Below are 55,607 nucleotides of genomic sequence, written 5' to 3'. Positions count from 1 at the left end.
CCGAGGTGGGCCGCATCTCCGGGATGCTCAGCGGGGTCGAGCAGGACAGGTCGCCGCTCACGCGCCAGCTCGACCGCATCACGGTGATCATCACGGTCATGGCGGCGGTCGCCCTCGTCGTGGTCGTCGTGCTGGGGCTCGTGCGCGGCGAGGACTTCGACAGCCTCTTCGTGGTCGGGATCAGCCTGGCGATCGCCGCGATCCCGACGGGGCTGCCCGCCGTCGTGACGATGCTCCTGTCCCTCGGCACGCGCCGGCTCGCCGACGAGGGCGCGATCGTCAAGCGCCTCAAGTCCGTCGAGACGCTCGGGTCGACGTCGGCGATCTGCTCCGACAAGACCGGGACGCTCACGCTCAACCAGATGACCGCGCGTCGGCTCGTGCTCGCCGGGCGCCGGTTCTCCGTCGACGGCGAGGGCTACTCCACGACCGGCCGCATCCTCGCGGCGGCCGGGTCGACCGACGTCCCGCTCGAACCGGTCGCGCTCCCGCTGGCGCTCGCGAGCGACGCCGTCGTGCGCGACGGCGAGTGCATCGGCGACCCCACGGAGGGCGCGGTCGTCGTGCTCGCGGCCAAGGCCGGGCTCGACGTCGAGGAGACGCGCGCCGAGCACCCGCGCGTCGCGGAGGTCCCGTTCGACGCCGCGTACAAGCTCATGGCGACGTTCCACGAGATCGACGGCGAGCTCGTGTGCTTCGTCAAGGGCGCCCCGGACGTGCTGCTCGCCCGCTCGGTCCGATACCTCACGGCCGACGGCGGGTCGGCGTCCCTCGACGACGACGGCCGTGCGCGCGTCCTCGCGGAGAACGACGCGCTCGCGGGCGAGGGCATGCGCGTGCTGGCCGTCGCGCGGCGCACCGTCGCGCGCGACGAGCTCACGGGTGACCTGCTCGACGCGGTGCGCGACCTCGAGCTCCTCGCGCTCGTCGGGATCGTGGACCCTCCGCGCCGCGAGGCGCGCGACGCCATCGCCGAGTGCCGCGACGCCGGCATCCGGGTACGGATGATCACGGGCGACCACGTCACCACGGCCGCCGCGATCGCCGGGCAGCTCGGGATCGAGGGGCGCGCGCTCACGGGCGCCGAGTTCGCCGCGATGTCCGACGCGCAGCTCGAGGCGGAGGTCGGCGAGATCGGCGTGGTCGCGCGCGTGGCGCCGGAGGACAAGGTGCGGCTCGTCGACGTGCTCAAGCGCAAGGGCGACGTGGTCGCGATGACGGGCGACGGCGTCAACGACGCCCCTGCCCTGACGCGCGCGGACATCGGCGTCGCGATGGGGATCACGGGCACCGAGGTGACGAAGGACGCCGCCGAGATGATCCTCACCGACGACAACTTCGCCACGATCGTGGCGGCGGTCGAGGGCGGCCGCGGCCTCTACGACAACCTCATGAAGTACATCCGCTTCCAGATGGTCGTCCTCGTCGGGTTCATCCTCACGTTCGTCGGCGCGGGCATCTTCACCGTGGCCGGGGGCACCCCGCTCACGCCGCTGCAGATCCTGTGGGTCAACTTCGCGATCGACGTGCTGCTCGCCGTCGGCCTCGGCTTCGACGCCGCGACGCCCGGCCTCATGCGGCGTCGGCCCCGCCCGCCCACCGAGCCGGTCATCGGGCGCGCGCTCGGCGTGCGGCTCGCCGTCGGGGGCGTGCTCATCGCCGTCGGCACGCTCGTCGCCGTCGCGTGGGGAGAGGCCGACGCCGACCTCGCGGTCGCGACGACGATGGGACTCACCGCGATGTCGCTCCTGCACGTCGTCGCCGCGCTCGAGTGGCGCGACCCGCGGGCGAGCATCCTGTCGTCCGAGACGCTCGCGAACGGCCGCTTCGTCGTGCTCCTGCTCGCATCCCTCGGGCTCACGTTCCTCGTCACGACGCTCGACGGGCTGCAACGGATCTTCGGCACCGTCGACCTCGACGGCGGCCAGTGGGGCGTGTGCGCGCTCGTCGCGCTCGCCTTCCTCGTCCTCGTCGAGCTCGGGAAGCTCGTGCTGCGCACGGTGGACCGGCGCCGCGCCTGAGCGCGTCTCCTCGGCAGACCCGTCAGGGCACGACGCCGAGCTCCCGGCCGCGCCGCACCGCCTCGCGCCGCGAGCCGACGCCGAGCTTGCGGTAGACCGACTTCAGGTGCGCCTTGACGGTGTTGACCGACACGAAGAGGTCGGCGGCCACCTCGGCGTTGCTCGCCATCGACGGCAGGACGGCGAGGACCGCGAGCTCGCGCTCGGTGAGCGGCTCGACGAGCGGGACCGGCTCCGGTGCCCGGCCCGGTGCGTCCAGGTGGGTGCGCAGCAGCGCGGCGAGCGCGTCGTCGCGGCGCGCGACGGCGCGCGCGAGCGGCTCGTCGAGCTCGGTGCCCCGGACGGCGAGGAACGGTCGGACGACCCGCTCGGCGGCGGCCAGGTCGAGGGCCCGTCCGAGCGCGGCGTCGACGCGGTGCGTGCCCGCCCGGGCGAGCGCGGACGCCTCGACGAGCGCCGCCTCCACCCGCACGACGGCGTCCACCTCCTCCCCCGGCGCGTCCCCGATGCCCGTCACCGCGCGCTCCGCCGCCCCGGAGCGGCCCGCCGCGAGGAGCTCGCGCGCGCCGCAGACGGCGACGACCGCGGCGCTCCCGAGGCGTTCGCGCGCGAGGCGCGCCCCGAGCGCCGGGCCCGTGCCGTCGTCGACCAGACGCGCGGCCGCCGTGGCGCGCACCCACAGGTCCGCGAGCACGGGGGGCGTCGCGGACCGCCCCAGGGCGCGGTCCGCGGCGACGAGCGCCTGCCGCGCGGCGCGCGCGTGCCCGCGGTCCGCGGCGACGAGCGCCTGCAGCAGCCGGACGGCCGCCTCGGACGCGGGCTCTCGCCCGCCGGCGTCCGCCGCGAGCGCGTGCGCGAGGTGCCGGTCGAGGCCGTCGTCCGACGCCCGGAGGTAGCGCACCCACGCGCGCGCCGCGTGCGCGGGACGCACGTGCGCGTACCCGTCCCAGCCGCGCCGCTCCGCCTCGACGAGCACGTCGCGCGCGGCCGCGTCCCCCGCGTCGAGCCGACCGGTCGCGACGGCGAGGAGCGCCGCGGCGGCGCGCGCCCCGAGGGCGTAGAGCTGCGGGGCGCGGGCGGCGAGCGTCCCCGACGTCGTCTCCCCCGGCGGCTCGGGGCCGACGGCGCACCACGCGAGCCCTGCCGCACGGTGCGCCCGCGCGAGGCCCCGGTACGTCTCGAGGGCGGGGAACGGGTACGGCACCGCGTCCGCCGCGGCGAGCGCGGCGCCCGCGGCCGTCGCGAGGCCCCGCACGTCGCCCGTCGAGCGCGCGACGGACGCGGCGAGCAGCTCGAGGAGCACAGCCGCCGCCGGGTCGGCCACCAGGTCCGTGGCGGGGGCGAGCAGGTCGCGCGCCCGCGCGACGTGGAGCCGCACGGCGTCGAACCGCTCGTCGACGGAAGCGAGCGCGCCCGCGCACAGGTGCAGGCGGGCGTCGGGCCGCAGGGTCGCGTAGGGCACGCGCCGCAGGACCTGGGCGACGGTCTCGCGGTGCGGCCCCGCGAGCTCCGCGGCCGCGCCCTCGACGAACACCTCGCCGAGCAGCGGCCAGTCCTCCGCGGCCGCCGCGTGCTCCAGGGCGCGCAGCGCCTGCCCGTCCTGCGCGAACCAGCGCGCCGCGGCCTGGTGGGCCTCGCGCAACCCCGGCGGATCCTCGATCCGCAGCTGGTGCAGGAGCATCTCGCGCAGGAGCGGGTGGTAGCGGTACCAGGTGCGTCGGCCGCCCGACGTCATGACGAAACCGTCCGCCGCGGCGAGACCCGGGAGCAGCCGGTCCGTCGGCGCCCCCGGGTCGAGGACTGCCGCGAGGTCGGGGCACACCGCCGACGCCACGCTCGTGCGCAGGAGGAAGCGCCGGGCCTCGGGCCCCTGGCTGTCGAGGACCTCGGCGAGGAGGAACTCCGCCGCCGAGCGGGCGGCGCGCGCCCGGCTCGTCGCGTCGTGCTCCTCGACGCGCAGCCGCACCCCGACGGCCCAGCCGCCGGTCTCGCCGACGACGCGCCCGGCGTCGTCCGCGGCCAGGTCGCGTCCCTGCGCCGTCGCCAGCGCCGCGACCGCGGGGGCGTCGAACGCGAGCTCGGCGGCACCGACCTCCGTCATCTCGCCCTGCGCGCGCAGGCGCTGCAGGCGCAGGAGCGGGTCGACGCGGGTGAGGACCACGAGGTGCAGGGGCAGCCGGTAGCGCAGGAGGTCGTCCACCGTCGCCGCGACCTCGACGCACGCGGCGTGGTGGAAGTCGTCGAGCACGAGGACCACGGGCTCGGGCAGCGCCTCGATCGCCGCGAGCACGCGGCGCAGGAGGGCGGGCGTGAGGCGCGGCGGCACGACGAGGGTCTCGAGCGGGTGTCCCGCGGGCACCGCCCCGGCCGCCCGCAGCGCCGCGAGCACGTCGGCCCAGAAGGCCGCCGGCTTGTCGTCGAACGGCTCGAGCGTCAGCCACGCGACCCGCGGGCCGGTGCCGCCCCGCGCCCACCGCGCCGCGACGGTCGTCTTCCCCCAGCCCGGGCCCGCCGACACGAGGGTGAGGCGGCGCGTGGCCGCCGCCGCGACCAGGGCCTCGACGACCGGGCGGCCCACCGTGGAGGGCGGCAGCTCGGGGACGGTGGTGCGGGCGCGCGAGGTCCCGGAGGCGTCCGTGACGTGCGCGACGTCCTCCGGCTCGGCGCGGGGCTCGACCGAGGCCATGGGGGCAGGGTATTCCCGGTCCCCCCGGAGCGCAGGGCGAGCACAGCCCGGCTCGGCGCAGGGCCGGGCGCGCGGCCTCAGGCCGGTCCGGGACCCGGCGGCGCGACGGCGACGGGCGGCCGGGCGAGGATCTCGACGACGACGAGCACCAGTCCCGCGACGAGAGCGACCCCGACGACGAGTCCCGGCGTCAGCGTGCCCGCCAGCAGCAGGACGAGCGCCGCCGCCGCCACGACGACGACGCGCACGAACGCCTTGTGCCGGCCGAGCCAGTCGCCGACGGGACCCGTCGAGACGCCCCGGCCCTCGCCCCAGCCGCGCACGGCGGCGCCCGCGCGCCCGAGCCCCGCGCGCAGGCTGCGGGCCGACGCGCTCGGCCCGCCCACGTACGCGGCGAGCGCGACCACGAGGCCCAGCACGCCGACGGTGCGCAGCGTGAGGCGCAGGTAGCCGACGGCCTGGTCGAACACGACCTCCGCGGCGTCGAGCCGCACCACCTGCCCCGAGAGCGCGCCGAGGTACAGGCCGCGCGCGACGGCGAGCCCGACGCCCAGCGCGACCATCGCCCCCGTGAGGGCGAGCCCGGCCACGACGAGCGCGCGCGAGCGGTGGTTCGCGACGAGGACGCCCGCGGCCAGCAGACCGAGCACGACCCACGGCAGCCACGTCGTGAGCGTGACGACCTGGGCGTACCGGTTCTGGAGCGTGACGAGCTCGGCGGACTGCGCGACGGTGAACGTCGCGTCGACCGACGGGATGCGGGCCGCGACGTCCAGGCCGCGGTCCACGAGGCGTTCCTTGAGCAGGTCGATCAGCCCGGAGAGCTGGATGGACAGGCGGCCGTCGTCGCTCACCTGGAGGACGTCGCCGTCCTCGCCGCGCATCACGGCGACGAGCTGCTGGTGCGCCACGCGGTTCGCCTGGAGCCAGGCGCCCTCGAACGCGTCGCTCTCCACGAGCCGCGTCGCGGTCTCGTGCACGAGCGACTCGACGCCGCTCGTGAGCGGCGCCTCGAGCGCGGCGAGCGCGCGGGTCGCGCGCGGCGGGACGTCGCGCTCCTCGAGCCCGCCGACGAGGTCGTCGACGAGCGCGGCCACGTCGATGCGCGACATGACGACCTCGGTGAGGCGCCCGGCCACCGCGGACTGCACGACGGGGTCGCCCGCGAGCGGTCCGACCGTCGCGACGTAGCGGTCGGTGTCCGTGAGCTCGCGCTGCGCCCACGCCGACACCGCGCCGAGCGGCGCGAGGAGCGCCCCGAGCGTGATGAGGACCGCGCACGCGGCGGCGCGCAGCCCGCGCCGGGGCCGCCGCGCCGTCTCCGGCGGGATCGCGTCGCCGTCCGGGCCCGCGGGCGCCGCGGCGGCCGGCCGCTCCTCGAGCCGGCGCCGCAGCTCCGCGTTCTCGCGCTCCAGCGCGGCGAGGCGCGCGGCGACGTCGGACGCCTCGCGCCCCGGCGCGGTCTCGTCGGCCATCGCGCGTCCTCAGGCGAGCGCTCGGGCCTTGAGCCGGGCGAACTCGTCGGCGTCGATCGTGCCGGCGTCGTACAGCGCCTTGGCGTCCGCGATCTCGCTCGCGGGCGACCTGCCGGTGCCGGCGGTGGCCCGCACGTAGTCGTCCATGACCTGCCGACGCGCCTGCTGCTCCTCCGCGTGCCGCTCCGCCATGCCCCGTCCGCGCGCGATGACGTAGATCAGCGCGGACAGGTAGGGGACGAAGATCAGCGCGACGATCCAGAGCGCCTTCCACCAGCCGCTGAGCGTCTTGTCGCGGAACAGGTCCGCGACGATCTGGAACAGCACGACGAGGTAGGCGATGAAGAAGAACCACCACACCATGAGCCAGAACCAGTCCCAGAATCCGTCCATCGGGCACCCCTCGTGTCGGGTCACGGCGGTCCGTGACGCTCCCACTGTGGAGCGGCCCGGCGTCCGCGTGCTCACCCGTCGGGGGTAGTCGACCGCCGGGCGCCGCGGGCCACCCTCGCCGGGTGATCCCGCCCGGGTCCGTGCCCGCGCATCCTGGACCGACGTGGGCGAGCCGGGAGAAGGACGCATGGACCGCACGACGCTGGTCGAGGTGACGGTGCTGGGGCCGGTGGTGCTGCCCGGGCCGGACCTCGCCGAGCTCGGCGTGCGCCGGTCCGTGGAGTGCACGCGGCTCGAGGCGCGGGTCCGCGACCAGGCCGCGCTGTACGGCCTCCTCCAGCGGCTGGCGGCGCTCGGGCTCGACCTCGTCGAGCTGCGCACGGCGGCGCCCGACGACCGGCCCGACGTCGAGCTCGTCGTCCGCGGCCCCGTGGGCGCGCTCGTGCAGCAGATGCTGGACGACGTCGGGCGCGCCCACCCGGCGTCGAGCAGGACCTACCGCGTGCAGGACTCCGACCTCGTCGGCGTGCTCGGCGCCGTGACCGGGCTGCCCGACGACGACCGGTCCGGCGCGCACGTCGGGCCGCACGGCGGGGCGCACGACCCCGGGCACGGCGGGACGGCGTCCGGAGGCGCGTCCGCGATGGACGTGCGCATCGCACAGCTGCGCGACCTCGCCGCGCTGCGGGACCGGGGCGTCCTCACCGACGCCGAGCTCGCGGAGCAGAAGGCGCGCGTCCTCGAGCCGTGAGGACGGCAGGCCGGGCGGGCGGGCTGCCCACGGCAGGCCGCCGATCCGCCGTCGAGCCCTGCCCTCGCGTTACGTCGTCCCACCACGTGAGACGATGGGGACCACGCTGGGGCCAACTGATGCACTAGCGCATAGTGGCAAGCACATCACGGCGCGCTTGCTCGTGTGTCAGACCCCAGGAGGACTCATGGCCATCTCACGCCGCTCGTCGGTCACCATCTCGCTCGTCGCGGCGGCAGGGATCCTCGCGGGCTGCGCGGGCGGGAGCGACCCGTCCGGCGGCGGGGACGACGCCGCGCCGCAGATCTCGTTCCTCTACTCCCCCTACGCGGACTACGCGCCGTTCTTCCTCGCGGAGGACAAGGGGTACTTCGAGGAGGCGGGCGTCGACGTCGAGCTCCTCGCCAAGGGCGGGACGTCGGGCGAGACCTACCAGCTCGTCAGCACGAACAACGTCACGGCCGGTGGCGCGACGTGGGGCGCGGGCCTGTTCAACGCGACCGAGGCCGGCGCGTCGCTCTCGGTCATCGCGAGCGTCTCGCGCGTGCCGGAGAGCGGGCCGAACCCGGCCCCGTTCGTCGTCGCGGCCGACTCCGGCATCACGTCGATCGAGCAGGTCGCCGGCAGCCGCGTCGGCATCCCCGGCGACGGCGGCTTCGGCATCTACTCGGTGGCCAAGGCGCTGGAGGCCGGCGGCCTCACGCTCGACGACGTCGAGCTCGTCAACGTCGGCCCGCCCGAGACGGGCCCCGCGCTCGTGGGCGGCTCGGTCGACGCCGCCTGGTCGATCGAGCCCATCTCGTCGTCGCTCGAGAGCGAGGGCATCGCGTCCGAGATCCTCCCGATCGACTACCACGCGGGCACCGAGCTCGGCGCCCTGGTGTTCAGCACCGAGTACGTCGACGAGCACCCCGACGCGGTCGTCGCGTTCACGGCCGCGTACCTGCGCGCCGCGGCGGAGCTCGAGGCGGGCGGCTGGGACGACCCGGCGAACCAGGAGATCATCGCGCGGTACACCGAGCTGCCGGTCGAGACGCTCACGTCGCTCGCGCTCACGGAGCAGGACCCGACGGGCGAGATCGACTGGGAGGACGTGCACGCCCAGGAGCAGTTCTTCCGCGACCGCGGCACGCTCGAGTACGAGGGCGAGGCGGACGTCGAGAGCATCTTCCGCGCCGACCTCCTCGAGCAGGCGCGCGAGCGGGCCGCGGAGCTCGGCTCGTGACGGCCATCTCCGTCGAGGGCCTCTGGAAGGGGTTCCACGACCGTCGCCGGGACGACGTGCTCGTCGCGCTCCAGGACGTGTCGCTCACCATCGAGGACAACGAGTTCGTCTGCGTGCTCGGACCCTCCGGGTGCGGCAAGAGCACCCTCCTGCGCATCCTCGCGGGCCTGGAGGAGGCCGACCGCGGGACGGTGACGATGGCGGCCCGTCCGTCCGTCGTCTTCCAGGACCACGGCGTGCTGCCGTGGCTCACGGTCGAGCAGAACGTCGAGTACCCCCTGCGCCTGCGCGGTGTGCGGCGCTCGGCCCGGCGCGAGCGCGTCGCCCCGCTCCTGGACATGGTGGGCCTCACGGAGTTCCGCGGCTTCTACCCGCACCAGCTCTCGGGCGGCATGCGGCAGCGCACGTCGGTCGCGCGGGCGCTGGCCGACGACGGCGCGACCCTCCTCATGGACGAGCCGTTCGGCGCGCTCGACGAGCAGACGCGCGTCGTGCTGCAGCAGGAGCTGCTGAAGATCTGGTCGCAGACCTCGCGGTCGGTGCTCTTCATCACGCACAGCGTCGACGAGGCGCTCGTGCTCGCGGACCGCGTCGTCGTCATGTCCGCCCGGCCCGGGCGCATCCTCGCCGACGTGCGGGTCCCCTTCGACCGCCCGCGCGACATCCTCGAGCTGCGCCGCGACCCGCGCCACGGCGAGATCACGTACGAGCTGTGGCGGCTCCTGCGGGACGCGGAGGCACAGGACGCCGCGGTGCAGGACGCGGCGGGGGCGGACGAGCGCTCCGCCGCGGGCGTCCGGGAGGCGGTCGCATGACGACCCCCACGGACGAGCGCGCCCCCGTCCGCCCGGGCGGCCACGCCGCGCCGGGCGGCGCCCCGGACGCGCCCCACGACGCCGACGACCGCACGGCCGAGATCACGCGCGAGCTGACCGAGGAGCTGCGCCGCCGGCGGACGGGTCGCCTCGTGCGGGTCGTCGGGCCCTTCACGCCGCTCCTGCTCCTCGCGGTGTGGGAGCTCGCGAGCCGGACGAACGTGCTCGACGCGCGGTTCTTCCCGCCGCCGTCGTCGATCGCCGAGACGTTCGCGCAGCTCGTCGGGAGCGGCGAGCTCTTCGAGCACGCGGGCATCACGCTCACGCGCATCGCGATCGGGTTCGTGCTCGGCGCCGTGCCCGGGCTGGTCCTCGGGATCGCGCTCGGGTCGGTCACGACCCTGCGCACGCTCCTCGGGCCGATCTTCGCGAGCCTGCTGCCCGTGCCGAAGGTCGCGATCTTCCCGCTGCTGCTCCTCGTGTTCGGCCTCGGCGAGGCGAGCAAGTACGTGATCGTCGCGATCGGCGTGTTCTTCTACGTCTTCTACAACGCGATGGGCGGCGTGCTCCAGACGCCGCAGATCTACTTCGACGTGGCGACCGCCAACGGCGCTGGCCGGCTCCAGCGCTGGCGCACGGTCGCGCTGCCCGCCGCGCTGCCGAGCATCTTCACCGGGCTCAAGCTCGCGGTGGGCGGCGCGTTCGTCATCATCGCGGCCTCGGAGTTCGTCGGGTCGCGCAACGGCCTGGGCTACCTCATCTGGAGCTCGTGGACGACGTTCGCCGTCGCGAAGATGTACGTGGGCATCGTCACCATCTCCGTGCTGGGCTACCTCTCCACGACCCTGGTCACGGTGCTCGAACGACGTCTCGTGCCCTGGTCCCGTCAGTAGGAGGCAGCATGAACCCACCCCACCACGACCCGTCCCGCGTGCCCGGGGCCGGCGCATGAGCGTCGTCCCGGCCGCGGACCGGATCTACCACGAGCTGCGGCGCCGGATCATCTTCACCGAGCTGCGCCCCGGCGAGGAGATCGACGTCACCGAGACGGCGTCCGAGTTCGGGACGTCGCGCACGCCGGTGCGCGACGCGCTGCACCGCCTCGACCACGACGGCCTCGTGGACGTGCGCCCGCGCGCGCTGTGCCGCGTCGCCCCGGTCACCCTCAAGACGCTCGTCGACGTGCTCGACGTGCGCGAGGCGACGGGACCGATGGCGACGCGCCTCGCGGCCGCCCACGCGAGCCCGGCCGAGGTCGACGAGCTCGCGGCGATCGCCGAGGGCACGTACCCGCAGGCGCAGGACGTGCAGTCGATCCTCTCGGCGTCGCACCTGTTCCACTGCCGGGTCGCGAAGTACTCGCGCAACCCCCGGCTGCACGCGATCACCGAGCTCGCGCTCGAGGACCTGGAGCGGGCGTTCCGGCTCTGCGGGCGCCAGCCCCTGGAGCCCGGGCCTCCGCTCGACGACCACCGGCTCCTCATCGAGGCGCTCCGCGCGGGCGACGGCGAGCGCGCGGCTCGCCTCGAGCTCGAGCACATCCGCCGCGGTCGCAGCGTCGTCATGGGCCTCGCGATCGACTCCGGGGCGTTCTTCGGCGACGACTGAGCGTCTCTTCCGCGCGACGGCCCGCGCCCCGCCCCGCCCGCACGACCCGACCCATCCCCACCACCCGAGAGGACCGCCGTGCCCGCCACCTCGACCGTGCGCGTCGACGCCGCGGACGCCCGTGCCCGGGCCCGCGCGGCGCTCGCCGCCCACGACCCCGCCGACGCCGACCTCGCGGCCCGCGCCGTCGTCGCGGGGGACGCGTCGGGGTGGCCGGAGTTCGGCCTCGCGCTCCTCGTCCGCGAGCTGCGGGACGCGCGCGCGCGGACGACGACGGGGCGCGCCGGGACCGGGGCGCCGTCCGCCGTCGTGACCGGGGCGACCGCGACGCTGGACGCGTACGACCTCCCCGGGCCGGTCGCGCTCGCCGCGGCGGTCCGCCGGGCCGCAGGGCTCGCCCGCGCGCTCGGCGTCGGCGTGGTCGCCGTGCGCCACGCGGGCGGGACGGGGCGCGTCGGCGCGTACGTCCGCGCGCTCGCCGAGGACGGGCTGGTCGGGGTCGCGCTCGCCCAGTCCCCCGCGACCGTCGCCCCGTACGGCGGGACCGCCCCCGTGGTCGGCACGAACCCGCTCGCCGTGGCGGTGCCGCGGGCCGGGCAGGGTCGTGCGCTCGTCGTGGACGCCGCGACGAGCGCCGTCACGCTCGCCGACGTGCGGCGCCGCGCCCGGGAGGGCACGCCCCTGCCCGACGGCGCGGCGCTCGGCCCCGACGGCGAGGCCACCCGGGACGCGGGCGCCGTCGGCGCGCTGCTCCCGGCGGGGCTGCTCGGGTCCCTCCTCGGTCTCACGGTGGAGGCGCTCGCCGGGCTGCTGACCGGGGCGCGCGGCGACGCCGTGGGCCGCGGTCTCTGGGTGCTCGCGCTGGACCCCCGCGCGTTCGGCGCCGAGGACCTCGCCGACCGGGCCGACCGCCTCGGCGACGACTGGACGCGCGCCGGAGGCCGCGTCCCGGGCGCCCGTCCGGACGCGGAGACGTTCGTCGTCGACCGCGACGTCTGGGACGCGCTGGCCCCGGCGACGGGAGGCACGCCGTGACGCTCCGGCTCACCGTCAGCCCCGCCGACGACCTGCTCGACGTCGCCCGCCGCATCGAGGTGAGCGGCGCCGCGCCCGGCGCGCTCGTCACGGTCCGCGCGACGACGGACCGCGCCGGGACCGCGTGGTCCGCCCGCGCGACCTACCGCGCGGACCGGTCAGGCACCGTCCGGCTCGACCGCGACCCGCCGATGACCGGCGACTACGGGCGCGTCGACGGGATGGCGCTCCTCACGTCGCAGCGGCCCGACCCGACGCCCGGCACGACGCCCGGCCGGCCGGCCGCGACCGACGTCTCGCGCCCGCTGCGCACGCGCCTCGAGGCGTGGGACGAGTCCGACGCCACGCAGCGCGCGACGGCCGACCTCGTGCAGCGCTGGACCGGGCCCGGGGTGCGGCGGCGCGAGGTCCGCGAGGACGGGCTCGTCGGCACGCTCTTCGTGCCGGCGGGCGACGGTCCGCACCCGACGATCGTCGTGCTCAACGGCTCCGGCGGGGGGATCAACGAGCAGCGCGGCGCGCTCTACGCGTCGCGCGGCGTGCAGGCGCTCGCGCTCGGCTACTTCGGCGTTCCCGGCCTCCCCGACCACATCACCCGAACGCCGCTGGAGTACTTCGAGACCGCGCTGCACCACGTGCACCGCGAGCTCGCGCCGCGCGCGGGCGTCGTCGTGGTGAGCGGCCAGTCGCGGGGCGGCGAGCTCGCGCTCCTGCTGGGCGCCACCTACCCCGGCCTGGTGGGCGCCGTCGTCGCCTACGTGCCCGGGGCCCACGTGCACGGCTCCCAGGGCGCCGCGGACCCCGCGCAGGGGTGGGACTCCCCCACGTGGACGCTCGACGGCGAGCCGCTCCCGCACCTGTGGCAGGACAACCCCGGCGTGACGTGGCAGCCGTGGACCGGCGGGCCGCCCCCGGACCGGTACCGCGACGTCTACGTCGACGGCCTGCGCGACCGCCGGTTCGCCGCCGCGTCGCGCATCCCCGTCGAGCGCGTCGCGGGCCCCGTCGCGTGCGTCTCCGGCATGGCCGACGGCCTGTGGCCCTCGAGCATGTACGCCCGCCAGGTCGTCGAGACGCTGCGCGCCGCGGGCCACGCCCACGAGACGCTGCTGCTCGACTACCCCGACGCGGGGCACTCGATCGCCCTGCCGCACCTCCCCGTCCCGCAGGGCCCGACGCGCCACCCCGTCTCCGGCATCGAGCTGTCGGCCGGCGGGACCCCCGCGGGCAACGCGTTCGCCGACGCCGACTCGTTCGCGCAGGTGTGCGCGTTCGTGGAGCGCGCGACGCGCGTGCCCTGACCTGCGCCCCGACCCTGTCCCGACCTGTGACCCGACCCGTGACCCGAAACATCGACGAGAGGACCGACATGCCCGCAGTGAGCGCCGAGTACCGCCAGGAGTGGGAGCAGTGGCACCGCGCCCGGATCGACGAGCTGACGAGCCCCTACGGGTGGATGTCCATGGTCAGCCAGGACTGGCTGACGGGCGACGAGCCGCTGCAGGTCGAGGGCGTGCCCGGCACCTGGTCGGTCCAGGACGACGAGGTCGTGTACACGCCCGACGGCAGCGGGGAGACGGTCACGCTCGACGGCGCCCCCGTGACCTCGCCGACGCCCGTGTCGACCGGCCACAAGTACTCCCTCGTGCCCGCGTTCTACGGCGACCTGCGCGTCGAGACCATCCGCCGTACCGACGCGACCGGCCGCCAGATCTTCGGCGTGCGCGTCCGCGACCCGCGCGAGGCGGCCCGCAAGCGCCTCGACGACATCGAGACGTTCCCGCTCGACGAGCGGTGGGTTCTCCCGGCGCGGTTCACGCGGACGGCCGAGCAGGCGTCGGACTACCCGACGGTGGAGCGGGGGGTGTTCGAGGAGCAGCGCGTGATCGGCACCGTGACGTTCACCCTGGACGGGACGGAGCACACGCTCCTCGTCGCCGGGCGCCCGGACGACGACACGGGCATCGAGCGCGGCAACGCGCACTTCACCGACACCACGAGCGGCAAGGAGACCTACGGCAACGGCCGGCTCGTGCGCGTCCCCGACACCGAGCGGGACGGCGACACCGTGGTCGACCTCAACCGCGCCTTCTCCTTCCCGTGCGCGTTCACGAACTTCGTCACGTGCCCGCTCGCCCCGGCGCAGAACCGGCTGCCGGTCGCGGTGACCGCGGGCGAGAAGAAGCCGCCGCTCCAGATCGACCGCATCCAGACCTTCGCGCAGGCCTCCTGACCTGTCCGCGCGACGCCCCCGACGGCGGGCGACCGGCACGTCCGGTCGCCCGCCGTCGTCGTCCCGGCGGCCTCCCCGGCGTCAGCCGGCCGTCAGCACCGCCACGCCGCGCCGCAGGGCGAGCACGACCGCGCCCGCGACGAAGTAGTCGCGGTCGTCCTCGCGGCGCGCCGCCCGGACGCCGTCGTGCAGCGCCTGCGTCCGCGCGGAGAGCTCGCGGAGCGCGTCCGTGTCGGCGGGCTCCGTGCCGACGGACCGCAGCGCGCCGGCGTAGGCGTCCAGGGCGCGGGCCGCGAGCGGCCGCAGGCGCGCGCCGAGCGCGAGGTCGTCGCGGTCCTCGCGCTCCCACTCGACGAGCAGCCGCACGAGCGACCCGACGACGTCGGCCGACCCCTCGAGCTCCTGCGCGCGCCGCACCTGCGACGCGGCCCAGTCGCGGTGGCGACGCAGCCGGATGTTGGCGCGCGCGGCCTCCCGGGTCCGCGCGACGGCGTCGCGCGCGCGGGTGAGCGTGGGCTCCACCTCGCGCCGCCGCTCCTCCCACTCCTCCGCCGACGGCGGGCGCTCGCCCGCGAGACCGTCGCCGAGCGCCTCGACCTGGTCGACGAGCGTGTCGCGCAGCCCGTCGAGGGCCTCCTCGGTCGGGGTGAGGGGCAGCGGGGGGACGAGCAGGTTGATGACGACGCCGATGCCCGCACCCACGACGACGAGACCGGCGTACGCGCCGACGAACTCGACCTTCGCGGCGTTGCCGATGATGAGCACGAACAGGGCGGACGTCACCGCCCACGTCCCCATCTCGCCGAACCGCCGCCACCCCGCGCACAGGAGCGCGAGGCCCACGACGACCGCCACGGACAGCGCGCTCGGGGCGAGGACGAGGTCGACGCCCCGGGCGATCGCCGCGCCGACGAGGATCGCGAGGATCGCCTGGGCCGACTCGCGGACGGAGCGCGCGAGCGTGCTCGTCGTCGCGACGACCGCGCCGAGCGGGGCGTAGTAGGGGTACTCGGAGAACGGGGCCGGGGCGAGCACCCCGACGTACCACGCGACGGCCGCCGCGAGCGCGCCCTTGACCGCCAGCGACCACCGGGGGTGGCGCACCCACTGCCGCTGCGCGGCCGTGACCGCGCGGCGCGCCCGTGTCCCCGCCTCCACCACCCGGGGTGCCCGGGGCGCGGGCCGGGTCGGTCCCGTCCTGCTCTCGTCTCGTGCCACGGCACGAGGGTCCCCCGCCCGACGGGAGCCCGCACGCGCGCCCGGCCGACCCCGCGCCGGGCAGCGGGCACGAGCAGCGGCTCGACGTGTGAGCGGGCAGAGCCGGTGCTTCACTGGCGGCGTCGGTGCAGCCAGACGCCGACGCCGTCGAGCACCACGGTGGCGTCGCGCACCCCTGCCGTCCGCCCCGTGGCTCCCACGAGGAGGCAGATGATGGTCCGCCGACGCGGCGCGGCAGCCGCAGGAACGAGCATGGTGGTCGCCGCACTGGCCCTGACGGGCTGTGCGCAGGGCACCGGTGACGACGGCTCGGACGTCGACTTCACGGCCGACGGGTCGCCCTCGGGCGAGCTCTCGGTCATGGGCTTCGGGACCGGTGACGAGATCGGCGAGGTCCGCTACGACCGCGCCGTCGAGGGCCTCGACGGCGTCGACGTGCGCCTCTCGGAGGGCGAGCTCGACATCCAGGCCTTCCTCTCGGCGGTCGCGTCGGGCAACCCGCCGGACGTGGTGTACGCGAACCGTGACCAGATCGGCACGTTCGCGTCGCGCGACGCGATCCTCCCGCTCGACGAGTGCGTCGCGGCCGAGGAGATCGACCTGGACGCGTTCGTGGACACCGCCGTCGACCAGGTGACGTTCGACGGCAGCGTGTACGGGATCCCGGAGTTCAACCAGGTCCAGGTGACGATGGCGAACGCCGACCTGCTCTCCGCGGCCGGGCTCACCGTCGAGGACGTCAACGGCTCGGACCGCGAGGCCGTCACGGCGGCGAACGAGGCGCTCCTGCGCACCGACGGCGGGGCGCTGAGCGTCATCGGGTTCGACTCGAAGCTGCCCGAGTTCCTCCCGCTGTGGTCGAAGGCGGTGGGCGCCGACCTGCTCTCCGAGGACGGCCGCACCGCGCAGCTCGACGCCCCCGAGGTCGTCGAGTCGCTCGAGTGGGCGGTGGGGATCTACGACGCCCAGGGCGGGTTCCCCGCGGTCAAGACGTTCCGCGACTCCGCCGACTTCTTCGGCGCCGGGAACCAGTTCGCGACCGACGCCCTCGGCGCGATGCCGATGGAGCAGTGGTACATCAACGTGCTCAACGAGTCGTCCCCGGACGCCCCCATGGCGTTCGACGCCGTGCGCACGCCCGACGGCGACGCGATCGCGTTCGCGTCCGGCTCCGCCTGGGCCGTCCCGCGCGGGAGCGAGAACCCCGCGGCGGCGTGCCGGTTCGCGCGCCTCATGACGGAGAAGGGCGCCTGGGTCGAGGCCGCGCAGGCGCGCGCCGACGCGCGGGCGCAGGACGGCCTGGTCTTCACGGGCGTCCTCACCGGCAACGAGGAGGCGGACCAGCAGATCCGGGACGACCTCGTGCCCGACGACGCGCCCCAGCCGTGGCAGGACGCGATCGACGCGATGTACGAGGCGAACGACGCGACCTTCGCGCTCCCGGCGAACCCCGCGGACAACGAGTTCGAGACCGCCTGGCAGGACGCGGTGAACCGCGTCCTCAACGGCCAGCAGGAGCCGGCCGAGGCGCTCGCGCAGGCCCAGGACGAGGCGCAGAAGGCGCTCGACGACGCCTGGGCGCGGTGGGACGAGGAGGACTGAGGTGGCGGCGGCCGACGTCGCGCCGACCCTGCCGACCCCTCCCCCGGCGTCGGACGGCCACCGCACGGCGCCGGGCGGTCGCCGCCCGCGCCTGAGCGCGTCCGCGCGGCGGGAGCGCAACGCGGCGCTGCGCTTCATCAGCCCGTGGATCGTCGGGTTCCTCGTGTTCACGGCGTGGCCGATCCTCTACAGCGCCTACCTGTCGCTCACGGACTACGACGTCATCAACGACCCGACGTTCGTCGGTCTCGACAACTACCGCGAGATGGCGGAGGACCCGAAGGTCGCGCTGTCGCTGTGGAACACGCTCGTGTACACGGTCGTCCAGGTGCCCCTCTACACGGTCGTCGCGCTCGCGCTCGCGCTGCTCCTCAACCAGGCGGGCCGGTCGGCAGGCTTCTTCCGCACCGCGTTCTTCATCCCCAAGATGACGCCGCCGGTCGCCGTCGGCGTGCTGCTCCTGCTGCTGTTCAACGGCCAGTACGGCGTCGTCAACCAGGTCCTGTCCTGGTTCGGCGTCCAGGGACCGTCGTGGACGACCGACCAGGCCTGGATCAAGCCCGGGCTCGTGCTCATCAGCCTCTGGACCGTCGGCTCGGCCGTGATCATCCTGCTCGCGGCCCTGCGCAACGTGCCGACCGACCTGTACGACGCCGCGCGCGTCGACGGGGCGGGGTTCTGGCGCCGCACGCGCGCCGTCACGGTGCCGATGATCAGCGGCGCGCTGTTCTTCGTCGTCGTGATCAACACCATCGCCGGGTTCCAGATGTTCACCGAGGCGTACTCGGCCTACTTCGGCGCCGGCAACTCCACCTACCGCAACGACGCCGCGCTGTTCTACGTGATCTACCTCTTCCAGGAGGGGTTCCAGGAGCTCCACATGGGGTACGCGTCGGCGCTCGCGTGGCTGCTGTTCGTCGTCATCATGCTCGTCACGCTCGTCCAGCTCGTCGTGTCCCGACGGCTCGTCTACTACGAGGGGGAGCAGCGATGACCACCGCGCCCTCGTTCCCCCGCCCCGCCGTGAGCGGCCCGGGCGCCGCGCCGGACCCGGCGACGGGCGCGCCCGAGGCGCAGGGCCCGCCGCCCCCCGCCCGGACGCGCGGCGCCGGGCGCGGGCCGCGCCGCCGGTGGCTGCGCGCCGTCGTGCTCGCCGCCCTCGTGCTCGCCACGGTCGCGTTCGTGTACCCGCTGCTGTGGCTGCTCTCCGCGTCGTTCAAGCCGCGCGCCGAGGTGTTCGACAACCGGCTCGTGCCGCGCACGTTCACGCTCGACAACTACGTGACCGTCTGGCAAGAGGCACCGCTCGCGCTGTGGCTCGGGAACACCGTCGTCGTCACCGTGCTCGCCGCGGGCCTCGTCACGGTGTCGAGCGCGCTCGTCGCGTGGGGCTTCGCGTTCTTCCGCTTCCGCGGCCGCGGCGCCCTGTTCGCGCTCGTGCTCGCGACCATGATGCTGCCGGGCGCCGTGACGATGATCCCCACGTTCCTCATCTGGAACCAGCTCGGGCTCGTGGGGACGAACGTGCCGCTGTGGGCGGGGAACCTGTTCGCGAGCGCGTTCTACGTGTTCCTGCTGCGGCAGTTCTTCCTCGGCCTGCCGCGCGAGCCGTTCGAGGCCGCGCGCCTCGACGGCGCGAACAACTGGCAGATGTTCTGGCGCATCGCGGTGCCGCTGTGCCGGCCCGCCCTCGTCCTGACGCTCCTCTTCGAGGCCCAGGCGGCCTGGACGGACCTCATGCGCCCGCTCATCTACCTGCAGGACTCCTCGACGTTCACCATCCCGCGCGGCCTCAAGGCGCTCATCGACCAGTTCGGCCCCGGCGGCGAGTCGCAGTGGGAGGTCGTCGTCACGGCCTCCGTCATCACGACCCTCCCGATGATCCTCCTCTTCTTCCTCGGCCAGCGGCACTTCGTCGAGGGGGTGGCGACGACGGGGAGCAAGGGCTGAGCCCGCGGTCCCCACCACGCACGCACCACGCACCACGCACACGCACCACCCACGGAAGGACGGCAGCACCATGCGAGCACTGACCTGGCAGGGACGCGAGAAGGTGAGCGTCGAGGACGTGCCCGACCCCCGGATCGAGCAGCCCACGGACGCGATCGTGCGCGTCACGTCGACCGCGATCTGCGGCTCCGACCTGCACCTGTACGGGGTGCTCGGGATGTTCCTCGACTCCGGCGACGTCCTGGGCCACGAGGCCATGGGCGTCGTCGAGGAGGTCGGGCCCGAGGCGGGGAACCTCCGGGTCGGCGACCGCGTCGTCGTCCCGTTCAACATCGCGTGCGGGCACTGCTGGATGTGCGAGCGTGGGCTGCAGACCCAGTGCGAGACGACGCAGGTCCGCTCGCAGGACAAGGGCGCCGCGCTCTTCGGGTACACCAAGCTCTACGGCCAGGTGCCCGGCGGGCAGGCCCAGTACCTGCGCGTGCCGCAGGCCCAGTACGGGCCGGTCGTCGTGCCCGACGACGGCACCCCGGACGAGCGCTACCTCTACCTCTCCGACGTCGTGCCCACCGCGTGGCAGGCCGTCGAGTACGCCGACGTGCCGCCCGGCGGCACGGTCGTGGTGCTGGGGCTCGGCCCGATCGGGCAGATGTCCGCGCGGATCGCGCTGCACCGTGGCGCGTCCCGCGTCGTCGGGATCGAGCGCGTGCCGGAGCGGCGCGCGATGGCCGAGCGCCACGGCGTCGAGACCCTCGACCCGTCGGCGGTCGACGACCTCGTCGGCGCGGTGCGCGACCTCACGTCGGGCCGCGGCGCGGACTCCGTCATCGACGCCGTCGGGATGGAGGCGCACGGCTCCCCCGTCGCCGAGGCCACCCAGAAGGTCGTCGGCGTCCTGCCCGACGCGCTCGCCGCGCCCCTCACCGAGCGCGCCGCGACCGATCGCCTCGCGGCCCTCTACACCGCGATCGACCTCGTCCGCCGCGGCGGCACGATCTCGATCTCCGGCGTCTACGGCGGGGCGAAGGACCCGCTGCCCATGATGCAGCTCTTCGACAAGCAGGTGACGCTGCGCATGGGCCAGGCGAACGTGCGCCGCTGGACCGACGACGTCCTCCCCCTCGCCGCCGACGTCTCCGACCCGCTCGGCGTGCTGGACCTGCGCACGCACCGGCTGCCGCTCGAGTCGGCGCCCGACGCGTACCGCACGTTCCAGCGCAAGGAGGACGGCTGCATCAAGGTCGTGCTCGACCCGTGGGCCTGACCACCGTCGACGCCGTCGTGGTCGGGGCGGGGCCCAACGGCCTCGTCGCCGCGAACGCGCTCGCCGACGCCGGGTGGGACGTGCTCGTCCTCGAGGCGCAGGAGACGTACGGCGGCGCGGTCCGCTCCGCCGAGGTCGCGGCGCCGGGGTACGAGACGGACCTCTTCAGCGCGTTCTACCCGCTCGCGGCGGGGTCGCCCGTGATCCGGGGCCTGCACCTCGAGGAGCACGGCCTCACGTGGTCCCGCGCCCCGGACGTCCTCGCGCACGCCCTCGACGACGGCGGTGCCGCCGTCCTGCGCGCCCGCGCCGAGGACACCGCCGCCGGGCTCGACGAGGTCGCGCCCGGCGACGGCGACGCGTGGCTCGAGCTCGTGGCGGGCTGGGACCGCGTGCGCGACCCGCTCCTCGACGCGCTGTTCAGCCCGCTCCCGGCGGCCGGGCCGGTGCTGCGCGTGCTGCGCCGGCTCGGCGCGACGGGCACGCTCGACCTCGCCCGGCTCGCCGTCCTGCCCGTGCGCCGCCTGGCCGACGAGACGTTCCGAGGCGAGGGGGGCGGCCTGCTGCTCACCGGCAACGCGATGCACGCCGACGTCCCGCCCGACGCCGCGGGCAGCGGCGTGTTCGGCTGGCTGCTCGCCATGCTCGGCCAGGACGTGGGCTTCCCCGTCCCGACCGGGGGTGCCGGCCGGCTCCCCGACGCGCTCGTCTCGCGGCTGCGCGACCGCGGGGGCGACGTCGTCACGGGCGCGCGGGTCGAGCGCGTGCACGTGGTGCGCGGTCGCGCGGTCGGCGTGAGCACGGCCGACGGGCGGCACGTGCGCGCCCGCCACGCCGTGCTCGCCGACGTCAGCGCGCCCGCGCTCTACCTCGACCTCGTCGGCGCCGACCGGCTCCCGGCGCGGCTCGTGCGCGACCTCGGCCGGTTCCAGTGGGACCACCCGACGGTGAAGGTGAGCTGGGCGCTCGACCGGCCCGTCCCGTGGACCGCGCCCGGGGCGCGCGGTGCGGGCACGGTGCACCTCGGCGTCGACCGGGCGGGGTTCGTCGACGTCGCGGCCTCGCTCTCGCGCGGCCACGTCCCCGAGCGGCCGTTCCTCGTCCTCGGGCAGATGACGACGTCGGACCCCACGCGGTCGCCCGCGGGCACCGAGTCGGCGTGGGCCTACACGCACGTGCCGCACGGCGTGCCGTGGACGCGCGAGCGCGTCACGGACGAGGTGCGCCGCGTGGAGGACGCGGTCGAGCGGGTCGCGCCCGGCTTCGCCGACACGGTCGTGGGTCGCTTCGTGCAGACCCCGGCCGACCTGGAGGCGGCCGACGCGAACCTCGCGGGCGGGGCGATCAACGGCGGCACGTCGGCCGTCCACCAGGAGCTCTTCCTGCGCCCGACGCCCGGCCTCGGCCGCCCCGAGACGCCCGTCGCGTCGCTCTACCTCGCGAGCGCCTCCGCCCATCCCGGCGGCGGGGTCCACGGGGCGTGCGGGTGGAACGCGGCGCGGGCCGCGCTCGCCGCCGACGGACCGCGCGGGTCGCTGCGCCGCGCGCTCGTGCGCACCGCGTGGGCACGGCTGCTGCGCGACCCCTGACGCGGGGGCGCCGCGGGCACGGTGCTGCCGCGCTACGGGGTCCGGCGCTCCGCGAGGTACGCGAGCCGGCGCAGGGCCTCGACGTTCCGGGGGCCGATCACCGCGCTGCGCACCGGTCGGGGCACGAGCGTGCCCGGACCCTTCTCGGCGTCCTCCGTGATCCGCACGGTGCAGCCCTGCTCCGTCGGGCGCGCCTCGATCCGCACGCGCGCCTCGCCCGCGGGCCAGCCGCGCGCCTGGAGGTCGATCCCCCGGTCCGGGTCCCAGGCGCGCACGACCGTCTCGTCGTCGAGCAGCGCGGGCCACAGCCCGACCGAGTGCAGGATCCGCGACCCGGGCGCGGGCCACGTGTCGTCGACGGCACGGATGCGTGCCGTCCCGACGACCCACGTCGAGTACGACCAGCCGTCCGCGAGGACGCCGAGCACCGCGTCGGAGGGGCATCGCACGGCCCGAGTGACGGTCACCATGAGGCGACGCTAGTCGCGCGCCCCGCACTGGCAACCGCTCGCGCACCCCGGCGCGAGTGCGCGCGAGCGGGAGGCACCCGCCGTAGCGTGAGGACCTGCCCGCGTGGGCGCGGGCGCCGACCTCCAGGAGGGCACGATGGGCATCGCCAGCTTCCCGCAGGAGCTCGCGGACCGGGCCGCGACGATCCTCGGCCACGGCCTCGAGGTCAGCATCACGGTGCGCCAGGCCGGCGTGAGCGTGCGCGCGGGCAGCAGCACCGACGCCGCGGCGCGCTGCGACCAGGCCGAGGCGCTCGACGACGCCGGCCCCTGCGTCGACGCGATGGAGGACGGCGGCTCCCGGCTCGTGCCGTCCGTCGAGGAGTCCGTCGGCTGGGAGCGCTGGGCACGACAGTGCGCCGAGGAGGGCTTCGTCTCCTCGGTCGCCGTCCCCGCGATCGTCACCGCGGACGTCGCCGTCGCGCTCAACCTGTACTCGCGCGCACCCGATCCGTGGACGCCGGAGCTCATGACCGCCGCCGACGCGTACGCCCAGCTCGTGGCGTCCGCGGTCGGGCTGCGGCTCGAGCTGGTGGTGCTCGAGGACTCGACCGCGGGCTTCTACCGGGACATGTCCGACGCCGTCGCCACGGAGCGCGCCGTCGGCGCGATCATGCAGACCAACCAGTGCTCCGCCGACGAGGCCCGCCGCATCGTCGACTCGGCGGCCCGGCACCGGAACGTGAGCCCGCGCGAGGTCGCCGAGTCCCTCCTGCGCGCGCTCGTCGTCGAGGACGCGCCGGACCCCGCCGACGACGACCCGGGCCGCTCGTGAACGGCCCGGCCGACGCGGCGCGCGCGCACGACCGCCGGACCGTCCTGTCGGGCGTCCTGTTCGGCGCGGGGATCGCGGCGTCGATCATCGACCTGTTCGTGTTCCACCTGGGGCTGCAGTGGCACCACTTCTACGACCTGTCGACGACCCAGGTGGCGCTCGCCGCCGACGGCGTCTTCCACGCGGTGGGCTGGTTCGTCACCGTCTGGGGGCTGTTCCTGCTCGCCGACGTGCGCCGCCGCACGGAGGTGTCGTGGTCGCGCTGGGTCGGGGCCGTGGTCGTCGGCGTCGGGGGCTTCCAGCTCCTGGACGGCGTCCTCAACCACAAGATCCTCGGGATCCACCAGATCCGGTACGGCGTCGACCTCCTGGTGTACGACGTCGTGTGGATCGGCACGGCGGTCGTCGCGCTCCTCGTCGGGCTGGTCGTCCTGCGCCGCGCGCGGCCCGCCCGTGCGGACGCCCCCGGGACCGCGTGATGCCCCCGCACGACCACGTCGCGACCGGCGGGCCCGCCCTGCTGACGGTCGTCGCGGTCGTCGCGCTCGCCGTGGGCGCCACCGCCTACGCCGCCGGGCTGCGGGCGGCCCGGTCGCGCAGCCCCTGGCCCGTGCGGCGCACGCTGTCCTGGTACGCAGGGCTCGCGTGCGCGGGCGTCGCGACCGTCGGTCCGCTCGCGGAGGCGTCGCGGTCGAGCTTCACGGCCCACATGGCCGGGCACGTCCTGCTGGGGATGCTGGCGCCGCTGCTCCTCGTGCTCGCCGCGCCCGTCTCGCTGCTCCTGCGCGCGCTGCCGCCCGCCCGGGCGCGTCGCGTCAGCGCGGTGCTGCGCTCCCCCGTGCCGCGCGTCGTCGGCCACCCCGTGGTGGCCGGACTGCTCGACGCGAGCGGGCTCTGGCTCCTGTACACGACAGGGCTCTTCCACCTCGCCCACTCCTCCGCCGTCGTGGGCGTGGTCGTGCACGCGCACGTCCTGCTCGCGGGCTGGTTGTTCACCGCGTCGCTCGTCGGACCGGACCCGCACCCGTCCCGCGCGTCCTTCCGGGTGCGCGCGGGCGTGCTCGTCGCCTTCGTCGCCGCGCACTCCGTGCTCGCGAAGTGGCTCTACGCGCACCCGCCGGCGGGCGTCTCCCCCACCGACGCGCGCACGGGCGCGCAGCTCATGTACTACGCGGGCGACGTCGTGGACGTCGCGCTCATGGTGCTCCTCGTGGCCGGGTGGTACACGGCGACGCGGCCCCGGGAGATCCCGGCCGCGCGCGTCCGCACGCGACCCGGGCTCGCGTGACGGCGCCGCTCCTCACGTGCCGTCGTCGCCCGCGTCGAACGCCTCCCGGTAGAGCCGGCCCGCCTCCTCGACGACCCGCGGGTCGAGCGACGCGGCCGGCACGACGTCCACGAGGAGCGGCTCGCTGTCCGGGCCGCGCCCCGCGACCTCGCCCGTGAGGAGCCACGGGAAGCGCTCCGGCGTCATGAGGTGCGCGTACTGGCAGAGCTGGCGCGCCACCCAGTGCTCCACCGGGCGGTCCCACCACGGCTCGGGCGTCAGCGGGTTGACGCTGAGACCGGGCAGCAGGCACCCGCTCTCGTGGTCGCGGCTCACGCTCTCGGCGTCCTGCTCCGGACCGCCGCTGAACCGCACGTAGAGGGGGCGCACCACCTCCACGAGCCCGGCGACCTCCGCGAGGCTCCGCAGGCGGGGCAGCGTGCCGAGCGTGCTGGGCGCGTCGGGCATCGGGACCTCCTGGACTGGCGTCGTGCCGGCGGGGCCCCTTCTCGACTCTCCGTGACGGACGGGACCTGCCGGTCACGCCCGCCGCCCCCCCAGGCTACGAGCGGGTCGGCGGCCAGGCATCCCCAGGCCTGCGAGCGCCGGGAGGTCGTGCGACGGTGGCAGGACGCGCCGCCCGTCCGGGGCGCGAGACCAGCACGAGAGCCCGACCGAGGAGGCCGACATGAGCGAGAACGACGAGCGCGGCTACGACCCCGCCGAGGACCCGGACGCCGACCCCCGGTCGCTCAACCCCCGCGAGGGGCGCCAGGCGAGCGGGTCGGGGTCGGAGGACGCGGACCCGGACGCCGAGCCAGGGAACGTCAACCCGCGCACGGGTGGGGAGGCGTCGGGCGACGCCTGACGCGCGGCAGCACGAGGGCCCGGGTGCGGCGCACCCCGGGCCCTCGTGCTGTCTGGGCAGTGTCTAGGCGGTGTCTAGGCGGCCGCGCTCGGGGCGAGCTCGCCCTCCCGGCGGGCCGTCTCGCCGCGCAGCCCGAACCGCAGGCCGAGGTGGTCCATCGTCGGCGGGAGCGGGTCCCGGGCGAGGTAGCGGCCGCGCGCGACGGCCAGGTCGAGGCGCGCGACGCGCGCGAGCGTGTGCGACGCCAGGAGCAGCACGACGTTGCGGCCGGGGCACGACACGGGACCGCCGCTGAACGGGACGAGGCCCCAGTCGGCGTCGGCCCGGCCGTCGAGCCACGCCTCGGGCGTGAACGCGTCGGCGAACGACAGGCGGTCCGCGTCCCGGTGGAAGAACGCGCTGAGCACGACGAACCCGGTGCCCGCCGGGAAGGTGCGCGCGCCCCAGCGCACGGGGGCCGTCGCGTCGCGCAGGATCGCGAGCGTCGTCGGCCACAGCCGGACGGACTCGAGCACGCACCCGCGGGCGTACGGGAGGACGGCCGGACCCTCCCCGGCGGTCGTCGGCTCCGCGAGCAGCCGGTCGCGCACGGTGGGCCGCGCCGCGGCGACCGCGAGCGCGCGGAACGTCGCGGCGCCCGCCGCGTCGAACGCGAAGAGCCAGTGCGGGATCTGCCGGCGCACGGCGTCCGCCCCGCCGGTGTCGCGGCCGCGCGCCGCGAGGGTCCCCGGCTCGGCGACGGCGACGTGCTCGGCGATCCGCCGTTCCAGGGCGGCGCGGAGCCAGGGTCGGCGCGGCCGGAACCACGACCAGTTCCCGTCGCGCCGCAGCGCGTCGAGGATCGCGACGAGGCGCTCGTCGTCGCGCGCCGCCCGGCCGAGGACGACCGTCCGCACGGTGCGCCACCACGACGCGGCGAACGTGTCCCAGTCCAGCCGGCCCGACGCCTCGACGGTCGCGACGAGCGCGCGGGTCTCGCGCTCGACCGCGGCGACGAACGCGTCCCCGTCGCGGTGCACGGGCTCGGACATGTCGAGCGCCGCCTCGTTGTACGGGCGGCGCACCAGCCGCTCCGGGAGCGGCGAGATCAGCACGCCGTCCGGCTGGAAGTGGGCGAGCGCGCCCCGCTTCTCCCAGGACGCCGGCGTGAAGGGATCGGGCGAGCCCGCGAGGACGCGCTCGACGTGCTCGGGCCGCGTGGCGAGCACGAGCCGCCGGCCCCCGAGGCGCACGACGAGCGGCGCGCCGTCGTACCGGGCGCGCAGCCGCTCGAGCACCCGGCGCGACGTGCGGTCGACCTGGCGTCGCTCCGCCCAGGCGGTCGCGCGGGGACGCCGCACGATGGCGCCCTGGGCGACGAGCGGACCGAGCACGTCCCGCAGGACGCGCCCGGTCTCGCTCGCCGTCAGGTCGACCGGGGTGTCGGTCACGCGACCGTCCTCGTGGTCGGCGTCGCGGGACCGGTCTCCCGGCGCGCCGGCCACAGCGCGATGGCGAGGCCCGCGGCCGCGCTCACCGCGTGCAGCACGTTGTCCGCGCCGTTGATGTTGAGGACGTTCGCCTCCGGGTCGTTCACGACGACCAGCCCGTAGACGAACGCGGCCCCGTAGCCGATCGCGAGGATCCAGCCGTACGTCCGGGCGCTCGACGACCGGCTCCACAGCAGCACGCCGAGGAGGCCGATGACGAGGTGGACGACGTTGTGCAGCGGGTTGATCGCGAAGACCAGCAGGGTCTGCGAGTGGTCGTGCACGGTCCACCCGTCGAACCCCGTGACGGCGAACCCGACGACGCCCACCAGCAGGTAGACGATCCCGATGACGAGCGCCAGGTACTGGTGGACGCCCCGCGCCGGGCGGTCGGCCCGCGCGGCGTCCCGTGGTGCGGATGCGGCGGTCATGTCGGCCTCCCCTCTCAGTCCTTGTGCAGGGCGTCCTTGACGGCGCCCTTCGCCTTCTCGAGCGTCGAGGGCTTCCCGGTCGTGCCGTGGAAGCGCTCGTCCGGCGTCGTGGGCGGCGGCATCGGGACGCCCGCGGGCGGCTCGGCGACGTAGGTGAACTCGCCCTTGCCGTCGGGGGTCGGGCCGCTCGCCCAGCGCCCCTCGGACGCGTGCACGCCGTCGGAGAAGTTGATGTACTGGTAGGACACGTCGCGGTCCTCCTTCGACAGCGGGAACGTGCTGGGCACCGGGAGCTCCTCGACGCCCTCGTCGCGCAGCTCCTGCGCCGCCGCGAGCCACTGGTTCTGGTGCATCGTGTCGCGCGCGAGCAGGAACGCCAGGAGGTCCTTCACCCCGGCGTCGTCGGTCATGTGGTAGAGCCGCGCCACCTGCACGCGGCCCTGCATCTCGGCGTTGGCGTTGGCCGTGAAGTCGGCGAGCAGGTTCCCGCTCGCGGTCACGTACCCGGCCGACCAGGGGTTGCCGTTCGAGTCGACGGGCCGTGCGCCGGCCCCCGCGACGATCGCGTGCTGCGGGTCCGTGCCGCCGATGATCGCCGCCACGGTCGGGTCGTTCTGGACCGCTCCCTCGACGGCGCCGACGGGCGCCTTCTCGAGGAGCTGCGCGATCATCGTCGCGAGCATCTCGACGTGCCCGAACTCCTCGGCACCGATGCCGTAGAGCAGGTCGCGGTACTTGCCGGGGATGTGGGCGTTCCAGGACTGGAAGCCGTACTGCATGGCCACGGTGATCTCGCCGTACTGCCCGCCCAGCACCTCCTGGAGCTTGCGGGCGTAGACGGCGTCCGGGCGGTCCGGCGTGGCCTGGTGCTGGAGCTCTTGACGGTGGAAGAACATGGTCTCTCCCTCGGGAGGTCGCCTCCCGGGCACGAGCGTGCACGGGAGGACCACGGCACGCGCCCCGTTCTCGACGCGTCGAGCGTCCTCCCACCCTGTGGCCGTCCGCCGCCGGTCGCATCTGGGGCGGCCGGACCACGACACGCCGGATTTCACCCCCGGCGGGGAAGGCCGCCGAGGGAGCCGAGCCCCTAGCGTGGTGCCCGTCGCGGGGCAGCCGGTGAAGAAGACCGCCGCACGCCTGCCCCGCGGCGAACCGCCCTCGTCCGGGCCCGCCGGGACGAGGGCGACGTGCGTCCGGGCCCACGCGCGCGAGCGCGCGCGAACGTGCCTACGGTCGACGCAGCTTCGAGAACGGGAGCTCGACGAGACCTGAGGAGCCACCATGCCCGACGCCCCCGGCACCGCCGCCCGCGACGACGACTCCCCCGTCCTCCTGCGCCTCGCCCGGCGGCTCGAGGACTCCCCCGCGCTCGACGGGCTCTCCGGCACCGTGCGCGGCGTCGCGCTCGCCCTCGTCCCCTCGCACGGACGGCTGCGCGAGGAGCTGCACGGCCGCTCGCTCGGCCACGCCCTGCACGCGACCCTCACCGACGTGCCCGTCGGTCTGTGGACGAGCGCCGCCGTGCTCGACCTCGTCGGGGGCGAGCGCAGCGCGCCCGCGGCGCAGCGCCTCGTCGGGCTCGGCGTGCTCGCGGTCGCGCCGACCGCGCTCACGGGCCTCGCCGACTACCTCGACGTCGACCGCCGCGCGCGCCGTGTCGGCGCGGTCCATGCCGCGCTCAACTCCGGCGTCTCGCTGCTCTACGGCGCGTCGTGGCTGCTGCGCCGCGGCGGCCGGCGCCGGTCGGGCGTCGCCGTGTCGCTCGCCGCCTACGGGCTCGCCGGGGCGAGCGCGTTCCTCGGCGGCCACCTGGCCCAGGCGCTGCGCGAGCCGCCCGCCGAGGTCGCGCTCGGCGACGACAACGCCCCGGACCTCCCGTGACGCCGCGTCCCCCGGCGGTCGTGCGGGACCGCGCGACCGCGCTCGTGACGGGCGCGACGAGCGGCATCGGCCGCGCGCTCGCGCACGAGCTCGCCCGGCGGGGGCACGACGTCCTGGTCGTCGCCGACCGCGACGTCGACGCGACCGTGGGCGATCTGGCCGCGCACGGCGGGACGCACGAGGGCCTCACGGTCGACCTCACGACGCCGCGCGGCGTCGAGGCCACCGCCCGGCGGGCGCGCGAGCTCGGCGTCTCGACCGTCGTCCTCAACGCGGGCGTCGGGGTGCACGGCGCGTACGCGTGCACCCCGCTCGAGGCGCAGCTGCGGCTCGTGGACCTCAACGTGCGCTCGGTCGCGCACCTCACGCACCTGCTGCTGCCCGACCTCCTCGCCGAGGGGCACGGGCGGCTGCTCGTCACGGCGTCCGTCGCCGGCGAGATGCCGGCGCCGCACTTCGCGACCTATGCGGCGTCGAAGGCGTTCCTGCGGTCGTTCGCATGGTCGTTGCGCGGCGAGCTCGCCGGCACGGGCGTGACGGTCACCGCGCTCCTACCCGGGCCCACCCGGACGCCGTTCTTCCGGGAGGCCGGCATGGAGCGCACGCACGTGGGGCGCCTGCCGAAGCCGAGCGCCGCCGCCGTGGCGCGGCAGGCCGTGGACGCGCTCGTCCACGGCCGGCCCGAGGTCGTCCACGGCGTCCAGGGCAAGGCCATGCTGGCGGTCGCCCGCGTCCTGCCCCAGCCGGCGCGCGCCGCGTTCCACGGCTGGTTCTACGCGCCCGTCCCGCCGTCGCTGGCGGTCCCGCGCGCCCCGTCGTCGGGCTCGCCGCTGCGGTAGCCGTTCACCTTGTGCGTCCCGTCGCACCACGGCGGGATGGCCGTGCCGCCGCAGCGGCACAGGGCGACGGTCGCGCGGTGCCGCTCGATCTCACGACCCTGCTGGTCGACGAGCCGCGCGGGACCACGCACGAGGAGCGGCCCGTCCGGGCACGCCGTGACGGTGACCTCCTCCGCCCGCGACCCCGCCCGGGAGTCCTCGCGCGACGCACCCCCGGCGCCCGTCATGCGGCCACCGCCCGCGTCGTCGCGGCGCGCAGCGCCGCCGTCGGGTGCGCGGCCCGGCGGATCCGCGTGCCGGCGTACGGCACGCCGCCGTGCGCACGCCAGGCGATCGCGACCCACACGCACACCGCCCGTTCGACCAACCACGCGGGGGCCCACAGCGCCGACGACGCGGGCCACGCCGCGCCGCCCCCGGCACGCCGTCGTCCCGCCTCGGCGAGCGCGACGACGCCCGCGAGCAGCGCCACCAGCGTCCCCAGCCACGCCGCGCGCACCGGCCCGCGGCACCGCACCGCACCCGCGACGCACGCGCCGAGGAGCGGGGCGAGCGCGAGCTCCGCGGCGAGCCGCACGGGCTGCGCGAACGAGTCGTACGCCTGGCGCACGCGCTGCTCGACGAACTTCCGCGTCGGCGGCGGGCGCCGGGCCACGAGGAGGTCGGGACGGTGCACGACCGTCCCGCCGCGGGCGCGCACGGTGCGCTCCAGCTCGAGGTTCTCGAACAGCACGCGGGCGTCGTACCCCGCCGGGCCGAGCGCGTCGCGCCGCAGCACCACCGTGCCCGCCCAGTCGTGACCGAGCGCGCGGTTCACGAGCGAGCGCGCGGTGTCCCAGCGCGCGTGCCACGGCAGCGGGTCGAACACGTTCTGCGGCACGACGGCGTCGGCGTCGTCGAGCGCCGCGAGCGCCCGGTCGAGCGTCGCGGCGTCCCAGCGCACGTCGTCGTCCGCCACGACGACGCGCGGCGCGGTCGTCGCGGCCAGGGCGGCGAGGACGCCCACCACCTTCCCGTTGCAGCCCGGGGGCGGCGGGCCGACGGCGACGGTGCGCGCCGCGCCGCCCCACGCGGCGGCGTGGCGGTCGCGGACGGGACCGGGCGACCCGTCCGCCACGACGACCTCGACGTGGCGCGCGAGGTCGTGCAGGTACGCGGACAGCTCGGTCGTCGCCGGCTCGTCGGGCTGCTCGCGGCGCAGCGGCAGCACGTAGGTCACGTCAGCCACGCGGCGCGTCGCCCTCCTGCGCCGCGGCGGGGCCGGTGCCCTGCTGCGGCTCGACGGCGGGGGCGAGCGGCACGCGCAGCGCCGACGCGCCCTGCTGCCAGCGCTCGAGCGCGTGGGCGGCCACGTCGCCCTCCACGGCCAGGCACGCGGCCGCGCCGAGCAGGACGTCGTCGCGCAGCGCGGGCTCCTGCTCGACGAGGCGCCCCGCGAGGTCGCGCGCCGCGATCTGCTCGTGCACCGCGTCCGCCTCGACGTGCTCGTCGAAGTACCAGGTGGTGTCCGCGTCGTGCCCGAGGCGGCGGAAGCCGTTGCCGTACAGGCGGCTCGGCACCGACGACGTCATCTCGAACGCGGCGAGGTGGCCGACGATCGCGCCCCGCAGGCGCCGGTGCAGGCCGAAGAGCGACATCGTGTTCAGGGCCGCGAGCACGACCGCGGGCACGGCGTCGACGTAGCGGCCGTACGTGTCGTCGAGCCCGACGCCGCGCATCGCCTGCGCGAACAGCTCGGCGTGCATGCGGCCGGGCCGACCGCCGCCGTACTCGTCCGCCTGGATCTCCACGAGCGCCGCCTTCGGCACGCCCGCGAGCCGCGGGACCGCCCACGTGTGCGGGTCGGCCTCCTTGAGCTGGTAGAGGGACTTCAGCGCGAGGAGCTCGCGCGCCTGCCCCGCGTCGGCGCGCTTGGCGACGTACCGCGACAGGCTCGGGCCGTCGTCGGCCGCCGCGAGCTCGAACAGCCGTCGCGCGACGCCCGCCGCGTCGGTCGCGTCGCACGCCGGCCGGCCGGCGCGCTCGCGCACCGCGGCCTCGAACGGGGCCTCGAGACGTGCCCGCACCGCGAGCAGCGCCGGGTCCCACTCCCAGTCGTCGTCGACGCCCTCGACCCCGCGGTAGTGGAGCTCGTAGAGGAGGGTGAGGGTGAGCTGGACGTCCTCGTCGCGCAGGATCGTCACGGCCGCGGCGTCGAGCGCCGGCCCGACGGCGTCCTCGAGCGGGCGCAGGCGGTCGGCCGCACCGGGGGGCTCGACGAGCGCGGCGAGGAGCGCGGCGCTCAACGGGCCCCGCGGACGGGGCCGCGGCAGGCGGCCCGACCCCCGTGCCGGCGAGGCTCCGGGCGCGGGCTCGTCCGCCGGGCCGGTGGTGGTCGCCGACCCGGCGGTGGGGACGTGGGCGGGGAGGGCGGTGGAGGTCATCACGTGTTCCTGACGCTCGCGCGGACGGCGCCCCTGCTCGACGCCACCGCCATGCTCCCCACGGACCGCCCGACTCGCGAGCCGAACCGGCTCCCGAGCGGGCGGCCGGCGGTGCATCAGCCCTGCTGGGAGCCCTGCGGGGACGTCGCGGACGTGCCGTCCTGGGTCAGGTCGGCGAGGAAGCGGTGGCACTGCTGGGCCCGCTCGGAGTCCTCCGCCATCACCTTCTCGAAGAACGCGGCGATCTCCTCCTTGCCCGCGTTCCGGGCGTCGCGCACGTACTGGCCGTAGTCGTGCCCGGCCTTGAGCGAGTGGTACTGCACCGAGATGAGGTCGAACGTGACGTCGTCGAACCCGGTCTCTCCTGTGGCCATGGTCGAAACCTCCTGCGCCCGGGGGCGCCGTCGTGCTGCCGGGCCGGGCCCGGCGGGGGCGGCCGGCTGCTGGACCTCCTCCCACGGTCGCAAGGCCCCGTCCGCTCGCAACCCGCGGGGCGACCCCCGTTCCAGTTGTGTGCGCGCGGCCCGCGCCTAGCGTGGGAGGTGGTCCAGGAGGTGGCCGTACCGGCGGAGCGAGAGCCCGGCACGGCTACCGCTCCGTCATCAGTCACGCCGCACGAGCGGCGACGACGACGGGAGTCCGACCATGAGCGAGACGAACGTGCCGTACGGCTCGGGGCCCGGTTCGCCGGGTGTCGGGACGGCGCAGGGCACCGGGGACGGCGGCGGCGCCGCGTCCGGGGTGAAGCAGCGCGCGAGCGAGGCCGCGTCCCACGCGGGCGACGCCGGACGCGAGGTCGCGCAGGACGCGAAGGAGAAGGCGCGCGACGTCGCGCACGAGGCCACGGACCGCGCCCGCGGCCTGGTCGACCAGACGAGGACGGAGCTCAGCGACCAGGCGCGCACGCAGCAGGAGCGCCTCGCGAGCGGGCTGCGGTCCCTCGGTGACGAGCTCCGCCAGATGGCGGACGGCACCGAGGACCCGGGCTACGCGACCGACCTCGTGCGGCGCGCCGGGGACGCCACCGGGCAGGTGGCGCAGTGGTTCGAGGACCGCGAGCCCGCGTCGGTGCTGCACGAGGTCGAGGACTTCGCGCGGCGCCGCCCGGGGACGTTCCTCCTCCTCGCCGCCGGGGCCGGCCTGCTGGTCGGGCGCCTCGTGCGCGGGATGAAGGACGCACCGGACACCGGCTCCGACCGCGCGCAGAGCGGCGGCACCGGGTCGACGCCGTCGGCGACGCGCGGCGCTCACGCCGCACCGCTCGGCACGACCACGGGCACGGGCACGACCACCGGCGCGACGACCGGGACCACCGGGACCGTCGGCGGGACCGGCACGACCGGGACCACCGGCGTGCCGGGCACGACCGGCGGCACGGGCACGACGGGCGCGCCGGACATCGGCACGGCGGGCGCGTACCCGGGCCTCGCGAACGACCGCCTGGCGCAGGACCCCGACGTCGCTACGTCGGCCGAGGGCGCTCCCCCGGCGCCGTCGTACCCGCCCACGACGCCCGGCTCGGGCGCCCGGCCGGGAGGTGGCCCCGATGTCGTACACCCCTGACCCGTTCGCCGCGGCGGGCACCGGTCGGCACACGACGGGCAGCGGCCCCGACCCGGGCCTCGCGGCCACGCCGCAGCCCGTGCCGACGTCGGCGGACCAGCAGGCCGAGCAGCAGAGCCTCGGCGAGCTCGTCGCCGAGGTGAGCCGCGACCTGTCGACCCTCATGCGTCAGGAGGTCGAGCTCGCCAAGGCGGAGGCCAAGCAGTCCGCGCAGCGCGCCGGGAAGGGCGCCGGGATGCTCGCCGGCGCCGGGGTGGCGGGCCACATGGTCCTGCTGTTCCTCTCCGTGGCGCTGTGGTGGGCGCTCGGCGCCGTCATGGGCCGGGGCTGGTCGGCCGTCGTCGTCGCGGTGCTCTGGGCGATCGTCGCCGCGGTGCTCGCGGCGCGCGGACGCAAGGAGCTGCGCACGGTCGAGGGCATGCCCGAGACCACGGACACCCTCAAGAAGATCCCGAACGCCGTCCGAGGACACGAGGAGAAGAACTCATGAGCACCAGCGATCCGGAGGAGATCCGGGCGGACATCGAGCGCACGCGGACCGAGCTGAGCCGCGACGTCGACGCCCTCGGGGAGAAGGTCAAGCCCGGCAACGTGGCGCGCCGCCAGGTGGACCGCGTGCGGTCGGGCGTGACGAGCGTCAAGGACCGCGTCATGGGCAGCGCGCACGACACGGTCGGCTCGGCCCGGGACACGTCGCACGGCGTCGCCGAGCGTGGCCGCGAGGCGGCCTCCTCGGTCGCCGACTCGGCGCGCAGCACGGCGTCCTCGGTCGCCGACACCGTGGGCTCCGCCCCGCGGGCGGTGCGCGAGCAGACGCAGGGCAACCCGCTCGCCGTCGGCCTCGTGGCCTTCGGCGTGGGCCTCGTCGTCGCCTCCCTCCTCCCGTCGAGCCGCGCCGAGCAGCGCGCCGCCGTCGGGGTCAAGGAGAAGGCGGCCCCGCTCGTCGAGGACGTGAAGTCCACGGCGCAGGAGGTCGTGCAGGACCTCAAGGAGCCCGCGAAGGAGGGCGCCGAGGCCGTCCGCGACGCCGCGAAGGACGCCGCGCAGTCCGTGGGGCAGCACGGCAAGGAGGCCGCGGCGGACGTCCGCGACCAGGTCAAGGAGGGCTGACAGGCCCGCACGACGGCGGCCCGGGTGACGCGTGCGTCACCCGGGCCGCCGTGCGTCCGGAGCGGGTCGGTGCCCGGACGCGCGAGCGCCGGGTGAGGCGGCGTCGGACGTCCGCCTCACCCGGCGCTCCTGCGCGTCAGGCCGGTGTCAGCCGCACGACAGCGCGTCGTGCTCGGCCGTGACCGTGGCCGTCCTCCCCTCGGCGTCGGTGGCGGTGACCGTGGCGGAGCCGGCCTCGACCTCGCCGGAGCGGACCGCGAACGACTGGTAGGCGTTCGCGCCCGGGGCGACGTTCTCGACCGTCTTCGTGCCGTACGGCGTCTCGAGCGTCACGGTGAGCGGCACGTCGTCCTCGTTGAGGGCACGGACCGCGACGTAGGTCTTGCCCGCGAGGCAGCGCGCCTGCGCGGTCGCCGTGACGTCGGGCCCGGCCTCGCCGGCGGGGACGCCGGTGAGGTACTCGAAGCCGTGGGCCGCGAAGTCCTCGCCGTCGGGCGCCTGGTCCCACTCGAGGACGTAGTACGCGACGCCGGCCTCCTGCGCCGCCGTGAGGATCTCCTGGAGCGGCACCTCGCCCTCGCCCAGGTTGGTGAACGACGGGCGGCCGCCCGCGTTCAGGCCCGTGGCGTCCTTGACGTGGAGCAGCTCGATCCGGTCGCCGTACTGCTCGATGAGCGCCGGGACGTCGACGCCCGCGTGGGCGGCCCACGCGACGTCGAGCTGGAACGTCACGTACTCGGGGTTCGTCTCGCGGACCAGGATCTCCCAGGCCGAGAGCGTCTCCCCCTCGTGCTCGTACGTCGTGCGGAACTCGCCGTCGTGGTTGTGGCCGAAGAACTTCGTGAAGCCGGCGTCGACCGCCCGCTCCCCGAGCCGGTTCATGGCCTCGGCCGTCGCGAGCGTGTTCTCGTAGGTGCCGATCCCCGGTGCGGGCCAGCCGCCCGAGCCGACGTACTCCTGGCCGAGCGTCCCCACGTAGTCCAGGGTCGCGTCGAACGTGGCCTCGTCGACGTTGTAGTGCGACGACTTCACGCTCAGGCCGTAGGAGTCGGCCAGCGCACGGAACTCCTCGGCGGTGTAGCCGGAGAAGTTGCCGCCGAAGGGCTCGATGTTCTTGAAGCCGATCTCCGACAGGCGCTCGAGGACGGCCGGGAGGCCCGCCTCGTTGACCCACGGGATGAGCGAGAACATCTGGATGGACACCTGCTCGGCCGGCACGACGACCGGCTCGGTGCTGCCCTCGCCCACGGCGAACGTCACCGCGTCGACGTCCACGCCGCCGGTGGTCGTCACGACGACCGAGCCGGTGCCCTCGGGCACGCTGCTCAGCGTCTGCGTGACGTCCTGCCAGCCCTCGCCCGTGAAGGCGAAGTCGGCCAGCGGCTCGGAGGACTCGGCCCCCGCACCCTGCCAGCTCAGCGTGACGGTGCCCTCGCCGCTGCCGCGGACGGTGACCTCGTCGACGGCCTCGCCCGTCGGGGCGTGGACGAGCGCGAGCGGCCGGTAGGTGAACGAGTCGCCCTCGTCGAACGAGGTGACGTAGCGGCCGGCGTTCGCCGCCGGGTCCTCGACGACCTCGACGCCCTCGGCCGCGTCGTACCACTCGGCCTGCTGCGCCTGCGGCTTGAGGATGTGCGTGGCCTCGCCGGTGATGGCGGGGACGTCACCCTGGGCCTTGTCCGTGTAGGTCACGACGAGCGTGCCGAAGATCTTCTCGCCCTCGCCGTGCTCGACGGCGTCGGGGCTCGTCTGGATCGTGAAGCCGCAGCCGTCCTCGGTGACCGCGGCGCGCCCGCTCACCTCGGGGTGGGCGTGCTCGTTGTGGCCGAGGCCGAACGTGTACTGGATGTTGGTGCACACCGGCTCGTCGCCGTCCTCGGCGTCCTGCACCGCGACGGTGTACGGGACGGCGTCGCCCCAGTCGAAGACCGCGCCGTCCGGCTGGCTCAGCGTGATCTCCGGGGCGGTGTTGCCGACGGTGACCTGCTGGATCGCGAGGCCGAAGTTGCCCTCCGGGTCCGTGACGCGCAGCTGCACGGCGAACCGGCCGCGCTCGGTGAACGTGTGCGTCACCGTCTCGCCCTGGGCGTCGTACTCGCCGTCGGCGTCGAAGTCCCAGTCGAAGGTCAGGCCCTCGTTCGGGGTCTCCGCGTCCGTGGTCGCCGAGGCGTCGAACGTCACCTCGAGCGGCGCGTCGCTGCCCGACACCGGGGTGGCGGAGATCGCCGCGCGCGGGGTCTTGTTCTCCGACCCGTAGGTGATGCGGTACAGCCCGGCGTCCGGGTTCTGGCGGAAGAAGCCGTCACCGTACTCCAGGACGTACATGGACCCGTCCGGACCGAACTCCATGTCCATGACGTTGTCCCAGATCGGCTGGTTCACCGTCTCCAGGTGCGCGTTGGGCAGGAAGTCCTCGACCGCGGTGACCTCACCGGCCGACGAGAGCTCGTCGAGCGTGAACGCGACGACGTAGTCCTGGGAGAACTCCGCCATGAACGGCTTGCCGTCCCAGTACGCGGGGAACTTGCCCGGCGCGTCGGGGTAGTCGGCGGAGCGGAAGATCGGGCCGCCCATGGGCGCCTGGCCGCCGCCGCCCAGCTCGACCAGCGGGTCGAGCAGCTCCGGCTGGTCGCCGGGGCGGTCGCCGTAGTAGACCTGCGGCGCCGTGGCCGGCGGGACGACGTCCAGACCGGTGTTCCACGTGGAGTTGTTCTTCGCGCCGGCCTCGCAGTCGAACCACTCGCCGGGCGTGCCCGTCGCGAAGTCCCACTCGTTGTAGTTCGCGTTGGGGCCGTGGCAGTAGGGCCAGCCGCCGTTCATCGGCTCCGTCGTCAGCTGCCACTCGACGTAGCCCATGGGGCCGCGGTCAGGGTTGGCGTTCGCCGCGTCGGGGCCGTAGTCGCCCCAGACGAGCGCGCCGGACTCGAGGTCGTAGTCGATCCGGAAGGGGTTGCGCACCCCCATCACGTAGATCTCCTCGCGCACCAGGTCCTCGGAGCCCTCGTACTGCGGGTCGTCGAAGAGGTTGCCTTCGGGGATCGTGTACGTGGTGCCGGGCCCGACCTCGGTGCCGGGGGCGATGTCCTCGATCGGGTTGATCCGCAGGATCGCGCCGCGCAGGTCGTTCGTGTTGCCCGCGCTGCGGCGGTCGTCGAACCCGGGGTTCATGCCGGGCGCGTTGTTGTTCGGGGCGTACCCGTCGGCGCCGGGGGCACCGGCCGGGGTGTTGTCACCCGTGGACAGGAAGAGGTTGCCCTCCGCGTCCCACGCCATGTCGGCGCCGACGTGGCAGCACTGGCCGCGCTGCGCGTCGACCTTGAGGATCGCGCGCTCGCTGTCCAGGTCGAGCGTGCTGCTCTCCGCGTCCCACGTGAACCGGGAGAGCTGGTTGTAGCCCAGCCACCGGTCCCAGTAGCTCTCGTCCTCGCCCGCGGGGAGCGAGTTCGGCGCGCTGCCCTGCGGCGTCGTCTCGGGGTACTCGACCCCGGTGGGCGAGGTGCCCTCCATGACGCGGGGCGCGTACACGAGGTAGACGAACCCGTTCTCCTCGAAGTCCGGGTCCAGGGAGATGCCCTGCAGCCCGTCCTCGGAGTTGGCGTAGACGTCGAGCTTCGCGATCTGCGTCGTCCGCCCGGTCGCGGTGTCGGTGAGACGGACGACGCCGTCGCGCGCGGTGTGCAGGACCCGCGAGTCGGGCAGCACGGCGAGGTCGATCGGCTCACCGGTGTCCTTGCTCAGCAGGACCTTCTCGTAGTTGTTCCAGTCGAGTGCCGCGTCGTCCTGCGCGGCCTCGGCGGCGGTCTCGCTCTCGTCTCCCCCGTGGCCGGAGTGCGCGCTCGCCCCGCTCATCGCGAGCGGGACGAGCAACGCGGCGGACAGCGCCGCCGCGGCACCTCGGGCGAGCCTGCGTCGGCTCGTGGATGGTCTGTGCACAACGTCCTCCTTGACGTGGATCGAGGAGCCCGTGGTCCCCGACCAGCAGCGCGGCACCTGTGCTCGGTGCCGCTGCTCGACGATCGCCGCTGATCGGTCGACCCGGATGGGTGGACGGCCCCGGGGACCGGGGCCTGCGCGGCGCCGTCCTGGCCCCGCGCTGCGTTCGACCCTAAGCGCGACTTTCGCTGATGCCAAGTCAGAAGTTGAAATATTGAGACGAAAAGTTGGGCCGGACCCCTCACGAAAACCGACCACAAGGTCGCTGTTCGTGGTGGGTCGCCGGGCGGGCCCCCACGGTGGGCATCCGCCCGTCAGTCGACCCGGAGGTCGACCGTCGCGCCCCGCGCCACGGGCCGGATCTCGACCCCGGGCAGCTCCGGCGACCGCGCGAGGAAGTCGCGCAGCGGGCTGCGGAACACGCCGTAGTCGTCGTGGTGGATCGGGACGACGAGCGGCACGCCGACGCGCCGCACGAGGTCCGCCCCCTGCACGTCGTCCATGGTCACGGTCCGGCCGAGGATGCGCGTCCCGCCCAGGTGCGCGACCACCGAGTCCAGGTGCGGGAACGCGTCCGCGACGACGTCCACGTGGTCGCCCGTGAGCGTGTCGCCCGTGACGTAGACCTGGGTCTGGCGGTCGCCGTCCACGCGGTGGGTGTAGACGGTGCCCATGACCTCCGGCAGCAACGAGCGCATGACGCCGCGCGCGTGGATCGCCGGGACCGACTCCACGTCGAGCGTCTCCTTGCCCGAGCGGAACGTCTCGATCGTGCCGGTCGGCATGCCGACCGTCGCGAAGTGGTACCGCGCCAGGCGCCGCGCCGCGGACGGCGTGGTGAGGAGCGGCACCTGCCGCGTCAGGCCGCGCCGCGCGACCCGGTCGAAGTGGTCCCCGTGCAGGTGGGACAGGACGATCACGTCGAGCGGCGGGAGGCCCGTCGGCCCGAGCGCGGGCTGGGTGCGGCGCCGCGACGCGAGGCCCTTGCCGAGGTAGGCCCACTGGCCGCGGTGCAGGAAGTTCGGGTCGGTGAGCACGGTGAAGCGCCCGAACCGCAGGAGCGCCGTCGCCGTCCCGCCGAACGTGAGCGTCGCGCTCGCACGGCGGCTCACGGCTCCCCCAGCGCTTCGAGGTGGACGGCCTTGCGCACGGTCATCTCGTCGAGCAGGTCCGGCCCGTACCCGGCCCCGCCGCCGCTGCCACGCCGCGGGTCGGCGGACCCGCCCGGCGCGCCCCCGAACACCGCGTTCACCTTGACCGTGCCGACGTCGAGCACGTCCGCCGCGCGCAGCGCGTGCGCGAGCGACGGCGTGAGCACGGTCGCCGCCAGCCCGTACGCCGATGCGGACGCGCGGCGCAGGCCCTCGTCGAAGTCGGCGACGCGCACGACAGGCGCGACGGGGCCGAACGTCTCCGTCGTGAGCAGGTCCACGTCGTCCGGGCACCGGTCGAGAACGGTGGGCGCGTAGTACGACCCGGCCCGGTCGAGCCGCCGGCCGCCGGTCACGACCTCGCCCCCCGCCGCGAGCGCCCCCTGCACGTGCTCCTCGACGACGGCGAGCTGCGCGTCGTCGACGAGCGGTCCCATGGTCGTCGCGCCGTCGGCCGGGTCGCCCACCACGACCTCGTCGGCGAGGCGCGCGAGCTCGGCGACGACCGCGTCCGCGACCTCCTCGACGACGTACGCCCGCTCGACGGCGGTGCACAGCTGGCCGCCGTTGGTGAACGCGCCGGTCGCGATCTGTCGCGCGGCGAGCACCGGGTCGACGCCCGCGTCCACGACGACCGGGTCCTTGCCGCCGTTCTCGAGCAGCACCTTCGCCCCGCGCGCGCCCGCGGCGGCGGCGATGCGCCGGCCCGCGGCCGTGGAGCCGACGTGCGCGACCAGGGCGACGTCGTCGTGCGCGACGACGGCCGCGCCCGTCCCGCCGTCGCCGCTGACGATGCGCAGGACGTCGGGCGGGAGCGAGCCCGCCACGATCTCGGCGAGGCGCACCCCGGGGGCGTCGCTGCGCTCGGACGGCTTGTGCACCACGGTGTTGCCGGTGACGAGCGCCGCGGCGAGCAGCCCGGCGGCCGCGGGGTAGGGGTCGTTCCACGGCGTGATCACCGCGACGACGCCGCGCGGCTCGCGGCGCACGACGTCCAGCGCGGCGGGGTCGCCCGCGAGCACCCGCCCGGCCCGGCCGAGACCTGCCACGGCGGCCTCGTCGAGCAGGTCGGCGGCGACCTCGGCCGACGCGCGCGCCTCGGCCCGCAGCCGTCCGGTGGTCGTGCACAGCAGGTCGCCGAGCTCGTCGACGGCGGCGCGCACCGCGCGGGCGGCGGCGCGCAGGGCACCGGCCCGCTCCCCCGGCGGGGTCGCGCGCCACGCGGGCCAGGCGGCCGCGGCGGCGCGCACGGCGGCGTCGACCTCGTCGGCGCCCGCGCAGCGGACCGGGGCGGCGGGCCGACCCGTGGCCGGGTCGGTCCGATCGAGGCGGCGCTCGCCCGCGGCCGGCGCGGACAGGTCGGGGCGCGGGGTGGGTGCGGTGGTCGTGGTCATGCGGGCCTCCCGAGGAATCACACGAAGAGAACTACCCATGGGTGCGACGTCGGCGTGCGAGAACCGCTTCGCCGGGTCAGGGTGAAGTCGGGTTGCAGCAGAGCCGACCCGCACGCGTCAGGTCCAGTGCCCCCGGTTTCTCGAGGCGCACCACGAGCCTGACCCGAACGAGGAAGGCTCGCAGCCCATGCGCGTCCTCGGAGTCAACGCCCTGTTCCACGACCCGTCCGCCGCCCTCGTCGTCGACGGCCGGGTGGTCGCCGCCGCGGAGGAGGAGCGCTTCTCGCGGCGCAAGCACGGCAAGCGACCGCTGCCGTTCGCGGCGTGGGAGCTCCCCGAGAAGGCGATGGCCTGGTGCCTCGAGGAGGGCGGGCTGCGCCCCCAGGACCTGGACGCCGTCGCGTACTCGTTCGACCCGGCGCTGGCCAAGCCCGCCGAGGAGATGGGCCTGCCGGACCCGTGGGACTGGCTGCGCGTGCAGTACGCCGAGCGCGCGCCGCAGTTCCTCGCCACCGCGCTGCCGGGCCTGTCCCCCGCGACGGTGCGGTTCGTGCCGCACGAGGTCGCGCACGCGGCGTCGGCCGCGCTGGCGTCGCCGTTCCCGGTCGCGAGCGTCCTGTCGCTCGACGGCCGCGGGGAGCGATCGTCGCACCTCGCGGGCCGGTACGACCACGGCCGCCTCGAGGTGCTCGCGAGCCAGGAGCTGCCGCACTCGCTCGGGCTGGTCTACGAGTCGCTCACCGAGCACCTGGGCTTCCTGCGGTCGAGCGACGAGTACAAGGTCATGGCGCTCGCGTCGTACGGCGAGCCGCGCTTCCTCGACGACCTGCGCGAGGTGCTCTACGCGACCGGCGACGGCGGCTTCGTCGCCGAGGTTCCCGACTGGGAGCGCTGGGCGCCGCGCCGCACGGACGACGGCACCTGGGGCACCGCGCACGGCGGCCGGGCCGAGCACGCCGACCTCGCGGCGTCGGTGCAGGCGCGGCTCGAGGAGGTGCTCGTCGACCTCGCAACGTGGCTCCACGGGCAGACGGGCGACCGCGTGCTGACCATGGCGGGCGGCACGGCGCTGAACTGCGTCGCGAACTCGCGGGTCTGGCGCGAGTCGCCGTTCGAGGAGGTCTGGGTCCAGCCCGCGGCGGGCGACTCCGGCACGGCGCTGGGCGCCGCCCTCCAGCTCGCCGCGGAGGCGGGCGACACCGTCGAGCCGATGGGCTCGGCGGCGCTCGGCCGGGCGTGGGGCGACGAGGCGCTCGCCCGGTGGCTGCGCACCGCGCAGGTGCCGTTCACGACGCCCGACGACCTGCCCGCCGAGGTCGGACGCATCCTCGCCGACAACGGCGTCGTGGCGTGGTTCGACGGCCGCGCCGAGCTCGGACCGCGCGCGCTGGGGCACCGCTCCCTGCTCGCCCATCCCGGGCCGGTGGAGAACCTGGAGCGGCTCAACGACGTCAAGGGCCGCGAGCAGTTCCGGCCCGTCGCGCCGATGGTCCTGCTCGAGGACGCCGCGGAGATCTTCTCCGGCGGTCCGGTCCCGAGCCCGTACATGCTCTTCGTGCACGAGGTGGCGCCCGCGTGGCGCGACCGGATCGCCGCCGTCGTGCACGTGGACGGGACCGCGCGCATCCAGACCGTCGACGACTCGACCCCGCGCCTGCGGGCCACGATCCGGGCGTTCAAGGAGCTGACCGGGCTGCCGGTCGTCGTCAACACGAGCCTCAACACCGCGGGGCGCCCCATGGTCGACGACCCGCGCGACGCGCTCGAGCTCTTCGGGTCCGCCCCCGTGGACGCGCTCGTGCTCGGCCCGCACCTCGTGCGCCGGCCCGACGTGTTCGCCGCTCCGTCCGGGGCGACGGCGTGAGCGCGCCCGCGGGCCGTCCCGCTCCCCCGGTGCCGTACGCCGTCGTCGTGCCCTCCATCGGCCGCCCGTCGCTCGACCGGCTCCTGAAGTCCCTCGTCGCCCAGGCCGACGGCCCGGGCTCCCCCGGGCCGGCCGAAGTCGTCGTCGCGGACGACCGCCGGCTGCCGCGGCTCGGCACGACCGACCCGGTGCCCGACCCGCTCGACCTCGGGGACGCCGGCCGTGCGCTCGGCGCGCGCGTCGTGCGCACCGGGGGCCGGGGCCCGGCCGCCGCGCGCAACGCCGGGTGGCGCTCGACGACCGCGCCGTGGGTCGTGCTCCTCGACGACGACGTCGAGCTCCCCGCCGGGTGGGCGCGCCTCCTCGCGCACGACCTCGCGGCGGCGACGCCCCGCACCGGCGGCGTGCAGGGCCGCCTGCACGTGCCGCTGCCCGCGCACCGCCGTCCGACGGACTGGGAGCGCGGGACCGCCGGGCTCGAGCGCGCGGCCTGGGCGACCGCCGACATGGCGTACCGGCGCGCCGCGCTCGAGCAGGTCGGCGGGTTCGACGAGCGCTTCCCCCGCGCCTACCGCGAGGACGCCGACCTCGCGCTGCGCGTGCGCGAGGCGGGCTGGGAGCTCGTGCGCGGCACGCGCACGACGACGCACCCCGTGCGCCCCGCGGACGACGCGGTGAGCCTGCGCGTGCAGGCCGGGACCCGCGACGACGCGACGTTCCGCGCCCTGCACGGGCCGGGGTGGCGCGAGCGTGCCGAGACGGGCCGCGGCCGCCTCGCGTGGCACGTCGCGACCGTCGCGGCCGCCGCGGTCGGCGTCGGCGGGCTCGTCGCGCGGCGCCCGCGCGTCGCGGCGCTCGGCGCGCTCGGGTGGGCGGCCCTCACCGCGCAGTTCCTCGGGCGCCGCCTCGCGCCGGGGCCGCGGCCGGGCGACGACGCGTTCGGGCCCGAGCTGCGGCGCATGGCGTGGACGAGCGCCGCCATCCCGTTCGCCGCGGTGCGGCACCGCGTCGCGGGCACGCTCGCCGCCCGGCGCGGGCTCGAGCCGTGGCCGCCGCCGCTCGCGGCCGTGCTCCTCGACCGTGACGGCACGCTCGTGCACGACGTCCCGTACAACGGCGACCCGGCGGCGGTGCGTCCCGTCGAGGGCGCTCGCGCCGTGCTCGACGACCTGCGCGCCCGCGGGGTCCGGCTCGGCGTGGTGTCCAACCAGTCCGGCGTCGGGCGCGGGCTGCTCAGCCGCACGCAGGTCGACGCCGTGAACGCGCGCGTCGAGGAGCTGCTGGGCCCGTTCGACACGTGGCAGGTCTGCCCGCACGCGCCGGACGACGCGTGCGTGTGCCGCAAGCCCGGTCCCGGCCTCGTGCTCGCCGCGGCGGCCGACCTCGGCGTCGAGCCGTGGCGGTGCGCCGTCGTGGGCGACATCGGCGCCGACGTGGGCGCCGCGCTCGCCGCGGGCGCGACCCCGGTCCTCGTGCCGACGCCCGTCACGCGCGCCGAGGAGGTCGCCGCCGCCCCGTGCGTCGTGCCGGACCTCGCCGCGGCGGTCCGCGCGCTCGACGACCGCCTGCCCGGCCCGCCCCGGGAGCAGTCCCCCGACGCGTCGGTTCCCGGCGCGTCCGCGGCGGCGCCGGACGAGGAGCGTGCGGCATGAGCGCCGACGTGCTCGCCGTGCGCCTCGACAGCGACGGCGACGTCCTGCTCACGGGCCCCGCGGTCCGGGCGATGGCGCACGCGACCGCGCGCGACGGCGGCCGCGTGGACGTCCTGGCGGCCCCCGCCGGGCGCGCGGCGGCAGAGCTGCTCCCGGACGTGCGCGACGTGCTCGTCTTCGACGCCCCCTGGTCCGGCTACCGGCCGCCGCCCGTCGACCGCGCGAGCGTGCTCGACCTCGTCGCGACCCTCGCCGAGAGGCGCTACGCCGCCGCGGTCGTCTTCACCTCGTTCCACCAGAGCCCGCTGCCCGCGGCGATGGTGCTCAAGCTCGCGGGCGTCGGGCGCGTCGCCGCCGTGAGCGAGGACTACCCGGGCTCGCTCCTCGACGTGCGGCACACCCGCGCGGACGGCCTGCACGAGGTCGAGGCCGCGCTCGACCTCGCCCGCGCCGCAGGGTTCGGCGCGCCGCCCGACGGCGACCGGCTGCGCGTGCGCGGGCCGCTGCCCGACGTGTCGTCGCTCGTGCCCGCGGGGCCCTACGTCGTCGTGCACCCCGGCGCGTCCGTCCCCGCCCGGGCGCCCGCGCCCGACCACGCGCGCGACCTCGTCGCGGCGCTGGTCCGCGCGGGCCACGAGGTGGTCGTCACGGGCGGGCCCGGCGAGACGGACCTCGCGGCGCACGTCGCCGCCGGGCGCGCGCGGGACCTGTCGGGGCGCACGGACCTCGCGGGCTTGGCCGCGGTGCTCGCCGGCGCCCGGTGCGTCGTCGTCGGCAACACGGGGCCCGCGCACCTGGCCGCCGCGGTGGGCAGGCCCGTCGTGTCCCTCTTCGCCCCCGTGGTCCCCGCGGAGCGCTGGGCGCCGTGGGGCGTGCCGACCGTCCTGCTCGGCGACCAGGAGGCCGCGTGCCGCGGCACGCGCGCCCGGGTGTGCCCGGTGCCCGGCCACCCGTGCCTCGGCGTCGACACGGCCGACGTCGTCGCGGCCGTCGACCGGCTCGCCGTCCCGCACGTCGTGGGGACGCCCGCGCCCCGCGCGACACCGCTCCGGACCGTGGGGGTGACCCGATGAGGATCCTCGCGTGGCACGTGCACGGGTCGTGGGCGACGTCGTTCGTCGCCGGCGGCCACGAGTACCTGGTCCCGGTCGTCCCCGACCGCGGGCCCGACGGCCGCGGCCGCGCGCGCACCTGGGACTGGCCGCCCGGGGCGCGCGAGGTCGCGCCGGACGAGCTCGCCGACCTCGCGGCGGACCGCGCGATCGACGTCGTGGTGCTCCAGCGCCCCGAGGAGGTCGAGCTGCTGCGGCGCTGGACCGGGCTCGTGCCCGGCCGCGACGTGCCCGCCGTGTACGTCGAGCACAACGCCCCGACCGGCCACGCGGCCGCGACCCGGCACCCGCTCGCCGACCTCGACGTCGTCGAGGAGGGCCTCGTGCCGATCGTGCACGTCACGGCGTTCAACGCGCTCATGTGGGACACGGGCGACGCGCGCACGCTCGTCGTCGACCACGGCATCCCCGACCCCGGCCCGCTGTACACCGGGGAGCGGGCGAGCGTCGGGGTCGTCGTCAACGAGCCCGTGCGGCGCTGGCGCGTCGCCGGGACCGACGTGCTCGTCGGGCTGGGGCGGCACGTGCCGCTCGACGTCTACGGCATGGGCGTCGGCAAGCTCGCCGAGCACCTCGCGGCGCCCGGCGCCGCGCCGCACGACCCGCCGCACGACCTGCCGCACGACCTCCCGCACGGCCTGCACGACGACGTCCCTCAGGCCGCGATGCACGCGCGGCTCGCGACGTCGCGCGCCTACCTGCACCCCTACCGCTGGACGAGCCTCGGGCTCTCCCTGCTCGAGGCGATGGCGCTCGGGATGCCCGTCCTCGCGCTGCCGACCACCGAGGCGCCCGTCGCGGTGCCCCCGGCCGCGGGGCTCCTCAGCGCCTGTCCCGACGAGCTCGCCGCGACCGCGCGGCGCTGGCTCGCCGACCCCGACGACGCCCGCGAGCACGGCCGGGCGGCCCGCGCCCACGTGCTCGAGCACTACTCCCACGCCGCGTTCCTGCGACGCTGGGACACGGTCCTGACGGAGGTGACCTCATGAAGATCGCGATGATCTCGGAGCACGCCAGCCCCCTCGCCGCCCTCGGCGGCGTCGACGCCGGAGGGCAGAACGTGCACGTCGCATCGCTCGCCACGCGGCTCGGCGCGCAGGGCCACCGCGTGGAGGTGTTCACGCGCCGCGACGACGCGTCCCTCCCGGAGCGCGTCCCGCTCGCGCGCGGCGTCGAGGTCGTGCACGTGGACGCCGGTCCGCCGGTGCCCGTGCCCAAGGACGACCTCCTGCCCCACATGGACGCGTTCGGCGCCGACCTCCTGCGGCGGTGGATCGAGCCCGGGCCCCGGCCCGACGTCGTGCACGCCCACTTCTGGATGTCCGGGATCGCGGGCCTGCTGTCCGCGCCCCCGCTCGGGGTCCCGCTCGTGCAGACCTTCCACGCGCTCGGCTCCGTCAAGCGCCGCCACCAGGGCGCGCACGACACGAGCCCCGCCGAGCGCGTGGCCCGCGAGCGCCTGCTGTGCCGCGCGGTCGACCGGATCGTCGCGACGTGCGCCGACGAGGTCGCGGAGCTCGTCGCGCTCGGCGCCGACCCCGACCGCATCGACGTCGTGCCGTGCGGCGTGGACCTCGGCCGCTTCCTGCCCGACCCGGACCGCACCGAGCACCTGCACCGCGAGCCCGGCCGCCTGCGCCTGCTCTCGGTGGGCCGGCTCGTCGAGCGCAAGGGCGTCGACACCGTCATCGAGGCGCTCGCCGCGCTGCCGGGCGCGGAGCTCGTCGTCGCGGGCGGCCCCGCGCCGGGCGCGCTCGACGACGACCCCGAGGTGCTGCGGCTGCGCGCCGTCGCGCTGGCCTCCGGCGTCGCGGACCGCGTGCGGTTCGTGGGCAGCGTGACGCAGGACGACGTGCGCGACCTCATGCACGCCGCCGACGCCGTCGTGTGCGACCCCTGGTACGAGCCCTTCGGGATCGTCCCGCTCGAGGCCGCCGCGTGCGGGCGTCCCGTCGTGGGCGCGGCCGTGGGCGGGCTGCTCGACTCGGTCGTCGACGGGCGCACGGGCCTGCTCGTCCCGCCGCGCGACCCCGGGGCGCTCGCCGCCGCGCTGCGCCGGCTCGCCGACGACCCGGCGTTCGCGGAACGCCTCGGCTCGGCCGCGCGGCTGCGCGCCGAGCACCTGTACGGCTGGGTCACGGTCGCGGAGCGCACCGCCGAGTCGTACGAGCGCGTCACCGCGGCCCGCCAAGCCGAGCGCGGTCGCGCCCGGCCGGTGGCGGCCGGGCGCACCGCGCTGCGGGCGGTGAGCGCACCGTGACCGCGCCCCGGACGCCCTACGGCGACACCCCCGGTGCCGGGTCCGGCGACGGCCCGCACGACGCCGCGCGCCGCTGGCTGCGCGCGCACGCCGACGACCTGCACGACGGCCTCGACCTGCTCACCGCCGAGGCGGGCCGGATCGACGCGTGGGGGGCACGGCTCGCCGACACGGTGCTCGCGGGCGGGCGGCTGCTCGTCGCGGGCAACGGGGGCAGCGCCGCCGAGGCGCAGCACCTCACCGCCGAGCTCGTGGGCCGCTTCGACGGCGAGCGCACCCCGCTGTCCGCGATCAGCCTGCACGCGGAGACGTCGAGCCTCACGGCGATCGTCAACGACTACGGCATCGCCGAGATGTACGCGCGCCAGGTCGCGGCGCACGGTCGCCCCGGCGACGTGCTCGTGCTCCTGTCGACCTCCGGCGAGAGCGAGAACGTCGTCGCGGCGGCCCACCGGGCCCGCGAGCTCGGCCTCACCACGTGGGCGCTCACGGGCCCGCGGGACTGCGCGCTCGCGGCCGCGTGCGACGACGTGCTCGCCCTGCGCGGCGCGTCGACCTCGTCCGTCCAGGAGCTGCACCTCGTCGTCGTGCACGCGCTGTGCGCCGCGCTCGACGCGCACGTACGCCACCGCGAGGCGCACGCCGCGGCAGACCTCCCGGGCGCCGGGTCGGCCGACGACCGGCCGGCCCCGGCACCCCCACCGGCCTCCGCGGCGGCGACCGGACCGCAGGTGGTCGTCGTCGGGGACGTGCTCCTCGACCGTGACGTCGACGGCCAGGTGACCCGCTTCTCCCCCGACGGTCCCGTCCCCGTCGTCGACACGCTCGGCGTGCGACGCAGCCCCGGCGGCGCGGGGCTGACCGCGCTCCTCGCGACCGACGGCGCGGGCGTGCGCCTCGTCGCGCCGTTCGGCGACGACGACGCGGGCTCCGAGCTGCGGGCCCTGCTGCGCCCGCACCTCGACGTCGTCGCCCTGCCGCAGGTCGGCACGACGCGGCGCAAGACCCGCGTGCGCTCCGGCGGCCAGACGGTCGTGCGCGTCGACGACGGCGGCCCCGCCCGCCCTGGCGACCTGTCGGAGCGCGCGGCGCGGGCGGCGCTCGCGGGCGCGGACGTCGTGCTCGTGTCCGACTACGGCGCGGGGACGACCCACGCCGGGCCGGTCCGCGACGCGCTCGCGCACGCGGCCCGCACCGGGACGCTCGTGTGGGACCCGCACCCGCGCGGCGGCGCCCCGGTCCCCGGGACGGCGCTCGTGACGCCCAACCTCGCGGAGGCGCTCGACGCCGCGGAGGCGCTCGGCCTCGACGCGACGCCCGACGACCCCGGTGGCCTCGCGCGGTCGCTCGCGGCCGCGTGGGACGTGGGGGCGGTGTGCGTCACGGCGGGCGACCGCGGGGCCTTCGTCGCGCGCGCGGACGGCGAGCCCGCGTACGTGCCCGCGACCGTCGCGCACGGCGACCCGTGCGGCGCGGGCGACCGCTTCGCCTCGACGGTCGCGGTCGCGCTCGCCCGGGGCGAGGGGCTCGTCCCGGCGGTCGTCGCCGCCGTCGCCTCGGCCTCGGCCTGGGTCGCGGCGGGCGGCGCGGAGGGTTACCGGCGCCGGGCCGACTCCCCCGCCGACCGCACGCCGGGCGCGGCCCGGGAGCACGCGACGGGTCCCGCGTCAGGGGCCCCGACCCCCTCCGGCGCCACGCAGGACGCCCCGCCGTCGGACCCCGACGCGCCCGAGGCCGTGGCCGCCCGGCTGCGTGCCGCGGGCGGCACCGTCGTCGCTACGGGCGGCTGCTTCGACATCCTGCACGCCGGGCACGTCGCGACGCTCGAGGCGGCCGCGCGCCTGGGCGACCACCTCGTCGTGCTGCTCAACGGCGACGCGTCGGTGCGGCGGCTCAAGGGGCCGCAGCGCCCCGTCGTCGGGCAGGCCGACCGGGCCCGGGTCCTCGCCGCGCTCGACTGCGTGGCCGCCGTCGTCGTGTTCGACGAGGACGACCCGCGCGCCGCGCTCGACCGCCTGCGCCCCGACGTCTGGGCGAAGGGCGGCGACTACACGGAGGAGACGCTCCCCGAGGCGGAGACGGTCCGGCGCCACGGCGGCCGGGTCGTCGTCCTGCCCTACGTCGACGGCCGTTCCACGACCTCGATCCTCGAACGCTCCGGGCGGTTCGCGCCCGGGGCCCCCACCCTGACGGAGGAGACCACCGGATGACCACCACCACGTCCGCCCAGCGGACCGACGTCCCCACGCCCCGCGAGCTCGGCACCGTCTACGTCACCGGGGGCGCGAGCGGCCTAGGGGCCGCGCTCGTCGAGGCGGTGACGGCGGCGGGCGGCAAGCCGGTCGTGCTGGACCGGGTCGCGCCCGCCGACGGCGTGCCGCACGCGGTCGTCGACCTGTCCGACTCCGCCGCCGCGGCCGCCGCGGTCGAGCGGCTCGCGCTCGAGGTCGGGCCGCCCGACGCCGTCGTCACGGCCGCCGGCACCGATGCGTGCGGGCGCCTCGACGAAATCGACGTCGAGACGTGGGAGCGCGTCGTGCGCGTCAACCTGTTCGGCACGGTCGCCGTCGTGCGCGCCGCGCTGCCGTTCCTCGAGGAGCGCCGCGGCACGGTCGTCACGGTGGCGTCGACGCTCGGCCTCAAGGGGGTCTCGGACGCGACCGCCTACTGCGCGTCGAAGTTCGCGGTGCGCGGGTTCTCCCAGGCGCTCGCCGCGGAGCTCGCGGGCCGCGTCGGCGTCACGTGCCTCGTGCCCGGCGGGATGCGCACCGCGTTCTTCGACGGCCGCACCGAGCAGTACAAGCCGGGGCCGGACGCCGACCTCAACGACCCGCGCGCGACCGCGGCCGCCGTCGTGACGGCGCTGCGCCAGCCGGTGGGCTGCGAGATCCGCGAGATGCTCGTCATGGCGTCCGGCGAGACGTCGTGGCCGTGACGGCGGGCGCGACGGAGCTGGCGCCCGACCTGCCGGGGCTCGCGGGGCAGGACGAGGGGACCGTCCTCGTGCTGCGCGCGCTCGGGCTCGGGGACGCGCTGACGGCCGTGCCCGCGCTGCGGGGCGTGCGGCGCGCGTGGCCCGGTCGGCGCGTGCTCCTCGCCGCGCCAGCGGAGGTCGGCGGCTGGTTGCGCGACCTCGGCCTCGTCGACGGCGTCGTGCCGACCCGCGGTCTTGAGCCGCTCGCCTGGGCGCAGGAGGCGCGGACGCTCACCGGCGCGGACCCCGGGCACGTGGCGGTGAACCTGCACGGCAGCGGTCCCGAGAGCCACCGGGTGCTGCTCCACACCGCCCCGGAGCGGGTCGTCGCGTTCGCGTCGGGCGACGCGGGGGTCGACGGGCCGCACTGGGACCCGGACGAGCACGAGGTCGACCGCTGGTGCCGGCTCGTCACCGCGGCGGGCGGCGCGTGCTCGCGCGAGGACCTGCGGCTCGACCCGCCGGGGTCGCGCGGGCGCCACGTCGTCGTGCACCCCGGCGCGGCGTCCGGCGCGCGCCGCTGGCCCGCGGACCGCTTCGCCGCGGTCGCGCGCGACCTCGCGGCCGCCGGTCACGACGTCGTCGTCACGGGCGGCCCCGACGAGCGCGACCTGTGCGCGCGGGTCGTGGCCGACGCGGACGCCGCCCTCGGCGGCCCCGCGGGGGCGCCGGACGGGACCGGCAGCGTGACCGACACGGCCGGGACGCTCGACCTGCCCGCGCTCGCCGACGTCGTCGCGACGGCCCGGCTCGTCGTCTGCGGGGACACGGGCGTGGCCCACCTGGCGACCGCGTACGGCACCCCGTCGGTGGTGCTGTTCGGCCCGACGCCGCCCGCCACGTGGGGCCCCGCCGTGGACCCGGAGCGGCACGCGGTGCTCTGGCACGGCGACACGGAGCAGAGGCCGGCGCACGCGCCCGACGACGCGGCGCGCGGCTACCGGGGTGACCCGCACGCCGCCGACCTCGACCCGGCGCTCGGCCGCATCACCGTCGCCGAGGTCGTCGCGGCCGCGCGGTCGCTCCTCGCGGGGCCGCAGGACCCCGCCGAGATGCGTGCGGGCGACGAGGACCTGAGCGTCGAGGCATGACCTCCCCCGATCTCGACCCCCGCACCGACGGAAGGACCGCACCATGACCGGACCCGCCTCCCCCGACCCCGACCCGCTGGACGCCTCGCACCGCTCGTCCGCGGCCGACTTCTCGGCGACCGGCGACGTGCAGCCCGGCGAGACCCCGCCCGCGGAGGACCAGGTGAGCGCGCCGCAGGGCCACGAGGAGCACGGCCCGCACCGGGCCGTGCCGTGGGTCTGGATCGGGGTCGTCGGCGTGGTCGCCGTCGTGACGGCCCTGTTCTTCGTGGGCTACGCCGTGGGGCTGCTCGGCTGAGGTCGGGCCGCGCGCGGCGCGGCGACCCCGAGCGCGCGCACGTCCCACCCGGCGGCACGCCACCGCGCGCCGTCGACGGCGTTGCGCGCGTCCACGAGGCGCGGCGTCCGCACCACGTCGGCCATGGCGCCGGGGTCGAGGTCGCGGTACTCGTCCCACTCGGTCGCGAGGACCACGACGTCGGCGCCGGTCGCCGCCTCGCGCGCGTTCGTGGCATACCCGAGCTCGGGAGCGGCCGCCTGCGCGAGCGCGAGGGCCTGCGGGTCGGTGACGACGACGTCGGCCCCCTCCGCGGCGAGCGCCCGGGCCAGCGCGAGGGCGGGCGAGCTGCGCACGTCGTCGCTGTCCGGCTTGAACGCGGCGCCGAGCACCGCCACGCGTCGCCCCGCGAGGGAGCCGCCGCACGCGGTGCGCGCGAGCACGACGGCGCGCTCCCGGCAGCGGTCGTTGATGGCGTCGACCTCGTCGAGGAACGACACGGCCGGGCCGACGCCGAGCTCGCGCGCCCGGGCCGCGAACGCGCGGATGTCCTTGGGCAGGCACCCGCCGCCGAACCCCAGGCCCACGCCCAGGTACTCGCCGCCGATGCGGCGGTCGAGCGCCATGGTGCCGACGAGCGCGACCGCGTCGCCGCCCGCGGCCTCGCACACCTCCGCGACCGCGTTGGCGAACGAGATCTTCGTCGCGAGGAACGCGTTGGCGGCCACCTTCGCGAGCTCCGCGGTCGCGAGGTCGGTCACGAGGCGGGGCACGCCGTCGTCGAGCAGCCGCGCGTAGACGGCGTCGAGGCGCTCGACGAGCGCGTCGCCGTCGTCGGGCACGCCGTAGACGAGCCGGTCCGGGTGCAGCGTGTCCGCGACCGCGTGCCCCTCGCGCAGGAACTCGGGGTTCCAGGCGAGCCGGACGCCGTCGGGCAGGTCCGTCACGAGCCGGGCGGCCGTGCCGACGGGGACGGTCGACTTGCCGACCACCACCGACCCCGGGCGCAGGTGGGGGCGCAGCGCCGCGAGCGCCGCCTCGAGCTGCTGCAGGTCCGCGACGCCGCTGCCCGCCGACTGCGGCGTGCCGACGCACAGGAAGTGCACGTCGGCGACGCCCGCGTGCGCGACGTCGGTCGAGAACGTGAGCGACCCCGCCCCGCCCGGGTCGGCCAGGAGCGCGGCGAGACCTGGCTCGAAGAACGGGGCCCTGCCCTCGGCGAGCGCCGCGACGCGCGCCGGGTCGACGTCGATGCCGACGACCTCGTGCCCCAGGCGCGCGAGAGCCGCCGCGTGGACCGCCCCGAGATAGCCGCAGCCGTGCACGGAGACCCTCATGCCGGCTCACCCGCCTCGTCGGTGGCGCCGCCGCGCGCCGCACCGACCGCGACGGGCGTCTCGCCGCCGCCGTCGGAGCGGAACCACTCGACCGTCCGGGCGAGGCCCTCGGCCCACGGCGTGCGGGCCCGCCAGCCGAGCGTGCGCTCGGCGAGGCTCGTGTCCGGTCGACGGCGGCGCGGGTCGTCCTCGGGCAGGTCGACGTGCACGATCCCGGCGTCGCTCCCCGTCGCCGCGAGCGCGTCCCGCGCGACGCGCTCCACCGTGAGCTCCGTCGGGTCGCCGAGGTTCACCGGGCCCGGGTGGTCGGTGCGCGCGAACGCGAGGATGCCCTCGACGAGGTCGTCCACGAAGCACACCGACCGGGTCTGCGAGCCGTCACCCGCGACGGTCAGCGGCTCGCCCGCGAGCGCCTGCCGCACGAACGTCGGGACCATGCGGCCGTCGTGCCCCCGCATCCGGGGCCCGTACGTGTTGAAGATCCGCACGATCCCCGTGTCCACGCCGCGGCTGCGGCGGTACGCGGCGGTGGTCGCCTCCGCGAACCGCTTGGACTCGTCGTAGACGCTGCGCGGCCCGACGGGGTTCACGTGGCCCCAGTAGTCCTCGCGCTGCGGGTGCACCTCCGGGTCGCCGTACACCTCGGACGTCGAGGCGAGCACGAACCGCGCCCCGGCACGCTCGGCCAGCTCGAGGCCGTGGCGCGTCCCCGCCGAGCCCACGAGCAGGGTCTCGAGCGGGAGCCGGAGGTAGTCCACGGGCGAGGCGGGCGACGCGAGGTGCAGCACGAGGTCGACCCGCTCGGGGTCGGGCACGTCGATCCCGGCGCTGACGTCTCCCTCGACGAAGCGGAACCGCGGCTCGTCGCGCAGCGCGTCGAGGTTGCGGACCCGCCCGGTCGACAGGTCGTCGACGCACACGACCTCGACGCCCTGTCCCACCAGCGCCTCGCACACGTGGCTGCCCACGAACCCGGCACCGCCCAGCACGACGGCGCGGCGCACGGTGCGGGCCGCGCTCGAGGTCTCCGGGGTGTCGCTCATGCTCGTCTCCTCGCGACGGAGCGCGACGCAGGCACGCGGGGACGTTCCGTCCCGCCGGTCGCGCTCGTGCGGACGGGCTCGTGGCTGGACCCGGGGCTCCCACGCTCACACGCCTCCTGTCGGCTCGCACGGCGGCTCGCACGCCGTGCCCGCGCGGGTTCGTCCGGGCACGGGACGGGCGCACGTGGCGGGCGCACGGTCCGGCACCGGGCGCGAGCGATCCGGGGCCGTGGCACGGTGACGCGATGAGCGCACCGACCGCACCCCAGCAGCAGGCCGCCGACCCGGACACCAAGCTGTCCCGTTCGGTCGGGGGACGGCTCCTGTACCTCTTCATCCTCGGCGACGTGCTCGGCGCGGGCGTCTACGCGCTCGTCGGCGAGATGGCCGGCGAGGTGGGCGGCGCCGTCTGGCTGCCGCTCCTCGTCGCCCTCGGCCTCGCCCTGCTGACCGCCGGGTCGTACGCCGAGCTCGTGACCAAGTACCCGCAGGCCGGCGGCGCGGCCGTGTTCGCGGACC

General features: G+C 76.3%; 52 protein-coding genes (2 of these 52 running past the window's edge). 33 read left to right on the top strand and 19 right to left on the bottom strand.

What is annotated here, in order from left to right; translation table 11 throughout:
• Positions 1–2,021, top strand: the 3' portion of a protein-coding gene (locus tag GWJ10_RS11050) for an HAD-IC family P-type ATPase (RefSeq protein WP_163187455.1). It extends 691 nt beyond the left edge of the window; the window shows 2,021 of its 2,712 coding nt (coding positions 692–2,712); its start codon lies beyond the left edge, outside the window; its stop codon occupies positions 2,019–2,021.
• A 22-nt stretch (positions 2,022–2,043) separates the two neighbouring features.
• On the opposite strand, the gene GWJ10_RS11045 is transcribed toward GWJ10_RS11050, so the two are convergent.
• From GWJ10_RS11045 to GWJ10_RS11035, 3 genes are all read right to left on the bottom strand, one after another.
• Positions 2,044–4,707 carry a LuxR C-terminal-related transcriptional regulator gene (locus GWJ10_RS11045; protein ID WP_163187453.1) on the bottom strand — a complete coding sequence of 888 codons (2,664 nt, stop codon included), beginning with the start codon at positions 4,705–4,707 and terminating at the stop codon, positions 2,044–2,046.
• A 77-nt stretch (positions 4,708–4,784) separates the two neighbouring features.
• Positions 4,785–6,182: a hypothetical protein gene (locus GWJ10_RS11040; RefSeq protein ID WP_163187451.1), complete on the bottom strand. Its 1,398-nt coding sequence runs from the start codon at positions 6,180–6,182 to the stop codon at positions 4,785–4,787.
• Between the two features lie 9 nt (positions 6,183–6,191).
• Entirely contained in the window at positions 6,192–6,575 is a 384-nt protein-coding gene (locus tag GWJ10_RS11035) for an SHOCT domain-containing protein (RefSeq protein ID WP_034654895.1), read from the bottom strand.
• A gap of 187 nt (positions 6,576–6,762) precedes the next feature.
• Between GWJ10_RS11035 and GWJ10_RS19850 the strand changes: the two genes are divergently transcribed.
• The 8 genes from GWJ10_RS19850 to GWJ10_RS10995 all read left to right on the top strand — a co-directional run bounded on the left by GWJ10_RS19850 (position 6,763) and on the right by GWJ10_RS10995 (position 14,242).
• Positions 6,763–7,326, top strand: coding sequence for an SHOCT domain-containing protein (locus tag GWJ10_RS19850; RefSeq protein ID WP_241005760.1), 564 nt, complete (start codon positions 6,763–6,765; stop codon positions 7,324–7,326).
• A 187-nt stretch (positions 7,327–7,513) separates the two neighbouring features.
• Positions 7,514–8,551 (top strand): ABC transporter substrate-binding protein, encoded by a 1,038-nt coding sequence (locus GWJ10_RS11025; RefSeq protein WP_021482976.1) that lies wholly within the window; start codon positions 7,514–7,516, stop codon positions 8,549–8,551.
• The gene (locus tag GWJ10_RS11020; RefSeq protein WP_163187449.1) at positions 8,548–9,366 is read left to right on the top strand and encodes an ABC transporter ATP-binding protein; all 819 of its coding nucleotides are present in this window, start codon (positions 8,548–8,550) and stop codon (positions 9,364–9,366) included. The genes GWJ10_RS11025 and GWJ10_RS11020 overlap by 4 nt, the downstream gene beginning before the upstream one ends.
• Positions 9,363–10,259: an ABC transporter permease gene (locus GWJ10_RS11015; protein ID WP_081600323.1), complete on the top strand. Its 897-nt coding sequence runs from the start codon at positions 9,363–9,365 to the stop codon at positions 10,257–10,259. Before GWJ10_RS11020 ends, GWJ10_RS11015 begins: the two co-directional genes overlap by 4 nt.
• Positions 10,260–10,314: 55 nt before the next feature.
• Positions 10,315–10,974: a GntR family transcriptional regulator gene (locus GWJ10_RS11010; RefSeq protein ID WP_021483335.1), complete on the top strand. Its 660-nt coding sequence runs from the start codon at positions 10,315–10,317 to the stop codon at positions 10,972–10,974.
• 78 nt (positions 10,975–11,052) lie between these two features.
• Positions 11,053–12,009, top strand: a complete 957-nt coding sequence (locus GWJ10_RS11005) for an Ldh family oxidoreductase (RefSeq protein ID WP_163187447.1) — start codon at positions 11,053–11,055, stop codon at positions 12,007–12,009.
• Complete coding sequence (locus tag GWJ10_RS11000; RefSeq protein ID WP_163187445.1) at positions 12,006–13,310, top strand: acyl-CoA thioesterase/bile acid-CoA:amino acid N-acyltransferase family protein; 1,305 nt, start codon at positions 12,006–12,008, stop codon at positions 13,308–13,310. The genes GWJ10_RS11005 and GWJ10_RS11000 overlap by 4 nt, the downstream gene beginning before the upstream one ends.
• A 68-nt stretch (positions 13,311–13,378) precedes the next feature.
• Complete coding sequence (locus GWJ10_RS10995) at positions 13,379–14,242, top strand: DUF1684 domain-containing protein (protein WP_163187443.1); 864 nt, start codon at positions 13,379–13,381, stop codon at positions 14,240–14,242.
• A gap of 81 nt (positions 14,243–14,323) precedes the next feature.
• Here GWJ10_RS10995 and GWJ10_RS10990 read toward each other — a convergent pair whose 3' ends face one another.
• Positions 14,324–15,460 (bottom strand): hypothetical protein, encoded by a 1,137-nt coding sequence (locus GWJ10_RS10990; protein ID WP_128957500.1) that lies wholly within the window; start codon positions 15,458–15,460, stop codon positions 14,324–14,326.
• A gap of 110 nt (positions 15,461–15,570) precedes the next feature.
• On the bottom strand, positions 15,571–15,714 hold the full coding sequence (locus GWJ10_RS10985; RefSeq protein WP_163187287.1) for a hypothetical protein: 144 nt from the start codon (positions 15,712–15,714) through the stop codon (positions 15,571–15,573).
• On the opposite strand from GWJ10_RS10985, the gene GWJ10_RS10980 reads away from it, so the two are divergent.
• From GWJ10_RS10980 to GWJ10_RS10960, 5 genes are all read left to right on the top strand, one after another.
• Positions 15,713–17,062, top strand: coding sequence for an extracellular solute-binding protein (locus tag GWJ10_RS10980; protein WP_241005759.1), 1,350 nt, complete (start codon positions 15,713–15,715; stop codon positions 17,060–17,062). The two genes, GWJ10_RS10985 and GWJ10_RS10980, sit on opposite strands and share 2 nt — an antisense overlap.
• A gap of 1 nt (position 17,063) precedes the next feature.
• A complete protein-coding gene (locus GWJ10_RS10975) occupies positions 17,064–18,056 on the top strand; it encodes a sugar ABC transporter permease (protein WP_346773830.1) in 993 nt (330 codons plus the stop codon).
• Positions 18,053–19,012 (top strand): carbohydrate ABC transporter permease, encoded by a 960-nt coding sequence (locus GWJ10_RS10970; RefSeq protein WP_085387839.1) that lies wholly within the window; start codon positions 18,053–18,055, stop codon positions 19,010–19,012. Before GWJ10_RS10975 ends, GWJ10_RS10970 begins: the two co-directional genes overlap by 4 nt.
• A 70-nt stretch (positions 19,013–19,082) precedes the next feature.
• Complete coding sequence (locus GWJ10_RS10965) at positions 19,083–20,276, top strand: zinc-dependent alcohol dehydrogenase (protein WP_163187439.1); 1,194 nt, start codon at positions 19,083–19,085, stop codon at positions 20,274–20,276.
• Positions 20,267–21,865, top strand: a complete 1,599-nt coding sequence (locus GWJ10_RS10960) for an NAD(P)/FAD-dependent oxidoreductase (protein WP_241005758.1) — start codon at positions 20,267–20,269, stop codon at positions 21,863–21,865. The genes GWJ10_RS10965 and GWJ10_RS10960 overlap by 10 nt, the downstream gene beginning before the upstream one ends.
• Before the next feature lie 32 nt (positions 21,866–21,897).
• Here GWJ10_RS10960 and GWJ10_RS10955 read toward each other — a convergent pair whose 3' ends face one another.
• On the bottom strand, positions 21,898–22,335 hold the full coding sequence (locus tag GWJ10_RS10955; RefSeq protein WP_163187437.1) for an SRPBCC family protein: 438 nt from the start codon (positions 22,333–22,335) through the stop codon (positions 21,898–21,900).
• 103 nt (positions 22,336–22,438) lie between these two features.
• Between GWJ10_RS10955 and GWJ10_RS10950 the strand changes: the two genes are divergently transcribed.
• The 3 genes from GWJ10_RS10950 to GWJ10_RS10940 are packed head-to-tail and all read left to right on the top strand — an operon-like array spanning position 22,439 to position 24,437.
• Positions 22,439–23,149, top strand: coding sequence for a GAF and ANTAR domain-containing protein (locus GWJ10_RS10950; protein ID WP_163187435.1), 711 nt, complete (start codon positions 22,439–22,441; stop codon positions 23,147–23,149).
• Complete coding sequence (locus GWJ10_RS10945) at positions 23,146–23,628, top strand: DUF2243 domain-containing protein (RefSeq protein WP_163187433.1); 483 nt, start codon at positions 23,146–23,148, stop codon at positions 23,626–23,628. Before GWJ10_RS10950 ends, GWJ10_RS10945 begins: the two co-directional genes overlap by 4 nt.
• A complete protein-coding gene (locus tag GWJ10_RS10940; protein WP_163187431.1) occupies positions 23,628–24,437 on the top strand; it encodes a cytochrome c oxidase assembly protein in 810 nt (269 codons plus the stop codon). The genes GWJ10_RS10945 and GWJ10_RS10940 overlap by 1 nt, the downstream gene beginning before the upstream one ends.
• Positions 24,438–24,449: 12 nt before the next feature.
• Here the strand turns inward: GWJ10_RS10940 and GWJ10_RS10935 are convergent, their stop codons facing one another.
• On the bottom strand, positions 24,450–24,884 hold the full coding sequence (locus tag GWJ10_RS10935; RefSeq protein WP_163187430.1) for a DUF6098 family protein: 435 nt from the start codon (positions 24,882–24,884) through the stop codon (positions 24,450–24,452).
• 220 nt (positions 24,885–25,104) lie between these two features.
• On the opposite strand from GWJ10_RS10935, the gene GWJ10_RS10930 reads away from it, so the two are divergent.
• On the top strand, positions 25,105–25,284 hold the full coding sequence (locus tag GWJ10_RS10930) for a hypothetical protein (protein ID WP_061267414.1): 180 nt from the start codon (positions 25,105–25,107) through the stop codon (positions 25,282–25,284).
• Between the two features lie 74 nt (positions 25,285–25,358).
• On the opposite strand, the gene GWJ10_RS10925 is transcribed toward GWJ10_RS10930, so the two are convergent.
• Genes GWJ10_RS10925 through GWJ10_RS10915 form a run of 3 tightly spaced genes read right to left on the bottom strand, consistent with a single transcriptional unit; the run spans position 25,359 to position 28,080 of the window.
• The gene (locus GWJ10_RS10925; RefSeq protein ID WP_163187428.1) at positions 25,359–26,714 is read right to left on the bottom strand and encodes a cytochrome P450; all 1,356 of its coding nucleotides are present in this window, start codon (positions 26,712–26,714) and stop codon (positions 25,359–25,361) included.
• Positions 26,711–27,184, bottom strand: coding sequence for a DUF4383 domain-containing protein (locus tag GWJ10_RS10920; protein ID WP_163187426.1), 474 nt, complete (start codon positions 27,182–27,184; stop codon positions 26,711–26,713). The genes GWJ10_RS10925 and GWJ10_RS10920 overlap by 4 nt, the downstream gene beginning before the upstream one ends.
• Before the next feature lie 14 nt (positions 27,185–27,198).
• Positions 27,199–28,080, bottom strand: a complete 882-nt coding sequence (locus GWJ10_RS10915) for a manganese catalase family protein (RefSeq protein WP_163187424.1) — start codon at positions 28,078–28,080, stop codon at positions 27,199–27,201.
• A 385-nt stretch (positions 28,081–28,465) separates the two neighbouring features.
• Here GWJ10_RS10915 and GWJ10_RS10910 point away from each other — a divergent pair, with 385 nt between their 5' ends.
• Positions 28,466–29,065 (top strand): DUF2231 domain-containing protein, encoded by a 600-nt coding sequence (locus GWJ10_RS10910; RefSeq protein WP_163187422.1) that lies wholly within the window; start codon positions 28,466–28,468, stop codon positions 29,063–29,065.
• Complete coding sequence (locus tag GWJ10_RS10905) at positions 29,062–29,904, top strand: SDR family NAD(P)-dependent oxidoreductase (RefSeq protein WP_163187420.1); 843 nt, start codon at positions 29,062–29,064, stop codon at positions 29,902–29,904. The genes GWJ10_RS10910 and GWJ10_RS10905 overlap by 4 nt, the downstream gene beginning before the upstream one ends.
• Here GWJ10_RS10905 and GWJ10_RS10900 read toward each other — a convergent pair.
• The 4 genes from GWJ10_RS10900 to GWJ10_RS10885 all read right to left on the bottom strand — a co-directional run bounded on the left by GWJ10_RS10900 (position 29,838) and on the right by GWJ10_RS10885 (position 32,701).
• On the bottom strand, positions 29,838–30,131 hold the full coding sequence (locus tag GWJ10_RS10900; RefSeq protein ID WP_163187418.1) for a CDGSH iron-sulfur domain-containing protein: 294 nt from the start codon (positions 30,129–30,131) through the stop codon (positions 29,838–29,840). The two genes, GWJ10_RS10905 and GWJ10_RS10900, sit on opposite strands and share 67 nt — an antisense overlap.
• On the bottom strand, positions 30,128–31,132 hold the full coding sequence (locus tag GWJ10_RS10895; protein ID WP_241005757.1) for a glycosyltransferase: 1,005 nt from the start codon (positions 31,130–31,132) through the stop codon (positions 30,128–30,130). Before GWJ10_RS10895 ends, GWJ10_RS10900 begins: the two co-directional genes overlap by 4 nt.
• On the bottom strand, positions 31,125–32,327 hold the full coding sequence (locus GWJ10_RS10890; protein ID WP_163187416.1) for an iron-containing redox enzyme family protein: 1,203 nt from the start codon (positions 32,325–32,327) through the stop codon (positions 31,125–31,127). The genes GWJ10_RS10895 and GWJ10_RS10890 overlap by 8 nt, the downstream gene beginning before the upstream one ends.
• Positions 32,328–32,443: 116 nt before the next feature.
• Entirely contained in the window at positions 32,444–32,701 is a 258-nt protein-coding gene (locus tag GWJ10_RS10885; RefSeq protein WP_034654615.1) for a hypothetical protein, read from the bottom strand.
• Positions 32,702–32,972: 271 nt separating this feature from the next.
• On the opposite strand from GWJ10_RS10885, the gene GWJ10_RS19615 reads away from it, so the two are divergent.
• Genes GWJ10_RS19615 through GWJ10_RS10870 form a run of 3 tightly spaced genes read left to right on the top strand, consistent with a single transcriptional unit; the run spans position 32,973 to position 35,000 of the window.
• Positions 32,973–33,890, top strand: coding sequence for a hypothetical protein (locus GWJ10_RS19615; RefSeq protein WP_206158395.1), 918 nt, complete (start codon positions 32,973–32,975; stop codon positions 33,888–33,890).
• Positions 33,874–34,380 (top strand): phage holin family protein, encoded by a 507-nt coding sequence (locus GWJ10_RS10875; protein ID WP_081600158.1) that lies wholly within the window; start codon positions 33,874–33,876, stop codon positions 34,378–34,380. The genes GWJ10_RS19615 and GWJ10_RS10875 overlap by 17 nt, the downstream gene beginning before the upstream one ends.
• Complete coding sequence (locus GWJ10_RS10870) at positions 34,377–35,000, top strand: DUF3618 domain-containing protein (RefSeq protein ID WP_034654612.1); 624 nt, start codon at positions 34,377–34,379, stop codon at positions 34,998–35,000. The genes GWJ10_RS10875 and GWJ10_RS10870 overlap by 4 nt, the downstream gene beginning before the upstream one ends.
• Positions 35,001–35,147: 147 nt before the next feature.
• Here the strand turns inward: GWJ10_RS10870 and GWJ10_RS10865 are convergent, their stop codons facing one another.
• The 3 genes from GWJ10_RS10865 to GWJ10_RS10855 all read right to left on the bottom strand — a co-directional run bounded on the left by GWJ10_RS10865 (position 35,148) and on the right by GWJ10_RS10855 (position 41,478).
• A complete protein-coding gene (locus tag GWJ10_RS10865; RefSeq protein WP_163187414.1) occupies positions 35,148–38,933 on the bottom strand; it encodes a PQQ-dependent sugar dehydrogenase in 3,786 nt (1,261 codons plus the stop codon).
• Positions 38,934–39,247: 314 nt separating this feature from the next.
• The gene (locus GWJ10_RS10860) at positions 39,248–40,045 is read right to left on the bottom strand and encodes an MBL fold metallo-hydrolase (protein WP_163187412.1); all 798 of its coding nucleotides are present in this window, start codon (positions 40,043–40,045) and stop codon (positions 39,248–39,250) included.
• Positions 40,042–41,478 (bottom strand): aldehyde dehydrogenase family protein, encoded by a 1,437-nt coding sequence (locus GWJ10_RS10855; protein WP_163187410.1) that lies wholly within the window; start codon positions 41,476–41,478, stop codon positions 40,042–40,044. Before GWJ10_RS10855 ends, GWJ10_RS10860 begins: the two co-directional genes overlap by 4 nt.
• 187 nt (positions 41,479–41,665) lie before the next feature.
• On the opposite strand from GWJ10_RS10855, the gene GWJ10_RS10850 reads away from it, so the two are divergent.
• From GWJ10_RS10850 to GWJ10_RS10810, 9 genes are read left to right on the top strand one after another with little or no spacing between them, the layout of a single operon-like run.
• A complete protein-coding gene (locus GWJ10_RS10850; protein WP_163187408.1) occupies positions 41,666–43,342 on the top strand; it encodes a carbamoyltransferase C-terminal domain-containing protein in 1,677 nt (558 codons plus the stop codon).
• Positions 43,339–44,994, top strand: coding sequence for an HAD-IIIA family hydrolase (locus GWJ10_RS20070; RefSeq protein WP_346773829.1), 1,656 nt, complete (start codon positions 43,339–43,341; stop codon positions 44,992–44,994). The genes GWJ10_RS10850 and GWJ10_RS20070 overlap by 4 nt, the downstream gene beginning before the upstream one ends.
• On the top strand, positions 44,991–46,067 hold the full coding sequence (locus tag GWJ10_RS10840) for a glycosyltransferase family 9 protein (protein WP_163187406.1): 1,077 nt from the start codon (positions 44,991–44,993) through the stop codon (positions 46,065–46,067). The genes GWJ10_RS20070 and GWJ10_RS10840 overlap by 4 nt, the downstream gene beginning before the upstream one ends.
• Complete coding sequence (locus tag GWJ10_RS10835; RefSeq protein ID WP_163187404.1) at positions 46,064–47,095, top strand: glycosyltransferase; 1,032 nt, start codon at positions 46,064–46,066, stop codon at positions 47,093–47,095. Before GWJ10_RS10840 ends, GWJ10_RS10835 begins: the two co-directional genes overlap by 4 nt.
• The gene (locus GWJ10_RS10830) at positions 47,092–48,366 is read left to right on the top strand and encodes a glycosyltransferase (protein WP_163187402.1); all 1,275 of its coding nucleotides are present in this window, start codon (positions 47,092–47,094) and stop codon (positions 48,364–48,366) included. Before GWJ10_RS10835 ends, GWJ10_RS10830 begins: the two co-directional genes overlap by 4 nt.
• Entirely contained in the window at positions 48,363–50,576 is a 2,214-nt protein-coding gene (locus GWJ10_RS10825; protein WP_163187400.1) for a PfkB family carbohydrate kinase, read from the top strand. The genes GWJ10_RS10830 and GWJ10_RS10825 overlap by 4 nt, the downstream gene beginning before the upstream one ends.
• The gene (locus GWJ10_RS10820; protein ID WP_163187398.1) at positions 50,573–51,301 is read left to right on the top strand and encodes an SDR family oxidoreductase; all 729 of its coding nucleotides are present in this window, start codon (positions 50,573–50,575) and stop codon (positions 51,299–51,301) included. Before GWJ10_RS10825 ends, GWJ10_RS10820 begins: the two co-directional genes overlap by 4 nt.
• Positions 51,292–52,431: a glycosyltransferase family 9 protein gene (locus GWJ10_RS10815; RefSeq protein WP_346773828.1), complete on the top strand. Its 1,140-nt coding sequence runs from the start codon at positions 51,292–51,294 to the stop codon at positions 52,429–52,431. The genes GWJ10_RS10820 and GWJ10_RS10815 overlap by 10 nt, the downstream gene beginning before the upstream one ends.
• Before the next feature lie 43 nt (positions 52,432–52,474).
• Positions 52,475–52,729 (top strand): DUF6480 family protein, encoded by a 255-nt coding sequence (locus GWJ10_RS10810; RefSeq protein ID WP_241005756.1) that lies wholly within the window; start codon positions 52,475–52,477, stop codon positions 52,727–52,729.
• On the opposite strand, the gene GWJ10_RS10805 is transcribed toward GWJ10_RS10810, so the two are convergent.
• Both GWJ10_RS10805 and GWJ10_RS10800 read right to left on the bottom strand, forming a co-directional pair.
• The gene (locus GWJ10_RS10805) at positions 52,705–54,045 is read right to left on the bottom strand and encodes a nucleotide sugar dehydrogenase (protein WP_163187397.1); all 1,341 of its coding nucleotides are present in this window, start codon (positions 54,043–54,045) and stop codon (positions 52,705–52,707) included. The genes GWJ10_RS10810 and GWJ10_RS10805 overlap by 25 nt on opposite strands.
• Positions 54,042–55,088, bottom strand: a complete 1,047-nt coding sequence (locus GWJ10_RS10800) for an NAD-dependent epimerase/dehydratase family protein (RefSeq protein ID WP_163187395.1) — start codon at positions 55,086–55,088, stop codon at positions 54,042–54,044. The genes GWJ10_RS10805 and GWJ10_RS10800 overlap by 4 nt, the downstream gene beginning before the upstream one ends.
• A gap of 245 nt (positions 55,089–55,333) precedes the next feature.
• On the opposite strand from GWJ10_RS10800, the gene GWJ10_RS10795 reads away from it, so the two are divergent.
• Positions 55,334–55,607, top strand: partial view of an APC family permease gene (locus tag GWJ10_RS10795; RefSeq protein ID WP_163187393.1) — the beginning only. It continues 1,067 nt past the right edge of the window; only the first 274 of its 1,341 coding nucleotides appear in the window; it begins with the start codon at positions 55,334–55,336; the stop codon falls past the right edge of the window.

This window comes from Cellulosimicrobium sp. SL-1, assembly GCF_011033075.1.
Lineage (GTDB): Bacteria > Actinomycetota > Actinomycetes > Actinomycetales > Cellulomonadaceae > Cellulosimicrobium > Cellulosimicrobium funkei.
Note: the sequence above shows the minus strand (reverse complement) of the source record. Positions and strands in the feature narration are given on the sequence as shown.

Excerpts from the sequence above, each read along its gene's own strand:
- GWJ10_RS11045 (WP_163187453.1), bottom strand. The coding sequence starts at position 4,707 with ATGGCCTCGGTCGAGCCCCGCGCCGAGCCGGAGGACGTCGCGCACGTC.
- GWJ10_RS11040 (WP_163187451.1), bottom strand. The coding sequence starts at position 6,182 with ATGGCCGACGAGACCGCGCCGGGGCGCGAGGCGTCCGACGTCGCCGCG.
- GWJ10_RS11035 (WP_034654895.1), bottom strand. The coding sequence starts at position 6,575 with ATGGACGGATTCTGGGACTGGTTCTGGCTCATGGTGTGGTGGTTCTTC.
- GWJ10_RS19850 (WP_241005760.1), top strand. The coding sequence starts at position 6,763 with ATGGACCGCACGACGCTGGTCGAGGTGACGGTGCTGGGGCCGGTGGTG.
- GWJ10_RS11025 (WP_021482976.1), top strand. The coding sequence starts at position 7,514 with ATGGCCATCTCACGCCGCTCGTCGGTCACCATCTCGCTCGTCGCGGCG.
- GWJ10_RS11015 (WP_081600323.1), top strand. The coding sequence starts at position 9,363 with ATGACGACCCCCACGGACGAGCGCGCCCCCGTCCGCCCGGGCGGCCAC.
- GWJ10_RS11010 (WP_021483335.1), top strand. The coding sequence starts at position 10,315 with ATGAGCGTCGTCCCGGCCGCGGACCGGATCTACCACGAGCTGCGGCGC.
- GWJ10_RS10995 (WP_163187443.1), top strand. The coding sequence starts at position 13,379 with ATGCCCGCAGTGAGCGCCGAGTACCGCCAGGAGTGGGAGCAGTGGCAC.
- GWJ10_RS10980 (WP_241005759.1), top strand. The coding sequence starts at position 15,713 with ATGGTGGTCGCCGCACTGGCCCTGACGGGCTGTGCGCAGGGCACCGGT.
- GWJ10_RS10985 (WP_163187287.1), bottom strand. The coding sequence starts at position 15,714 with ATGCTCGTTCCTGCGGCTGCCGCGCCGCGTCGGCGGACCATCATCTGC.
- GWJ10_RS10970 (WP_085387839.1), top strand. The coding sequence starts at position 18,053 with ATGACCACCGCGCCCTCGTTCCCCCGCCCCGCCGTGAGCGGCCCGGGC.
- GWJ10_RS10965 (WP_163187439.1), top strand. The coding sequence starts at position 19,083 with ATGCGAGCACTGACCTGGCAGGGACGCGAGAAGGTGAGCGTCGAGGAC.
- GWJ10_RS10955 (WP_163187437.1), bottom strand. The coding sequence starts at position 22,335 with ATGGTGACCGTCACTCGGGCCGTGCGATGCCCCTCCGACGCGGTGCTC.
- GWJ10_RS10940 (WP_163187431.1), top strand. The coding sequence starts at position 23,628 with ATGCCCCCGCACGACCACGTCGCGACCGGCGGGCCCGCCCTGCTGACG.
- GWJ10_RS10935 (WP_163187430.1), bottom strand. The coding sequence starts at position 24,884 with ATGCCCGACGCGCCCAGCACGCTCGGCACGCTGCCCCGCCTGCGGAGC.
- GWJ10_RS10930 (WP_061267414.1), top strand. The coding sequence starts at position 25,105 with ATGAGCGAGAACGACGAGCGCGGCTACGACCCCGCCGAGGACCCGGAC.
- GWJ10_RS10920 (WP_163187426.1), bottom strand. The coding sequence starts at position 27,184 with ATGACCGCCGCATCCGCACCACGGGACGCCGCGCGGGCCGACCGCCCG.
- GWJ10_RS10915 (WP_163187424.1), bottom strand. The coding sequence starts at position 28,080 with ATGTTCTTCCACCGTCAAGAGCTCCAGCACCAGGCCACGCCGGACCGC.
- GWJ10_RS10910 (WP_163187422.1), top strand. The coding sequence starts at position 28,466 with ATGCCCGACGCCCCCGGCACCGCCGCCCGCGACGACGACTCCCCCGTC.
- GWJ10_RS10900 (WP_163187418.1), bottom strand. The coding sequence starts at position 30,131 with ATGACGGGCGCCGGGGGTGCGTCGCGCGAGGACTCCCGGGCGGGGTCG.
- GWJ10_RS10890 (WP_163187416.1), bottom strand. The coding sequence starts at position 32,327 with ATGACCTCCACCGCCCTCCCCGCCCACGTCCCCACCGCCGGGTCGGCG.
- GWJ10_RS10885 (WP_034654615.1), bottom strand. The coding sequence starts at position 32,701 with ATGGCCACAGGAGAGACCGGGTTCGACGACGTCACGTTCGACCTCATC.
- GWJ10_RS19615 (WP_206158395.1), top strand. The coding sequence starts at position 32,973 with ATGAGCGAGACGAACGTGCCGTACGGCTCGGGGCCCGGTTCGCCGGGT.
- GWJ10_RS10875 (WP_081600158.1), top strand. The coding sequence starts at position 33,874 with ATGTCGTACACCCCTGACCCGTTCGCCGCGGCGGGCACCGGTCGGCAC.
- GWJ10_RS10870 (WP_034654612.1), top strand. The coding sequence starts at position 34,377 with ATGAGCACCAGCGATCCGGAGGAGATCCGGGCGGACATCGAGCGCACG.
- GWJ10_RS10855 (WP_163187410.1), bottom strand. The coding sequence starts at position 41,478 with ATGACCACGACCACCGCACCCACCCCGCGCCCCGACCTGTCCGCGCCG.
- GWJ10_RS10850 (WP_163187408.1), top strand. The coding sequence starts at position 41,666 with ATGCGCGTCCTCGGAGTCAACGCCCTGTTCCACGACCCGTCCGCCGCC.
- GWJ10_RS10840 (WP_163187406.1), top strand. The coding sequence starts at position 44,991 with ATGAGCGCCGACGTGCTCGCCGTGCGCCTCGACAGCGACGGCGACGTC.
- GWJ10_RS10835 (WP_163187404.1), top strand. The coding sequence starts at position 46,064 with ATGAGGATCCTCGCGTGGCACGTGCACGGGTCGTGGGCGACGTCGTTC.
- GWJ10_RS10830 (WP_163187402.1), top strand. The coding sequence starts at position 47,092 with ATGAAGATCGCGATGATCTCGGAGCACGCCAGCCCCCTCGCCGCCCTC.
- GWJ10_RS10820 (WP_163187398.1), top strand. The coding sequence starts at position 50,573 with ATGACCACCACCACGTCCGCCCAGCGGACCGACGTCCCCACGCCCCGC.
- GWJ10_RS10810 (WP_241005756.1), top strand. The coding sequence starts at position 52,475 with ATGACCGGACCCGCCTCCCCCGACCCCGACCCGCTGGACGCCTCGCAC.
- GWJ10_RS10805 (WP_163187397.1), bottom strand. The coding sequence starts at position 54,045 with ATGAGGGTCTCCGTGCACGGCTGCGGCTATCTCGGGGCGGTCCACGCG.
- GWJ10_RS10800 (WP_163187395.1), bottom strand. The coding sequence starts at position 55,088 with ATGAGCGACACCCCGGAGACCTCGAGCGCGGCCCGCACCGTGCGCCGC.